Annotated in this window: 45 protein-coding genes, 2 tRNA genes and 1 pseudogene; 14 read left to right on the forward strand and 34 right to left on the reverse strand. The window is 68.9% G+C overall.

All coding sequences use genetic code 11. The annotated features are described in order from the left end of the window. Positions 1 to 269 precede the first annotated feature (269 nt). Complete coding sequence (murA, locus tag ACWEPG_RS27770) at positions 270 to 1,532, reverse strand: UDP-N-acetylglucosamine 1-carboxyvinyltransferase (protein ID WP_450113541.1); 1,263 nt, start codon at positions 1,530 to 1,532, stop codon at positions 270 to 272. 59 nt (positions 1,533 to 1,591) lie between these two features. Here murA and ACWEPG_RS27775 point away from each other — a divergent pair, with 59 nt between their 5' ends. Further along, positions 1,592 to 2,167, forward strand: a complete 576-nt coding sequence (locus ACWEPG_RS27775; protein ID WP_452595812.1) for a cob(I)yrinic acid a,c-diamide adenosyltransferase — start codon at positions 1,592 to 1,594, stop codon at positions 2,165 to 2,167. 51 nt (positions 2,168 to 2,218) lie between these two features. Here ACWEPG_RS27775 and ACWEPG_RS27780 read toward each other — a convergent pair whose 3' ends face one another. The 13 genes from ACWEPG_RS27780 to prmC all read right to left on the reverse strand — a co-directional run bounded on the left by ACWEPG_RS27780 (position 2,219) and on the right by prmC (position 13,540). Continuing rightward, positions 2,219 to 2,653: a DUF2550 domain-containing protein gene (locus ACWEPG_RS27780; protein ID WP_450113539.1), complete on the reverse strand. Its 435-nt coding sequence runs from the start codon at positions 2,651 to 2,653 to the stop codon at positions 2,219 to 2,221. Positions 2,654 to 2,706: 53 nt separating this feature from the next. Continuing rightward, positions 2,707 to 3,075: a F0F1 ATP synthase subunit epsilon gene (locus ACWEPG_RS27785; protein WP_450113538.1), complete on the reverse strand. Its 369-nt coding sequence runs from the start codon at positions 3,073 to 3,075 to the stop codon at positions 2,707 to 2,709. 6 nt (positions 3,076 to 3,081) lie between these two features. Then, positions 3,082 to 4,530 carry a F0F1 ATP synthase subunit beta gene (atpD, locus tag ACWEPG_RS27790; RefSeq protein WP_450113537.1) on the reverse strand — a complete coding sequence of 483 codons (1,449 nt, stop codon included), beginning with the start codon at positions 4,528 to 4,530 and terminating at the stop codon, positions 3,082 to 3,084. 6 nt (positions 4,531 to 4,536) lie between these two features. Beyond that, positions 4,537 to 5,508, reverse strand: coding sequence for a F0F1 ATP synthase subunit gamma (locus ACWEPG_RS27795; RefSeq protein WP_450113536.1), 972 nt, complete (start codon positions 5,506 to 5,508; stop codon positions 4,537 to 4,539). A gap of 47 nt (positions 5,509 to 5,555) precedes the next feature. After that, positions 5,556 to 7,199 carry a F0F1 ATP synthase subunit alpha gene (atpA, locus tag ACWEPG_RS27800; protein ID WP_450113535.1) on the reverse strand — a complete coding sequence of 548 codons (1,644 nt, stop codon included), beginning with the start codon at positions 7,197 to 7,199 and terminating at the stop codon, positions 5,556 to 5,558. A 79-nt stretch (positions 7,200 to 7,278) separates the two neighbouring features. Further along, positions 7,279 to 8,103 (reverse strand): F0F1 ATP synthase subunit delta, encoded by an 825-nt coding sequence (locus tag ACWEPG_RS27805; RefSeq protein WP_450113534.1) that lies wholly within the window; start codon positions 8,101 to 8,103, stop codon positions 7,279 to 7,281. Positions 8,104 to 8,108: 5 nt separating this feature from the next. Beyond that, on the reverse strand, positions 8,109 to 8,669 hold the full coding sequence (locus tag ACWEPG_RS27810; RefSeq protein ID WP_450113533.1) for a F0F1 ATP synthase subunit B: 561 nt from the start codon (positions 8,667 to 8,669) through the stop codon (positions 8,109 to 8,111). A gap of 7 nt (positions 8,670 to 8,676) precedes the next feature. After that, positions 8,677 to 8,919, reverse strand: coding sequence for an ATP synthase F0 subunit C (locus ACWEPG_RS27815; RefSeq protein ID WP_450113532.1), 243 nt, complete (start codon positions 8,917 to 8,919; stop codon positions 8,677 to 8,679). A gap of 89 nt (positions 8,920 to 9,008) precedes the next feature. Continuing rightward, positions 9,009 to 9,734 (reverse strand): F0F1 ATP synthase subunit A, encoded by a 726-nt coding sequence (gene atpB, locus ACWEPG_RS27820; protein WP_450113531.1) that lies wholly within the window; start codon positions 9,732 to 9,734, stop codon positions 9,009 to 9,011. A 428-nt stretch (positions 9,735 to 10,162) separates the two neighbouring features. After that, positions 10,163 to 10,618, reverse strand: a complete 456-nt coding sequence (locus ACWEPG_RS27825; RefSeq protein WP_450113530.1) for a hypothetical protein — start codon at positions 10,616 to 10,618, stop codon at positions 10,163 to 10,165. Between the two features lie 60 nt (positions 10,619 to 10,678). Then, a complete protein-coding gene (locus ACWEPG_RS27830) occupies positions 10,679 to 11,884 on the reverse strand; it encodes a glycosyltransferase family 4 protein (RefSeq protein WP_450113529.1) in 1,206 nt (401 codons plus the stop codon). A gap of 10 nt (positions 11,885 to 11,894) precedes the next feature. Then, positions 11,895 to 12,563 carry an L-threonylcarbamoyladenylate synthase gene (locus tag ACWEPG_RS27835; RefSeq protein WP_450113528.1) on the reverse strand — a complete coding sequence of 223 codons (669 nt, stop codon included), beginning with the start codon at positions 12,561 to 12,563 and terminating at the stop codon, positions 11,895 to 11,897. Between the two features lie 77 nt (positions 12,564 to 12,640). Continuing rightward, a complete protein-coding gene (prmC, locus tag ACWEPG_RS27840; RefSeq protein WP_450113527.1) occupies positions 12,641 to 13,540 on the reverse strand; it encodes a peptide chain release factor N(5)-glutamine methyltransferase in 900 nt (299 codons plus the stop codon). Between the two features lie 112 nt (positions 13,541 to 13,652). Between prmC and ACWEPG_RS27845 the strand changes: the two genes are divergently transcribed. After that, complete coding sequence (locus ACWEPG_RS27845; RefSeq protein WP_450113526.1) at positions 13,653 to 14,099, forward strand: hypothetical protein; 447 nt, start codon at positions 13,653 to 13,655, stop codon at positions 14,097 to 14,099. Positions 14,100 to 14,126: 27 nt separating this feature from the next. Here ACWEPG_RS27845 and prfA read toward each other — a convergent pair whose 3' ends face one another. From prfA to argS, 8 genes are all read right to left on the reverse strand, one after another. Further along, the gene (gene prfA, locus ACWEPG_RS27850; RefSeq protein WP_450113525.1) at positions 14,127 to 15,206 is read right to left on the reverse strand and encodes a peptide chain release factor 1; all 1,080 of its coding nucleotides are present in this window, start codon (positions 15,204 to 15,206) and stop codon (positions 14,127 to 14,129) included. Positions 15,207 to 15,312: 106 nt separating this feature from the next. Further along, positions 15,313 to 15,546 carry a 50S ribosomal protein L31 gene (rpmE, locus tag ACWEPG_RS27855; protein WP_450113524.1) on the reverse strand — a complete coding sequence of 78 codons (234 nt, stop codon included), beginning with the start codon at positions 15,544 to 15,546 and terminating at the stop codon, positions 15,313 to 15,315. Between the two features lie 164 nt (positions 15,547 to 15,710). Further along, on the reverse strand, positions 15,711 to 17,795 hold the full coding sequence (gene rho, locus ACWEPG_RS27860; protein WP_452595813.1) for a transcription termination factor Rho: 2,085 nt from the start codon (positions 17,793 to 17,795) through the stop codon (positions 15,711 to 15,713). Between the two features lie 406 nt (positions 17,796 to 18,201). Beyond that, positions 18,202 to 19,134 (reverse strand): homoserine kinase, encoded by a 933-nt coding sequence (gene thrB / locus ACWEPG_RS27865; protein ID WP_452595814.1) that lies wholly within the window; start codon positions 19,132 to 19,134, stop codon positions 18,202 to 18,204. Between the two features lie 29 nt (positions 19,135 to 19,163). After that, positions 19,164 to 20,252 (reverse strand): threonine synthase, encoded by a 1,089-nt coding sequence (thrC, locus tag ACWEPG_RS27870; protein WP_450113521.1) that lies wholly within the window; start codon positions 20,250 to 20,252, stop codon positions 19,164 to 19,166. Then, the gene (locus ACWEPG_RS27875; RefSeq protein WP_450113520.1) at positions 20,245 to 21,555 is read right to left on the reverse strand and encodes a homoserine dehydrogenase; all 1,311 of its coding nucleotides are present in this window, start codon (positions 21,553 to 21,555) and stop codon (positions 20,245 to 20,247) included. Before ACWEPG_RS27875 ends, thrC begins: the two co-directional genes overlap by 8 nt. After that, positions 21,548 to 22,975: a diaminopimelate decarboxylase gene (gene lysA, locus ACWEPG_RS27880; protein ID WP_450113519.1), complete on the reverse strand. Its 1,428-nt coding sequence runs from the start codon at positions 22,973 to 22,975 to the stop codon at positions 21,548 to 21,550. Before lysA ends, ACWEPG_RS27875 begins: the two co-directional genes overlap by 8 nt. Then, positions 22,972 to 24,624, reverse strand: a complete 1,653-nt coding sequence (gene argS, locus ACWEPG_RS27885; RefSeq protein ID WP_450132424.1) for an arginine--tRNA ligase — start codon at positions 24,622 to 24,624, stop codon at positions 22,972 to 22,974. Before argS ends, lysA begins: the two co-directional genes overlap by 4 nt. Positions 24,625 to 24,771: 147 nt before the next feature. Between argS and ACWEPG_RS27890 the strand changes: the two genes are divergently transcribed. Both ACWEPG_RS27890 and ACWEPG_RS27895 read left to right on the forward strand, forming a co-directional pair. Further along, a complete protein-coding gene (locus tag ACWEPG_RS27890) occupies positions 24,772 to 25,632 on the forward strand; it encodes a DUF3105 domain-containing protein (RefSeq protein WP_450113517.1) in 861 nt (286 codons plus the stop codon). Between the two features lies 1 nt (position 25,633). Further along, positions 25,634 to 26,347, forward strand: coding sequence for a DUF305 domain-containing protein (locus tag ACWEPG_RS27895; protein ID WP_452595815.1), 714 nt, complete (start codon positions 25,634 to 25,636; stop codon positions 26,345 to 26,347). 83 nt (positions 26,348 to 26,430) lie between these two features. On the opposite strand, the gene ACWEPG_RS27900 is transcribed toward ACWEPG_RS27895, so the two are convergent. Further along, complete coding sequence (locus tag ACWEPG_RS27900) at positions 26,431 to 28,836, reverse strand: phosphoketolase family protein (protein ID WP_452595816.1); 2,406 nt, start codon at positions 28,834 to 28,836, stop codon at positions 26,431 to 26,433. A gap of 124 nt (positions 28,837 to 28,960) precedes the next feature. Between ACWEPG_RS27900 and ACWEPG_RS27905 the strand changes: the two genes are divergently transcribed. After that, positions 28,961 to 29,033: transfer RNA gene (locus tag ACWEPG_RS27905), tRNA-Arg, on the forward strand. A gap of 85 nt (positions 29,034 to 29,118) precedes the next feature. Here the strand turns inward: ACWEPG_RS27905 and ACWEPG_RS27910 are convergent. The 6 genes from ACWEPG_RS27910 to ACWEPG_RS27935 all read right to left on the reverse strand — a co-directional run bounded on the left by ACWEPG_RS27910 (position 29,119) and on the right by ACWEPG_RS27935 (position 35,656). Beyond that, entirely contained in the window at positions 29,119 to 29,490 is a 372-nt protein-coding gene (locus tag ACWEPG_RS27910) for a limonene-1,2-epoxide hydrolase family protein (RefSeq protein ID WP_450113514.1), read from the reverse strand. 73 nt (positions 29,491 to 29,563) lie between these two features. Beyond that, entirely contained in the window at positions 29,564 to 30,592 is a 1,029-nt protein-coding gene (locus ACWEPG_RS27915) for a TIGR03617 family F420-dependent LLM class oxidoreductase (protein ID WP_450113513.1), read from the reverse strand. 64 nt (positions 30,593 to 30,656) lie between these two features. Next, entirely contained in the window at positions 30,657 to 31,796 is a 1,140-nt protein-coding gene (locus ACWEPG_RS27920; protein ID WP_450113512.1) for a 3'(2'),5'-bisphosphate nucleotidase CysQ, read from the reverse strand. Then, a complete protein-coding gene (gene cysC, locus ACWEPG_RS27925; protein WP_452595817.1) occupies positions 31,793 to 33,673 on the reverse strand; it encodes an adenylyl-sulfate kinase in 1,881 nt (626 codons plus the stop codon). The genes ACWEPG_RS27920 and cysC overlap by 4 nt, the downstream gene beginning before the upstream one ends. Then, on the reverse strand, positions 33,673 to 34,614 hold the full coding sequence (gene cysD, locus ACWEPG_RS27930) for a sulfate adenylyltransferase subunit CysD (protein ID WP_450113510.1): 942 nt from the start codon (positions 34,612 to 34,614) through the stop codon (positions 33,673 to 33,675). The genes cysC and cysD overlap by 1 nt, the downstream gene beginning before the upstream one ends. A 97-nt stretch (positions 34,615 to 34,711) precedes the next feature. Further along, positions 34,712 to 35,656 (reverse strand): IclR family transcriptional regulator, encoded by a 945-nt coding sequence (locus ACWEPG_RS27935; RefSeq protein ID WP_450113509.1) that lies wholly within the window; start codon positions 35,654 to 35,656, stop codon positions 34,712 to 34,714. A gap of 131 nt (positions 35,657 to 35,787) precedes the next feature. Here ACWEPG_RS27935 and ACWEPG_RS27940 point away from each other — a divergent pair, with 131 nt between their 5' ends. Genes ACWEPG_RS27940 through ACWEPG_RS27950 form a run of 3 tightly spaced genes read left to right on the forward strand, consistent with a single transcriptional unit; the run spans position 35,788 to position 38,942 of the window. Beyond that, on the forward strand, positions 35,788 to 36,951 hold the full coding sequence (locus ACWEPG_RS27940) for a hypothetical protein (RefSeq protein ID WP_452595821.1): 1,164 nt from the start codon (positions 35,788 to 35,790) through the stop codon (positions 36,949 to 36,951). 21 nt (positions 36,952 to 36,972) lie between these two features. Next, positions 36,973 to 37,755 carry an SDR family oxidoreductase gene (locus ACWEPG_RS27945; RefSeq protein WP_450113508.1) on the forward strand — a complete coding sequence of 261 codons (783 nt, stop codon included), beginning with the start codon at positions 36,973 to 36,975 and terminating at the stop codon, positions 37,753 to 37,755. Positions 37,756 to 37,805: 50 nt separating this feature from the next. Then, the gene (locus ACWEPG_RS27950) at positions 37,806 to 38,942 is read left to right on the forward strand and encodes a sulfotransferase family protein (protein WP_450113507.1); all 1,137 of its coding nucleotides are present in this window, start codon (positions 37,806 to 37,808) and stop codon (positions 38,940 to 38,942) included. A 66-nt stretch (positions 38,943 to 39,008) separates the two neighbouring features. Here ACWEPG_RS27950 and ACWEPG_RS27955 read toward each other — a convergent pair whose 3' ends face one another. Beyond that, a complete protein-coding gene (locus tag ACWEPG_RS27955; protein ID WP_450113506.1) occupies positions 39,009 to 39,488 on the reverse strand; it encodes a MarR family winged helix-turn-helix transcriptional regulator in 480 nt (159 codons plus the stop codon). 110 nt (positions 39,489 to 39,598) lie between these two features. On the opposite strand from ACWEPG_RS27955, the gene ACWEPG_RS27960 reads away from it, so the two are divergent. The 3 genes from ACWEPG_RS27960 to ACWEPG_RS27970 all read left to right on the forward strand — a co-directional run bounded on the left by ACWEPG_RS27960 (position 39,599) and on the right by ACWEPG_RS27970 (position 40,888). Then, positions 39,599 to 39,952: a rhodanese-like domain-containing protein gene (locus tag ACWEPG_RS27960; RefSeq protein ID WP_452595818.1), complete on the forward strand. Its 354-nt coding sequence runs from the start codon at positions 39,599 to 39,601 to the stop codon at positions 39,950 to 39,952. Between the two features lie 250 nt (positions 39,953 to 40,202). Further along, positions 40,203 to 40,547, forward strand: coding sequence for a Zn-ribbon domain-containing OB-fold protein (locus tag ACWEPG_RS27965; protein WP_450113504.1), 345 nt, complete (start codon positions 40,203 to 40,205; stop codon positions 40,545 to 40,547). After that, positions 40,547 to 40,888, forward strand: coding sequence for a hypothetical protein (locus tag ACWEPG_RS27970; protein ID WP_452595819.1), 342 nt, complete (start codon positions 40,547 to 40,549; stop codon positions 40,886 to 40,888). Before ACWEPG_RS27965 ends, ACWEPG_RS27970 begins: the two co-directional genes overlap by 1 nt. Here the strand turns inward: ACWEPG_RS27970 and ACWEPG_RS27975 are convergent. After that, positions 40,859 to 41,731, reverse strand: a complete 873-nt coding sequence (locus ACWEPG_RS27975; RefSeq protein WP_450113502.1) for an alpha/beta fold hydrolase — start codon at positions 41,729 to 41,731, stop codon at positions 40,859 to 40,861. The two genes, ACWEPG_RS27970 and ACWEPG_RS27975, sit on opposite strands and share 30 nt — an antisense overlap. Positions 41,732 to 41,916: 185 nt before the next feature. Here ACWEPG_RS27975 and ACWEPG_RS27980 point away from each other — a divergent pair, with 185 nt between their 5' ends. Both ACWEPG_RS27980 and bfr read left to right on the forward strand, forming a co-directional pair. Next, on the forward strand, positions 41,917 to 42,120 hold the full coding sequence (locus ACWEPG_RS27980; protein WP_450113501.1) for a (2Fe-2S)-binding protein: 204 nt from the start codon (positions 41,917 to 41,919) through the stop codon (positions 42,118 to 42,120). A gap of 88 nt (positions 42,121 to 42,208) precedes the next feature. Next, positions 42,209 to 42,694, forward strand: coding sequence for a bacterioferritin (bfr, locus tag ACWEPG_RS27985; RefSeq protein WP_450113500.1), 486 nt, complete (start codon positions 42,209 to 42,211; stop codon positions 42,692 to 42,694). A gap of 63 nt (positions 42,695 to 42,757) precedes the next feature. On the opposite strand, the gene ACWEPG_RS27990 is transcribed toward bfr, so the two are convergent. The 3 genes from ACWEPG_RS27990 to ACWEPG_RS28000 form a co-directional block, all read right to left on the reverse strand. After that, positions 42,758 to 42,828 (reverse strand) — tRNA-Cys (locus ACWEPG_RS27990). A 48-nt stretch (positions 42,829 to 42,876) separates the two neighbouring features. Further along, entirely contained in the window at positions 42,877 to 43,941 is a 1,065-nt protein-coding gene (locus ACWEPG_RS27995) for a hypothetical protein (protein ID WP_450113499.1), read from the reverse strand. Continuing rightward, positions 43,938 to 45,245, reverse strand: coding sequence for an ATP-binding protein (locus tag ACWEPG_RS28000; protein ID WP_452595820.1), 1,308 nt, complete (start codon positions 45,243 to 45,245; stop codon positions 43,938 to 43,940). Before ACWEPG_RS28000 ends, ACWEPG_RS27995 begins: the two co-directional genes overlap by 4 nt. 248 nt (positions 45,246 to 45,493) lie before the next feature. Between ACWEPG_RS28000 and ACWEPG_RS28005 the strand changes: the two are divergent. After that, positions 45,494 to 45,702, forward strand: a pseudogene (locus ACWEPG_RS28005) (vacuolar transporter); the annotation flags it as partial.

The raw sequence follows: 45,702 nt of genomic DNA on the forward strand, positions 1-45,702 counted from the left end.
CCAGTCCCTCGCGGGCCGGGTCGGTGTCCGTGTCGCTCTGACTCGACAAAAGTTACGTGGCCGTGAACGGCATCGCAAATCCGCTGGTCACAGCATGCGCAGCGATGCGAACACGCAGGTCACCACCCATCGAAACCCGCCAACACCGGCAGAACACCGCGGTGTGACGCCGGACACCCACGATTCCGAGGGCTCCACAACGCCGAAGGGCGCCGCCCCTCGCATTCGCGAGCGACGACGCCCTTCGGTCACCACGGGCCGGCCGGACCTCAGTCCGTTCCCGGCACCCGCTCGATGTCTCCCCCGAGATCGGTGAGGTCCTCGACGAACCTCGGGTAGCCACGGTCGATGTGGTACACGTCGTGGACCTCGGTGGTTCCGTCCGCGACCAGGCCGGCGAGCACCAGGCCCGCTCCGGCGCGGATGTCGGACGACCACACCGGTGCGCTCGACAGCTGCGGGATACCCCGGACCACCGCATGGTGGCCGTCGGTACGCGCGTCGGCACCGAGCCGGATCATCTCCTCGACGAACCGGAACCGTGCCTCGAAGACGTTCTCGGTGATCATCGAAGTGCCGTCCGCGACGGCGGCCAGCCCGATCGCCATCGGCTGCAGGTCCGTCGGGAATCCGGGGAACGGCAGGGTCGCGAAGTTGACCGCCCTCGGACGCGACTCCTGCACCACCCGGAATCCGTCGGGCTCGGCGGTGACCTCCGAGCCCGCCGCCCGCAGCTTGTCGAGCACGAGCGCCAGATGCCTCGGGTTGACCCCGCGCACGCGCACGTCACCTCGCGTCATCGCGGCGGCGATTCCCCAGGTGGCCGCGACGATGCGGTCCCCGATCACGCGGTGCTCCGTCGGGCGCAGGGCCCTGACACCCTGAATCGTCAGCGTCGACGTTCCGGCGCCCTCGATCTGGGCGCCCATCCGCCCAAGCATGTTGCACAGGTCGACGATGTCGGGTTCGCGGGCGGCGTTGTCGATCACCGTCTCACCCTTCGCGAGGACAGCCGCCATCAGGATGTTCTCGGTCGCCCCGACCGACGGGAAGGCCAGCCGAATGCTGGCACCGTGCAGGTCCTCCGCCTCGGCGACGACGCAACCGTGCTGGATCTCGCTGGTGGCGCCGAGCAGGCGGAGCCCCGACTGATGCATGTCCAGCGGTCGCGAACCGATCGCGTCACCACCGGGCAGTGCCACGACGGCCCGGCGGCACCGTGCGACGAGCGGGCCGAGCACACAGACCGACGCCCGGAACTGAGTCACCGCGGGGAAGTCCGCGTGGTACTTCGGTTCGGCCGGGGTGGTGATCCGCACCTCGTCACCGTCGAGTGCCACCTCGCAACCGAGTCCACGCAGGACCTCGGCCATCAGCGGGACGTCGAGGATGTCGGGACAGTTGGTGATCGTCGTGGTGCCCTCGGCCAGCAGTGCTGCCGCCATCAGTTTCAGGACGCTGTTCTTCGCGCCGCTGACGGAGACTTCTCCCGACAGTCGGTTGCCGCCGGTGACCAGAAAGCGTTCACTCACAGTCGCACAGCCTAACCAGCTGCCCTCGGCGCCCTCGCGAGGCGCGGTACCGTGACCCCATGGCAGTGCACCTGACCCGCATTTACACCCGCACCGGAGACGACGGGACCACCGGACTGAGCGACTTCTCCCGGGTGTCGAAGAACGACCCCCGGCTGATCGCCTACGCCGACTGCGACGAGGCCAATGCGGCGCTCGGAGTCGCACTGGCCCTCGGCTCCCCCGACGACCGGATCACCGGCGTGCTCCGACAGGTGCAGAACGACCTGTTCGATGCCGGCGCGGACCTGTCGACGCCGGTGGTCGAGAATCCGAAGTACCCGCCGCTGCGGGTCACCCCCGCCTACGTCGAACGCCTCGAGGGATGGTGCGACGAGTTCAACGAGGAGCTCGAGCCGCTGAATTCGTTCATCCTGCCGGGTGGGACCGTGTTGGCCGCGCAACTGCACGTCGCACGGACCGTGGTCCGGCGTGCGGAACGCGCGGCGTGGGCCGCGGTCGACGCGGCGCCCGAGGACACCAGCGTGCTGCCGGCGAAGTACCTGAACCGGTTGTCGGACCTGCTGTTCATCCTCGGCCGGGTCGCGAACCCGGGCGGCGACGTCCTGTGGAAGCCCGGCGGAGACCGTAACTGACCCTGAAACCACGAGAACCCCGACCGGAGACGGTCGGGGTTCGTTCGTATGTCAGTCGGTCGATCCGGGTGGGCGTCCCCGCACGGAACGCCCGGACGGCCGCGATTCGACCCAGGAGAGGAACGCGGTCAGCGCTCCCCTGTCGAGGGCGAACTCGAACGCCCGCTCACCGTCACGCACCTCGACGATGACGATCTCGTCGGTCATGATGTCGTACTCGGTGTCCTGTGGGGATCGTCGATCGCCGAGTTCGATGCCCTGACGGGCGATCCGCGTATCCGGTCCCGGGCGCAGGCTCGACAGTTTGAAGAACACCAGGGTTTCCTCGCCGTAGCGAATGATCCCGTGCCGCCAACCCAGACCGGCGTCGGCAGGCAACGTTCGCAGGATCGCCGCGGTGCCGCCGCGCCGCAGGACGGTGAGGCGGTACACGAAAGCCGCGACGAGGGCCGCGAGCAGCACAACCAGAATGAAGAGAACGATCACTCCGGATGTCACTACTCGTCGGCCTACTCGTCGCGGCTTTTCGGGGGTACCTGTCAGGCCCGCTCGACAGCGCGGAGCTGGCCCTTGGCGATCGCGATCGCCTCGTCGGTGGCGCTGCTGTCGGCGAGGACGGCCTTGGCGACGTCGACGTCGATGTCACCGGAGAAGTCCGCGGACTCCGCCAGGACCGTCACCGTCTTGCCGGTCACCGAGAGGAAGCCACCGTGCACCGCGGCGACGAGACGCTCGCCGTCAGCGGTGGTGATGGCGACCGTCCCGGCCTCGACCAGCTGGCCGAGGACCGGCTCGTGGCCGTACATGATGCCGATCTCACCCTCGGTGGTCTGGGCGCTGACGAGAGTCGCCTGCCCCGACCACAGCCGCCGCTCGACGGCGACGAGCTCAACGGTCATCTCAGCCATCGTCGACTACTTCCCCGCGATCTTGGCGGCAGCGGCCTCGACGTCGTCGAGTCCACCACAGCTGTTGAACGCCTGCTCGGGCAGGTGATCGAACTCGCCCTTGCAGACGCGGTCGAACGCCTCGATGGTGTCGCGCAGCGGCACCACGGAGCCGGGCTCACCGGTGAACTTCTCGGCGACGATGAAGTTCTGGCCGAGGAACTTCTGCAGACGACGGGCGCGGCCGACGAGGACCTTGTCCTCCTCCTGCAGCTCGTCCATACCGAGGATGGCGATGATGTCCTGCAGTTCCTTGTACTTCTGCAGGATCCGCTTGACCTCGTTGGCGACGCGGAAGTGCTCGGCACCGACGATGCCGGGCTCCAGGATGCGCGAGGTCGACGTCAGCGGGTCCACAGCGGGGTAGATACCCATCTGCGAAATCGGACGCGAGAGCTCGGTGGTCGCATCGAGGTGCGCGAACGTGGTCGCCGGCGCCGGGTCGGTGTAGTCGTCGGCGGGGACGTAGATCGCCTGCAGCGAGGTGATCGAGCGGCCACGGGTCGAGGTGATGCGCTCCTGGAGCTCACCCATCTCGTCCGCCAGCGTCGGCTGGTAACCCACGGCCGAAGGCATACGACCCAGCAGGGTCGAGACCTCGGAACCGGCCTGGGTGAAGCGGAAGATGTTGTCGATGAACAGCAGCACGTCCTGGCCCTGGACATCGCGGAAGTACTCCGCCATGGTCAGCGCGGACAGGGCCACGCGCATACGCGTTCCCGGCGGCTCGTCCATCTGGCCGAAGACAAGGGCGGTGTCCTGGAGGACGCCCATCTCTTCCATCTCGAGGTGAAGGTCGGTGCCCTCACGGGTGCGCTCACCGACGCCTGCGAACACCGAGGTTCCGGAGAACTCGCGGGCGATACGGGTGATCATCTCCTGGATCAGAACGGTCTTGCCGACGCCGGCACCACCGAACAGACCGATCTTGCCGCCCTTGACGTACGGGGTCAGCAGGTCGATGACCTTGATGCCCGTCTCGAGGATCTCGGTCTTGCCCTCGAGCTGGTCGAAGGCCGGGGGCTTGCGGTGGATGCCCCACTGCTCGCCGTCGCGACCGGTGCCCGGCGCGTCGAGGCAGTCGCCGAGGGCGTTGAACACGTGGCCCTTGACGACGTCACCGACGGGAACCGAGATCGGCTTGCCGGAGTCGACGACCGCCGCGCCGCGGACGAGGCCGTCGGTGGGCTGCATCGAAATGGTGCGCACCAGGTTGTCGCCCAGGTGCTGCGCCACCTCGAGGGTCAGCGTCTTGGCCACGGACGGGAGGGTGACCTCGGCGTTCAGGGCGTTGAACAGGGCGGGGACGGCGCCACGCGGGAACTCAACGTCCACAACGGGACCGATGACCCGCACGACCCGGCCGGACGTGGTGCCCGCGCCGTTCGCGTTGGTTTGGGTTACTGCTGCGGTCATGTGCTCTTAGTCACTTCCTGCGCTCGAGGCGAGCGCATTCGCGCCACCGACGATCTCGCTGATTTCCTGGGTGATCTGTGCCTGGCGCACCTGGTTGGCCTCACGGCTCAGGGTGTTCACCAGCTCGTTCGCGTTGTCGGTGGCCGCCTTCATGGCGGTACGACGTGCGGCCGACTCCGACGCTGCCGCATCGAGCAGCGAGGAGTAGATGCGGGTGTTGATGTACTTCGGCAGCAGGGCGGACAGCAGCGTCCCGGCCTCCGGCTCGAAGTCGTACTGAGCCGTCGGCGCAGCACCGTTCGAGTCGGTGAGCATGTCCTCGCCGAGCTCGAAGTTCTCGTCCTGGTAGTTGACCTCCAGCGGCGCCATCCGGCGAACCTCCGGAGACTGCGTCAGCATCGACACGAACTTCGTGTAGACGATGTGCAGCTCGTCGACGCCCTCGATCGTGCCCTCACCGTTGTACGCCGGGATCGTGTTGCCGGATCCCGCCATGAACAGCTCGACGAGGTGACGGCTGGCCCGTGCCGCATCGGCGTAGCCCGGATCCTGGGAGAATCCGGTCCAGGCACCCTTCACATCGCGGTCGCGGAAGGTGTAGTAGGTCAGGCCCTTCGCGCCGAGCACGTAGAGCACCGGCTCCTTGCCCTCGCTGCGCAGCAGCGCGAACAGCTCCTCGGCCTCCCTGAGGACGTTGGAGTTGTAGCCACCGCACATACCGCGGTCACTGGTGACCACCAGCACGGCCGCGCGCTTCGGGTTCGCGCGCTCGTTCAGCAGCGGGTGATCGAGCGATCCCGAGGCACTCGCCAGCGCGGAGAGCACCTTGGTGATCTCCTCGGCGTACGGCTTGGACGCCGCCACCCGAATCTGCGCCTTGGTGATCCGGGAGGTGGCGATCAGCTCCTGCGCCTTGGTGATCTTCTTGGTCGAGTTGACCGACTTGATGCGGGAGCGCAATTCGCGCAAGTTCGCCATCTACTCAGTCCCTCCTTCCCAATTGGTGTCCGTCACGGCCGCCGCGCTCACTTGGTGACGTGCTTGCGGGTGACGGAAACCTGCTCCTGGCTGACCTCGTCGGCACCGAGAGCGGCGGCCTCGGCCTCGTTGACGACGCGGCTGCCGTCGGAGGCGAGGAAGCCCTGCTTGAACTTGTCGGTCGCGGCATTGAGCGCCTCGATCGAGCTGTCGTCGAGCGCCTTGCCACCCGCGATCTGCTCGTACACGCCGGCGGCGTTACGGTGCAGGTCCTCGAGGAGCTCGGACTCGAACCGGCGGACGTCGCCGACCGGGACGGAGTCGAACACGCCTTCACCGGCGAGGTAGATCGAGATGATCTGGTCCTCGACAGCGATCGGGCTGTACTGGTCCTGCTTGAGCAGCTCGACCAGACGCTGGCCGCGCTCGAGCTGAGCCTTCGATGCCTCGTCCAGGTCCGAGGCGAACGCGGAGAACGCCTCGAGCTCACGGAACTGTGCCAGCTCCAGACGCAGCGAGCCGGAGACCTTCTTCATGCCCTTGGTCTGGGCGGCGCCACCGACGCGGGACACCGAGATGCCGACGTTGATGGCGGGGCGGATGCCCTTGTTGAACAGGTCGGACTCGAGGAAGACCTGACCGTCGGTGATCGAGATGACGTTGGTCGGGATGTAGGCCGAAACGTCGTTGGCCTTGGTCTCGATGATCGGCAGCGCGGTCAGCGAACCGCCACCGAGCGCGTCGGACAGCTTGGCCGAGCGCTCCAGCAGGCGGGAGTGCAGGTAGAAGACGTCACCGGGGTAGGCCTCGCGTCCCGGCGGGCGACGCAGCAGCAGCGAGATGGCGCGGTACGCCTCGGCCTGCTTGGTCAGGTCGTCGAACACGACGAGGACGTGCTTGCCCTGGTACATCCAGTGCTGGCCGATGGCCGAACCGGTGTACGGAGCGAGCCACTTGAAGCCGGCGGAGTCGGAGGCCGGGGCGGCGACGATGGTGGTGTACTCCATCGCACCGTTCTCCTCCAGCGCCTGCTTCACGCCGGCGATGGTGGAGCCCTTCTGACCGATCGCGACGTAGATGCAGCGGACCTGCTGCTTCGGGTCGCCGGTCGCCCAGTTGGCCTTCTGGTTCAGGATCGCGTCGATGCAGACCGCGGTCTTGCCGGTCTTGCGGTCGCCGATGACGAGCTGACGCTGTCCGCGGCCGATCGGGGTCATCGCGTCGATGGCCTTGATGCCGGTCTGCAGCGGCTCCTCGACGGGCTGACGCTCGAGCACTGTCGCGGCCTGCAGCTCGAGGGCGCGGGTCTCGGTCGACTCGATCTCGCCCAGGCCGTCGATCGGCTGGCCGAGCGGGTTGACGACGCGGCCGAGGAAGCCGTCGCCGACGGGAACGGAGAGGACGTCGCCGGTCCGCTTGACCTGCTGGCCCTCCTCGATGTCCTGGAAGTCACCCAGGATGACGGCACCGATCTCGGTGGCGTCCAGGTTCAGCGCCACACCGAGGACGCCGCCGGGGAACTCCAGCAGCTCGTTGGCCATCGCCGAAGGCAGGCCGGTGACGTGCGCAATGCCGTCGCTGGTGTCGGACACCGTGCCGACCTCCTCACGGGAGGCCTCCGGGGAGTAGCTCGCGGTGTAGTTCTCGATCGCGCTACGGATCTCGTCGGAGGAGATCGTCAGCTCCGCCATGTTCTTCCTGCTCTCGGTATCTGGTCTCGAAATTGGTTCGGGAGGGTGGGTGCTGCGTGGCGCAGCAGGTGGACGCCGGCTACTTGAGGTTCTTGCGCAGCGCGGCGAGTCGTCCCGCGGCACTGCCGTCGATGACCTCGTCACCCACGCGGACCACGAGTCCACCGAGGAGCTCGGGGTCGACCTCCACATGCACGGTGACCGGCTTCCCGTAGGTCCTGGTCAGCGTCTCGGCGAGCCGTTCGGACTGGGCTGCCGACAGCGGGGTGGCGCTGCGCACGTGCGCGACCGCCTTGTCCCGTCGGGCCGCGGCCAGCTCGGACAACTCGTTGAACGCGTCCGCCGGAGCCGACTGCAGTCGGCCGACCGCCTGGCCCGCCAGCGCCTCGGTGACCGCCGTGACCTTGCCGTACAGCAGCTTGGACAGCAGCTCACGCTTGGCCGACGCCGGGCGGGCACGATCGGACAGGCTCTGCTCGAGGTCGGCGTCGCCGGCCACGATGCGCCCGAGCCGGAACAGCTCGTCCTCGACGGTGTCGAGCTGACCCTGGTCGTCGGCTGCACGCAGCAGCGACTCCCGGCCCAGCTGGACCAGCGAGTTGCGCAGGTCCGCGGAGGTCGACCAGTCCTGACCGACCGCTGCCTTCAGCGTCGCCTGGGTCTCGGCGGAAACCTTGTCCGAGAACACCTGCTCGGCGAGCGCCTGCCGGACGGCCGCGGGAGCCGACGGATCGGCCAGCGCGGCGCGGAGGGTGCGCTGGCCGTCGAGAACCTCGACCGCCGTGAACAGCTCCGCACCGGTCTGTGCCGCAGCCGCGGTCGCTGCGCCGGCCGAAACCCCGGCCAACGCTGATTCCAGGGCGCTCCTCGTCTGAGTCAGCGCCTCACGGCTTGCTGCGTACATGGTGCTCACTTTCCGTTTGCGGAGTCAGCGCTGACGGTGTCCAGTTCGCTGAGGAACCGGTCGATCGTGCCGGCCCGCTTCACGTCGTCGGCCAGGGTCTCGCCGATGACCTTCTCGGCCAGGTCCACCGCGGTGCGCCCGAGGTCGCTGCGGAGCTCCGCCACGATCTGCTGACGCTGTGCGGCGAGCTGGTTGCTGCCGGCTGCGACGATACGGTCGCTTTCCTCCTGGGCCTGCACCTTCATCTCGTTGATGATCTGCTGACCCTGGGTGCGGGCATCCTCGCGGATGGCCGCTGCCTCGGTCCGAGCGTCGGCGAGCTGGGCGCGGTACTGCTCGAGCGCCGCCTTCGCCTCTGCCTGGGCCTCTTCGGCGCGCTTGATGCCGCCCTCGATCTGGTCGGAGCGATCGGCCAGGACCTGCTGGAACTTCGGAAGGATGTACTTCCAGAAGACGAAGCCGATGACAGCGACACAGACCAGCGACCAGACGATGTCATAGGTCTCGGGGAGCAGAGGATTGATGTCCTCACCCTCCGAGGCCGCGATCACTGCAATGTTCGACATGGCGTGATCAGAAAATGAAGCCGGCAACGAGGCCGATCAGCGCCAGGGCCTCGGTGAACGCGATACCGAGGAACATGTTGGTACGGATCTGGCCGGCGAGCTCGGGCTGACGGGCGATGCCCTCGATGGCCTTACCGACGACGATGCCCACGCCGATGCCCGGGCCGATGGCGGCGAGGCCGTAACCGATGGCGCCGAATCCGCCGCCGGTGACCTCGGAGGTGGTCTGTGCCAGGTACGAGAGGCTCATGTGGTTTTCCGTTCCCTTTCTGTTGCCCGCCGCCGGGTTCGGCGAAGGGTCAGTTTGTGTGGTGTGTCAGGCAGTCAGTGCAGTCGAGATCAGTGCGAATCGGCGTGCAGCGCCAGGTCGATGTACACGGCGGTCAGCAGGGCGAAGACGTACGCCTGCAGGAAGATCACCAGCAGCTCGAAGAGGGTGAAGCCGAATCCGGCTGCCAGCGAGAACACACCGAAGATCTTCATTCCGGCCGCGGCCTCGAAGAAGAAGTACTGGGTGGCGCTGAAGAAAAGCACGAGCATGATGTGACCGGCCAGCATGTTGGCCATGAGTCGCACGGTCAGCGTGAACGGCCGCAGGATGAACGTCGAGATGAACTCGATCGGGATCAGCAGGAAGTGCAGCGGCAGCGGCACGTTCGGGACCACGATGCTCGACTTCACGTACTTGAAGAAGCCGTACTTCTTGATACCGACGTAGTTGAACACGACGTACGCGAGCGCGGCGAGAACGATCGGCATGCCGACGCGTGCGTTGGACGAAATGTTCAGGAACGGGATCACACTGGACGAGTTCAGGAACAGGACCGTGAAGAAGATCGTGACCAGGACGGGCAGGAAGCGCTTGCCCTGTTCCTTGCCGAGGACCTCGTCGGCGATCTGCTCCTTGACGAAGTTCAGTCCGATCTCGGCGACGTTCTGCGCGCCACGAGGGATGAGCTTCGGGCTGCGCATCGCGAACGCGAAGAAGCCGAGCAGGACGACCGTCATGAGGATGCGGATCAGCATCAGACGGTCGAGCTCGAACGGCGTGCCCTCGAACAGCACAGCGGGAGGGAAGAAGTCTGCAAGTGACGGCGGATGGAACTCCGCGGCCAGGGTGGTGACGCTCAGCGGTCTCTCCCGTAGTCGTGGCCGCAGGCGGCATCGCCTGCGGTTCGATCGGACATTGACGAACTAACAAGTCGACAAGGTCGGCTCGCGTATTCGTCAGCCGCTGCGCCCGCCTGTGCCCGGAGGAATCGGCGGTCTTGCGTCTGTCGGTGTCGGCGACTGTCGTCGACTCGGCGGCCCCACCACGCGCAGTTTCGTACCACGAAACACTCGAAACGGGAGTCACCTGTGCGACTGCGGCCCGACGCTGTTTCGTCTGATTCGCGTCATTCCAGCACTCGCGTGAGCTTGACCTTATCAAGACAACTACGACGTTGTGTAGACGGGGGTCGTCATTGACGAAAAAACTACTGGATGTAGTACTACTTCTCGTCAGATTTGGGCTCCGCGGTGTCGACGTACGGCACCTTCACCTTCAGCAGACCGTAGGTCTCGGCGCCGAGCACGATCACCAGTGCGAGCACCATGACGATCACCAGGGCGCCCTTGCTGTAGAAATCCATCCCCTTGAGCAGGCCGAGCACGACGATCGCGAGGATCATCTTCAGCAGCCAGCTGCCGAGCAGGATCAGACCCGACGTCGCCGGCGGCATCTTCTCGGTGAACAGGACCGCCAGCGCGGTGCAGAGGATGAACCCACCACCCACCGCGACACCGATCAGCGCACCCCACAGTCCGGCCCACCCCGCGACCAGCGAGGCCACCACGGACCCCACGACCGCGAGGGCAACCAGCCCTGCGAGCCCCCAACGCACCGCGGCGCGAAGTGGTGCGGACGGATCGGGCAGGGGTTCGGGAGAGAAGCTCACAACCGTCAAGGGTAGCGGTCGCTCAGGAACCGCCGCCGCACCCGTCAGGCGGCACCGCCGCCGCACCCGTCAGGCGGCACCGCCGCCGTCGCGGCCACGAACCTGCTGCAGCCGCAGCGACGGGACCGCGGTCACCACCAACGCGAACACCAGCCCGCCGGCCACCAGCAGCACCACGATGCGCCGGTCGAACAGCGCGGACCCCACGGCGCCGAACGCGAGCACGCCGACCCAGAGGTAGATCAGAAGCACGACACGACGGTGCGAGTGCCCGATCTGCAGCAACCGATGGTGCAGGTGCATCTTGTCCGGCGCGAACGGGCTGCGGCCCGCCATCGTCCGGCGAACCACCGCCAGCAGCAGGTCCAGGATCGGAATGAACATCACGGCGCCGACCAGGAGCAGCGGCGAGAGCAGGCCGAGCATGTCGCGAGATCCATAGGCGTTCAGCGGGATCCGCCCGGACGCACTCGTCGAGATCGCTGCGAGCATCAGGCCGATCAGCATCGACCCGGAGTCACCCATGAAGATCCGGGCCGGCTGGAAGTTGTGCGGGAGGAACCCGAGGCAGGCACCCGCGAGCGCGGCGGCCAGCATCGCCGGCGGGTAGGCGCTGACGTCACCGCCCTGCTCGTGGAGCAGGCCGACGGAGAACACGCAGATCGCCACCGACGCGATCAACCCGAGCCCGGCGGCCAGGCCGTCCAGACCGTCGACGAAGTTCATCGCATTGATCATCACGACCGCGACGAGCACGGTGAACAAGCCGCCCTGCAGCTGGTCGAGCACCCAGGTGGTGCCGCCCCCGAACGGGACGTACAGCACCAGCCAGCTCACACCCATCACGACCATCACCCCGGCCGCGGTGACCTGGCCGACGAACTTGGTGAGCGCGTCGAGCCCCCAGCGGTCGTCGATGAACCCCACCGCGACGATCACCGTCGCCGAGACCAGTGCCGCCGGAATGTCCTTGGTGTTGTACTCGAATCCGCGCGTCAACGCCGGAAGCTGTTGAGCGAACAGCAGTGCCGCAGCGAAACCGAGGTACATGCCGAGGCCGCCGAGTCTCGGCGTCGGCGTGACGTGCACGTCGCGGTCCCGGGGAACGGCGACCGCCCCGAACTTGATCGCGAACAGCCGCACGGCACCGGTCGCGAGGAACGTGACGACCGCGGCGGTGAACAGCACCAGCAGCAGCTCCCGCAGCGGCACCCCGGCCCCCCGGTTCGCCGGGCCGTCCGCTGCGAGCAGGAGCGTGGCGTCGACGACGGTCACTGTGCGGTGCTCACCCTCGGTCCCCGCCCCCGAGCAGGCTCTCGACGGTCACGCCGAGCACCTCGGCGACCGCCGGTGTCGGGACCGCACCCTCACGCAGGATGCGCGGGACGTCGGAGGTCAGGTCGACGATGGTGGACGCGAGGGCATGTTCGGCCGGCCCGCCGTCGAGGTAGACGCTGGCGCTGCCACCGAGCTGGCTGCGCGCCTCCTCCACGGTGGTCGCGGGCGCATGCCCGGAGATGTTGGCACTCGACACCGCGAGCGGGCCGACCTCGCGCAGCAGTTCGAGGGCAACGGGGTGCAGTGGCATCCGCAGCATCACCGTCCCGCGGGTGTCCCCGAGGTCCCAGGCCAGCGACGGCGCCTGCTGGACAACGAGACTCAGCCCGCCCGGCCAGAAGGCACGGATCAGTTCGCGGGCCTCCGGGCGCACGGTGAACACCAGCCCGTCGATCGTGTTCCACGAGCCGACGAGGACCGGCACCGGCATGTCCCGCCCACGGCCCTTGGCGCGCAGCAGGCTCGCGACCGCCTCGCCGTCGAAGGCGTCTGCCGCCAGGCCGTACAGCGTGTCGGTGGGGATGACCGCCAGCCGGCCTGCCTTGAGTGCGTTGCCGGCCGCGCGGATTCCGGCCTCACGTGTTTCGGGTTGTCCGCAGTCGTAGACGATGCTCACCGGTCCATCCTTTCACCCTGCCGAAAGAGCCGGTTCGGTCACCACCCCGACAGCCGGGACATCGGGGGTTCGCGACCTCACGGGCGTCGCGCCGCCTCGGCCGCGGTCGCGACGCGTCGACCCACCACGAACCGCGGTTTGCCGGCGAGGTCGTCGTGCTCGGCGACCTCGCCGAAGACGCGTCGTTCCCGCAGCAGCGCGGCGACCTGGCCACCGTTGCTGTCGTCGTGCTCGATGGCAAGCGCGCCGCCGATCCGCAGCCACCGGGCGATGTTCGAGACCATCGGCGTGATCACCGACAGCCCATCCGGGCCACCGAAGAGTGCGGACGCCGGATCGTGCTCGGCGACCTCGCGGTCGAGGACCGCCCCCTCGGGAATGTACGGCGGGTTCGAGACCACGAGATCCACGCCGCCCTCGAGTTCGGTCAGCAGCGCCCTGCTGGTCACGTCCCCGTGGTGCAGGACGATCGGTGTGTCCCCGTCGGCGGCCCGGGCGTCGGCGTTCTTGCGCGCCCACGCCAGTGCCTTCGGCTCCAGTTCGACGGCGTGCACGACCGCGTCCGGGCGGGCGTGCGCGATGGCCAACGCCAGCGCCCCGGAACCGGTGCACAGGTCGAGAACCACGGGCGGCCGGGTCGGGGTGGCCTCGAGCACGGCCAGCGCCCACGCGAGCAACAGCTCCGTCTCGGGCCGTGGCACGAAGACGCCAGGGCCCACCGCGAGGTCGATATCCCCCATCGCCGCGACGCCGGTGATGTGCTGCAACGGAATTCGTTTCGCGCGCTGCGCCACCATCTCCCGGTAGGTCTCGATGACCTCGGGTTCGACGAGCGGCACCAATCCGAGTCGGCCGCGTTCGACGCCCACCACGTGCGCGGCGAGCAGTTCCGCGTCTGTTCGCGGGCTGGGCACGCCGGCTTCCTCGAGGATTCTGGTGGCGTCGAGGATCGCCAGGCGCAACGGTTGTCGGCTCACGGCGTTCAGCCTGCCACGCCGTCACGAACCGGACACGCACAGGCCACGAACCACGCCGGGCGCGGAGAACGCCGATACGGTCGATTCGTCCGGCCAAAGGAAAGGAATCCCCATGACAAGTTCAAGATTCACCTTTCGCGTCGCCACGGCAGCGGCACTCACCGGCGCCGCCGCCCTCGCGGCGCCCGCACTGGCGTCCGCGGCACCGATCGACATTCAGCCGACTCCGTTGTTCTGCGCCGGCGGCATCGCCCCGGTGCAGTCCCTCACCCACCAGGAGCAGGCCGCCATCGAACCGGACGACCTGCTGTTCGTCGTCAACGAGGCAGGCAGGTCCGGTCCCGATGTCAACTGGATCAACATCAACACCGGCGAGACCGGCGCGGCCGAACTGACGCCCAGCGAGGGCGACGCCAAGTTCCCTGCCGCGCTCGTGGAACCGGAAGGGGGTGTCGCCGTGTCCGCCGTGTGGGGCAACTACCAGAACGCCACGGGCGAGAACTGCTTCCTGCTGCCGGGCATCGACATCAGCCAGCTGGCGGGCGAGCCCGACGACTGACCTGCCGGGAGGCCCCGCTCCCCCGGCTCACTCCGCGGCGAGCCGGGCCTCCCGGTCGGCCTTGCCGAGCGCGTCGAGCAGCGCGTCCATGTCACCGTCGAGCACGGCGTCGAGGTTGTGCGCCTTGAATCCGATGCGGTGATCGGTGATGCGGTTCTCGGGGAAGTTGTAGGTACGGATGCGCTCGGACCGGTCGACGGTGCGGACCTGGCTGGCCCGCCCGGCCGACGCCTCGGCCTCGGCGGCCTCCTCGGCGGCGGCCTGCAGCCGCGCCGCGAGAACCTGCATCGCGCGGGCCTTGTTCTGCAGCTGGGAGCGTTCGTTCTGGCAGGTCACCACGATGCCCGTGGGCAGGTGCGTGATCCGGACCGCGGAATCGGTCGTGTTGACGCCCTGACCGCCCTTGCCGGACGACCGGTACACGTCGATGCGCAGATCGCCCTCGTCGATCTGCACCTCCTCGACCTCGTCGGGCTCCGGGTAGATCAGCACGCCTGCCGCGGAGGTGTGCACGCGGCCCTGCGACTCGGTGACGGGCACGCGCTGCACGCGGTGTACTCCGCCCTCGAACTTGAACCGGGCCCAGACCCCGTCCCGCACGTCGCCCTTCGACTTGATCGAGATCGTCGCGTCCTTGTACCCGCCGAGATCGGAGATGGTGGCGTCGAGCACCTCGACGCGCCAGCCGTGCCGCTCCGCGTAGCGGATGTACATCCGGGCCAGATCCGACGCGAACAGCGCCGATTCCTCGCCACCCTCGCCCGACTTGAGCTCGAGCACCACGTCGTCCGCGTCGTGGGGGTCGCGCGGCGCGAGCAGATCGGTCAGCGCCACGTCCAGCTCTGCGACGAGCGCCTCGAGCGCGGGCACCTCGGCCGCGAAGGCGGAGTCGTCGGCGGCCAGCTCACGGGCCGCCTCGAGGTCCTCACGGGCGGCGAGCAGCTTGGTGTGGGTGGCCATGATCGGCGCGAGTTCGGCGAATCGCTTGCCGACCCGTCTGGCTGCGGCCGGATCGTTGTGCAGCGACGGATCCGCCAGCTGCAGTTCGAGGCCGGCGTGTTCGGCCAGAATGTCGTCGATGGCCGAGGGCTGGGTCGTGCCCGCCATGATGCGCTCCGATATGTGAGTCAGGGTGTCTGGATTCCCGGGGACGGGATGCAAAAACGCCGACGCCCGGCCTGCAAGGTGCACAGGACGGGCGTCGGCGATGTCGCTAGCTCTCGGCAGCGGCCTTCTTCGGGGCGCGCTTTCCGTAGCGAGCCTCGAAGCGGGCAACGCGTCCGCCGGTGTCGAGGATCTTCTGCTTGCCGGTGTAGAACGGGTGGCACTGCGAGCAGACCTCGACGACGATGCGTCCGGACTCCTTGGTGCTGTGGGTCTCGAACGTGTTCCCGCAACCGCAGACGACGGTGGTCGCCACGTATTCGGGGTGAATTCCTGCCTTCATGGTGTCCCTTTCGGTGGTCGCCGGGTCGACTTCGAGAATCGAAGCCGTGAACCGGAACCGGACATGGTTGTTCGTAGCACGCGGCAGATGCCTGATGCGCGATCGATCATTCTGCCAGAGGCCGCTGACGTTCTCCTAAACGGCCTCCGGGCGGAATCTGTTCCCTAGTCGTCGCCGATGGCGCCCGGAGCGGTCTTGGTGACCTGCATCAGGAACTCGACGTTGCTCTTGGACTTCTTGAGCCGGTCGATGAGCAGGTCGATCGCCTGGTGCGAGTCCAGGCCCGACAGCACGCGGCGCAGCTTGTGCACGACCGCGAACTCGTCGGGGCTCATCAGCAGCTCGTCCTTGCGGGTGCCGGACGGGTTGACGTCCACCGCGGGGAACACGCGCCGCTCGGCAATCTTGCGGTCGAGCTTGAGCTCGGCGTTGCCGGTGCCCTTGAACTCCTCGAAGATCACGGTGTCGCCGGTCGAACCGGTTTCGACCATCGCCGTGGCGATGATGGTGAGCGAACCACCGTTCTCGATGTTGCGGGCGGCACCGAGGAATCGCTTCGGCGGGTACAGCGCGGTCGAGTCGACACCACCGGAGAGGATGCGTCCGGACGCGGGCGACGAGTTGTTGTACGCGCGGCCGAGGCGGGTGATCGAGTCGAGCAGCACGACCACGTCGCGACCGTTCTCGACGAGACGCTTGGCCCGCTCGATGGCCAGCTCCGCGACCGAGGTGTGGTCTGACGGCGGCCGGTCGAAGGTGGAGGCGATGACCTCACCCTTGACCGAACGCTGCATGTCGGTGACCTCTTCGGGCCGCTCGTCCACCAGGACGACCATCAGGTAGCACTCGGGGTTGTTCGTCGCGATCGCGTTCGCGATGTCCTGCATGATCGTCGTCTTGCCTGCCTTCGGCGGCGAGACGATCAGGGCGCGCTGGCCCTTCCCGATCGGCATGATCAGGTCGATGACGCGGGTGGTCAGGATGTTCGGAGCCGTCTCGAGCCGCAGCCGCTGGTTCGGGTACAGCGGGGTGAGCTTGTTGAACTCCGGACGACGCTTGGCCGCCTCGACGTCGCCGCCGTTGACGGTGTCGATACGCACCAGCGGGTTGAACTTCTGCCGCTGGTTGCCGCCGCCCTCGCCCTCGCGGGGGACGCGAACCGCACCGGTGATCGCGTCGCCTCGACGCAGACCGTTCTTGCGGATCAGGTTCATCGACACGTAGACGTCGTTGGGCCCGGCGAGGTAGCCGGAGGTGCGCACGAACGCGTAGTTGTCGAGGACGTCGAGGATGCCCGCGACGGGCTGCAGGACGTCGTCCTCACGGATCTCGACGTCGGCGCCACCGCCCTCGCCGCGGTCGCGTCCACGGCGCCGCTCGCGGAATCGACGTCCGCGCCGGCCGCGGCCGTCGCCGTCGTCGTCCCCGCCGCGGTTGTCGCGGCCTTCACCGCGGGGTCCGTTGTTGCCCTGGCCGCGCTCGTCCTGGGCGCGGTCCTGGTTGCGGCCACCCTGGTTACGGTCACCCTGGTTACGGTCACCCTGGTTACGGTCACCCTGGTTACGGTCACCCTGGTTACGGTCACCCTGGTTACGGTCACCCTGGTTACGATCGCGGCGGGCGCGATCGCCACCCTGCTCCTGCCGCCCGCCCTGACGCTCGGCCGGCTGCTCCGTCGCCTCGGCCTGCTCGGTGGCGGCGCCGGCGGCCCGGGCCGATCCACGGCGCTGCCGACCCCGGCGTCCGCCCTGGTCTGCATCACCCGACGAGTCGGAATCGACGGGGAGTGCGGTCTGGCCGGTGGCCTCGACGGCCTCGGCCTTCGCACGCGTCTCGCGCTTCGCGGGCGCCTCGGCCTTCGCAGGCGCCTCGGCCTTGGTGGAGGCCTCGCTCTTGGCGGGGGCCTCGGTCTTCGCGGGGGCTTCGACCTTCACGGCGGGAGCCTTTTCGGTGGCGGCGGCCTTGGCCGCCTTGGTGGTGGAACCACCGGCCTGCCGCTCCTTGATCGCGGCGATCAGGTCGCCCTTGCGCATGCCGGAGGTGCCCTTGATACCGAGCTCACCGGCGAGGGCGCGCAACTCGGCGAGCACCATTCCGGAAAGCCCGGCGCCACGACGCGCGTCGGCGCGCTTGGTCGCGGCAGCGACGGCCGGGGCCGTCTCTGAAGTCTGTGAACCGCCGGACTGGCTCGCCGCGGTGGACACCGCAGAGTCGAGCACAGGAGTGGCGATCAGGTCCGTATCGGTCACGGATGTCCTTTCCTTCCCTCGCCCGCGCGGCGCTGAGTCGAGGGTTCGTCCCGCAGCTCAATTACTGAACTCGGATATGCCGGACATGTTCGGGAAATGTCGGGCCGCTCGCCCTCATCTCGCACTCAGGCGCCTTCTCGGAGCCGACACCCCGAGAGGCCGAAAGCCTCGAGCACAGGGGGTTCGGGCGAAAAACACGCAGTCCGGAACTCGGGGCTGTTCCGTGATTTCCGAGCTTCGCGACCGATGAGAATCCGATCGGGAGACTCCTGATTTCGGGAGTGATTGCCCTGATAGAGCACCGGCGACTGATACGCACGATGGGCGAACGCCCCCAGGATAGCCGTGAACACGGTTACGGGCAAGAACAACCCGCCGGTGTGCTGCGGCACACCGGCGGGAGGGCTCAGGAGACGCGGACGCCGTCCGCGATTTCGAGGTCGAGCACCCGAAGGCCGTCCGCCTCGGCGGCGACTCGGAGGTCCGCGGGCAGCGGCGCGGTGGTCAACGCCAGCACCGTCGGACCGGCGCCGGAGACGACGGCGGCGATGCCCCGTTCACGCAGCGCAGCTACCCAGCGGGTCGTCAGGGGCAGGGCGGATGCACGCTGCCGCTGGTGCAACCGATCCTCGGTGGCGGTCATCAGCAGATCGGGCCGGGAGGTGAGGGCCACCACGGCCAGTGCACCGCGGCTGACGTTGAAGGCGGCGTCGGCATGCGACACCGTCTCCGGGAGCAGTCCACGGGTGTGGGCGGTCGTCGACCGCTCCTCCGGCACCAGCGCCACGACGCGAATGCTCGGATGGACGGCGAGCCGGGCCGCGCCGAATCGGCGCGGTGAGTCCCCGTCGACCGGGTCCTCGCTCCAGGACACCACCGCACCGCCGAGCACGCTCGCGGACGCATTGTCGGGGTGCCCTTCGAACTCGGACGAGAGCTGCACCAGCTGGGCCTCGGTCAGTGCCAGCTCGGGGTCGAGCAGGGTCACCAGGCCGTTTCCGGCGGCGAGCCCGCCGACGGCCGCCGACGCGGACGAACCGAGTCCACGCGAATGCGGAATGGCGTTGCGGCACACCACGTCCAGACCACCGGCCCAGACCCCCGCCGCCTCGAGTCCCCGCTCGATCGCGCGCACCACCAGGTGCGAGGGGCCCAGCGGGACGTCCCCGGACCCCTCCCCCTCGACCCGAACGGCGAGTCCGGACTCGGTTGTGGTGACCGTGATCTCGTCGTACAGGCCGAGTGCCATACCCAGCGTGTCGAATCCCGGACCGAGGTTGGCCGTGGACGCGGGCACCCGCGCCGTCACGGTCAGCCCCGTCGGCAACGTCCGAGTCATCGTTGTGTCTTCGATTCGCTGTGCGGTCACTACACCAACTCGAGCGCCGACGCGACGGCCACCGGGTCGACCGGAATCGGCTGGACGGGAGGCATTCCCAGCAGGGCCGTGTCGGGGTCCTTGAGGCCGTTGCCGGTGACGGTGCACACCACGGTCTGACCGGCGTCGAGCCAGCCCTCCTTGTGCGCGGCCAGCAGGCCTGCGACGGACGCGGCGGACGCCGGTTCGACGAAGACGCCCTCGGTGCGCGCGATCAACCGGTACGCCTCGAGGATCTCCTCGTCGGTCGCCGCGCGGAAGACGCCGTTCGACTCCTCCTTGGCGTTCACGGCACCGTCCCACGATGCGGGGGCGCCGATGCGGATCGCGGTCGCGATGGTCTCGGGATCCTTGACCGGGGCGCCGTGCACGAGCGGGGCAGCGCCGGCGGCCTGCACGCCGAGCATGCGCGGCCGGGACGAGGAAATTCCGTCGGCGTGGTACTCCGAGTAGCCCTTCCAGTACGCCGTGATGTTGCCGGCGTTGCCGACGGGCAGGGCGTGGATGTCGGGGGCCTTGCCGAGGGCGTCGACGATCTCGAACGCCGCGGTCTTCTGCCCCTCGATGCGGACCGGGTTCACGGAGTTGACCAGGCCGATGGTCGGGAACTCGGCGGTGGTCTTGCGGGCGAGTTCGAGGCAGTCGTCGAAGTTGCCCTCGACCTGGATGATCTTGGCGCCGTGCATCACGGCCTGGGCGAGCTTGCCCATCGCGATCTTGCCCTGCGGGACGAGCACCGCGCAGGTCATCTTCGCGACGGCGGCGTAGGCGGCGGCCGATGCGGAGGTGTTGCCGGTGGACGCGCACAGCACGGCCTTCTGCCCGCGGGCGAGGGCATCGGTGACGGCCATCGTCATGCCGCGGTCCTTGAACGACCCGGTGGGGTTGAGCCCCTCGACCTTGAGGTGGACGTCGCAGCCGGTCAGCTCGGACAGGTATCCGGCGGGGATGAGCGGGGTGCCGCCCTCGCGCAGCGTGATCGTCTTCCAGTTCTCGCCGATCGAGAGTCGGTCCCGGTACGCCTCGATCAGGCCCGGCCAGGGCGTGTGAACGGGGGTGTGCTGACGAGGGCTATTCACTGGAACCTTCCAATCGGAGAACACTGGTGACCGCGGTGACGAAGTCGAGCTTGCCAAGGGATGCAACGGTTTCGGACAGGGCCGCATCGGTGGCCCGATGCGTGACGACGATCAACCGCGCACCGTCCCCGGCGCCTTCCTGGCGCACCGTCGAGATGGAGACGTCGTGCTTGGCGAACTCCGCCGCGACCGCGGACAGCACGCCCGCGCGGTCCGCGACCTGCATGTTGACGTAGTAGCGGGTGGGGATCTCACCGATCGGCGCGACCGCCAGGTCCGCGTAGCTCGACTCTCGCGGTCCGAGGCTGCCGTTGACCTTGTTGCGGGCCGCCATCACCACGTCGCCCATGACGGCGGACGCGGTGGGGGCGCCGCCGGCACCCTGGCCGTAGAACATCAGGCGCCCCGCGGCCTCGGCCTCGACGACGACCGCGTTGAAGGCGCCGTTCACCGACGCCAGCGGGTGATCGAGCGGCACGAGCGACGGGTAGACGCGCGCGGACACCCGCTCGGTGCCGTCCTCGCCGACGATCCGCTCGCAGATGGAGAGCAGCTTGACGGTGCAGCCCAGCGACTTCGCGGCCTCGAGGTCCGCCGAGGTGATCTTCGAGATGCCCTCGCGGTAGACGTCGGCGGCGGTGACACGGGTGTGGAAGGCGATCGACGCCAGGATGGCGGCCTTGGCCGCCGCGTCGAAGCCCTCGACGTCGGCGGTCGGATCGGCCTCCGCGTAGCCCAGCCGGCCCGCCTCGGCGAGGGTGTCGGCGTAGTCGGCGCCGGTCTCGTCCATCGCGGACAGGATGAAGTTGGTGGTGCCGTTGACGATTCCGGCGACCCTGACGACGCGGTCGCCGGCGAGCGACTGGGTCAGCGGCCGGATCACGGGGATCGCCCCGGCGACCGCGGCCTCGAAGTACAGGTCGGCGTTCTGCTTCTCGGCGGCCTCGGCGAGTTCGCCCGTGTAGTCGGCGAGCAGCGCCTTGTTGGCGGTGACCACGGACTTGCCGGAGTTCAGCGCGGAGAGGATGAGCTTGCGCGGCACCTCGATTCCGCCGATGACCTCGACCACCACGTCCACGTCGTCACGCGCGACGAGCGAATCCGCGTCGGTGGTCAGCAGCTCCTCCGGCACGCCGCGGTCCCCGTCGATCCGGCGGACGGCGATGCCCCGCACGACCAGTGGCGCACCGACACGGGCCTCGAGGTCGCGGGCGTGTTCGCGGATGATCCGCACAACCTCGCTGCCGACGTTGCCGAGGCCGAGTACCGCCACGCCGATCGCGGCGGCGTTCGGTTCAGTCATCTTGCTGTACCTCCAAGCTGAGCAGATCTTCCACGGTCTCCCTGCGCAGGACGAGTCGGGACTTCCCGTCTCGGACCGCGACCACGGCGGGTCGGGTGAGCAGGTTGTAGCGGCTGGACATCGAATAGCAGTATGCGCCGGTGGCCGCGACCGCGAGCAGGTCTCCGGCACCGACGTCCTCGGGCAGCCAGGCGTCGCGGATCACGATGTCACCGCTCTCGCAGTGCTTGCCCACCACGCGTGCGACAACCGGCTCCGCCCGACTGTCCCGCGAGACCAGCCGACAGTCGTACTCGGCCTGGTACAGCGCGGTCCGGATATTGTCACTCATTCCGCCGTCCACGCTGACGTAACGGCGAGTTGCGTTGCCGTCCAACCGGACATCCTTGGTGGTGCCGACCTCGTACAGCGTCACGGTGCCCGGTCCGGCGATGGCCCGACCCGGTTCGACCATGAGCGTCGGGACCGGCAGTCCGGCCGCGGCGGATTCGGTGGCGACGATGTTCGCGAGTTTCGCGGCCAGGTCGTCGACCGGCGGCGGGTCGTCGCTCTCCAGGTAGGAGATGCCCAGGCCGCCACCGAGGTCGATGATCTTCACCTGCGAGGTCTTCTCGACGCCGAAGCCGTCGACGATCTGCCGCAGCAGCCCGATCACCCGGTGCGCGGCCAGCTCGAAGCCGTCGACGTCGAAGATCTGCGAGCCGATGTGGCTGTGCAGACCGACAAGCTTGAGGTTGTCGGTCTCGAACACCCGGCGGACCGCGTCGAGGGCGGCACCGCCGGAGAGCGAGAAACCGAACTTCTGGTCCTCGTGGGCGGTCGCGATGAACTCGTGGGTGTGCGCCTCGACCCCGACGGTGATCCGGATCAGCACCTCCTGCACGACGCCGAGGTCGCCGGCGACGGCGTCGAGGCGGTCGATCTCCTGCATCGAGTCCAGCACCACGTGACCGACGCCCGCGGACACCGCGGCGCGCAGCTCGGCGACGGATTTGTTGTTGCCGTGCATGGTGATCCGCTCGGCGGGGAATCCGCCGTGCAGCGCGACGGCCAGCTCGCCACCGGACGCGACGTCCATCGACAGGCCTTCATCGGCGACCCAGCGGGCGATCTCGGCGCTGAGGAACGCCTTGGACGCGTAGTGCACCCGCTCGGCGGCACCGAAGGCGCGGGCCATGTCGCGGCAGCGGGACCGGAAGTCGTCCTCGTCGATCACGAACAGCGGCGTGCCGTACTGCTCGGCCAGTTCGGTGACCGGGACACCGGCCAGCCGGACCACCCCGTCGTCACCTCGCGTGGCGCCGCGCGGCCACACCTCGGCGGGCAGGGTGGTCATCTGCGACGGGTCGGTCGGCCGTGACGGCAGCCCGGGTGCGTGCTGGATGTCCGCGTGGCGCGGACCGGCGGGGTGCGCGCTCACATCCGCTCCGGTGCGCTGACACCGAGCAGACCGAGACCGTTCGCGAGGACCTGGCGGGTGGCACCGCACAGCGCGAGCCGCGCGGTGTGCAGGTCGCCGGCCGGCTCGTCGCCCTGGGGCAGGACGCGGCAGTCGGTGTAGAAGCGGTGGTAGGTGCCGGCCAATTCCTCGAGGTACCGGGCGACGCGGTGCGGCTCGCGCAGGTCCGCCGCGGTGGCGACGACCTTCGGGAAGTCGCCGATGGTGCGGATCAGGTCGCCCTCCCGGTCATGGGTGAGCAGTTCGAGCTTGGGGTCCGCAGCGGACAGGCCCAGGTCGGCGGCGTTGCGGGCCAGCGATGCGAGCCGGGCGTGCGCGTACTGCACGTAGTACACCGGGTTCTCGCTGGTGGTGCTCGCCCACAGCTCGAGGTCGATGTCGAGGCTCGAGTCCACCGACGAGCGGATCATCGCGTAGCGGGCGGCGTCGACGCCGATCGCCTCGACCAGGTCGTCGAGGGTGATGACGGTGCCTGCGCGCTTGCTCATCTTGACCGCCGCGCCGTCGCGGACCAGGTTGACCATCTGACCGATCAGCACCTCGACGGTCGCCGGGTCGTCCCCGAACGCGGCCGCGGCGGCCTTGAGACGGCCGATGTAACCGTGGTGGTCCGCGCCGAGCATGTAGATGCACAGGTCGAAGCCACGCGAGCGCTTGTCCTGGAAGTACGCGATGTCGCCTGCGATGTAGGCGGCGTTGCCGTCGGACTTGATGACGACGCGGTCCTTGTCGTCACCGAAGTCGGTGCTCTTGAGCCACCACGCGCCGTCCTCCTCGTAGAGGTTGCCGCTGGCCTTGAGGGTGGCGACGGCCTTCTCGACCGCGCCGGACTCGAACAGCGAGTTCTCGTGGAAGTAGACGTCGAAGTCGGTGCCGAACTCGTGCAGGGTCTGCTTGATGTGGTCGAACATCAGCGCGACACCGATCGAGCGGAACACCTCCTGCTGCTCGTCGGCGGGCAGGTCGAGCGCGTCGGGGCGCTGCCGGAGCACCTCGGCGGCGATGTCGGCGATGTACGCACCGGCGTAGCCGTCGTCGGGGGTCGGTTCGCCCTTTGCCGAGGCGATCAGCGAGCGGGCGAACCGGTCGATCTGCGCGCCGTGATCGTTGAAGTAGTACTCGCGGGTGACGTCCGCACCCTGGGCGGCGAGGATCCGGCCGAGGGCGTCGCCGACCGCCGCCCATCGGGTGCCGCCGAGGTGGATCGGGCCCGTCGGGTTCGCCGAGACGAACTCGAGGTTGATTCGCTTGCCGGCCTGCGCGGTCGAGCTGCCGTAGCTCTGACCTGCCGCGATCGCCTTGGCGACGATGGCGCCCTGGGCGGCGGCGGCGAGCCGGATGTTGAGGAATCCCGGTCCGGCGACCTCGGCGGACTCGATGCCGTCGGTCGCGGTCAGGGCCTCGGCGAGCCAGGTGGCCAGGTCACGCGGGTTCACTCCGGCCTTCTTGCCGACCTGCATCGCGACGTTGCTGGCGTAGTCGCCGTGTTCGGGGTTGCGCGGGCGCTCGACGGTCAGCGTCGCGGGCAGCACGGACGCGTCGAGGTCGTGGTCTGTGAGGACCTTCGCGGCGGTGACGCGAAGGAGTTCGGCAAGGTCGGCGGGAGTCACGGGTATTCATCCTATGTGCTGGCCGTTCAAAGCCTGCCTTCAGGCACTGAACGTACAGTGGGACGACCACGGGACCCACCTGTCGCACCGACGCCGGCGTCCCGTCCCACAGACCCGACGTCCACATCAGCGAAAGAGCACTCACAGATGCCGAGCGGTTCGGAAAATCGCAGCGCCAAGAACAGCGCCAAGTCCGCCAAGGCCATCAAGGCTGCCAACAAGAGCTCCGGCGGCTCCGCCAAGCGCGGACTGCCGAAGCAGCGTCAGATCCCCTGGTTGACGATCGGCGCCGCGGCCGCGGTCATCGCCCTGGTCGCGCTGTTGGCGATCAACCTGGTGCCGAAGTACCAGGACAAGGCCGAGGCGGACAAGTTCGCCCCCAGCGCGTCGAACCCGGACCCCTCCACGGAGATCGAGGGTGTCGTCAAGATCGAGTACCCGGCCGCGCTGCACGTGTCGGCGGCCCAGCGGGTCGCGTACGACCAGACGCCGCCCTTCGGTGGGCCGCACGACGCGACCTGGGCCACCTGCACGGGCGTGGTCTACCCGAACGCGATCCGTACGGAGAACGCGGTGCACTCGCTCGAGCACGGTGCCGTCTGGATCGCCTACAACCCGGACAAGGTGTCCGGTGACGAGCGGCAGGCGCTGGTCGACCGCGTCGACGGCAAGTCGTACATGCTGATGTCGCCGTACCCGGGCATGGACTCCGCGATCTCCCTGCAGAGCTGGGGCCACCAGCTCAAGCTGGACAGCGCCGACGATCCGCGGATCAACCAGTTCATCGCGGCGCTGCGGCTGAACAACTTCGGCGCCTACCCGGAGAAGGGTGCGAGCTGCTCGACGATCCCGGGTGCGTTCGATCCCGACAACCCGCCCGCGTTCGACGCCACTCCCCCCGGCCCCGACGCCGTGACCATGGACGGCAAGGGCCTGACGCCGGACACCTCGGAGACCGGCGGCGGCGCCGGGCTGCCGATGGCCCCCGAGCCCGCCCCGGCGAGCTGACATGACGGGCTCCGACGGCGCGGCGGCCGGCGGTACGCGCAGCCAGCGCACCGCCCTCGCCGTCCTGGGCCTGATCGCGGCGATCGCGGTCGGATTCGGGCTCGGGTTCTTCGCGAACCAGTTCCTGCACGACGACCAGCCCGCCGCCCCGGCCGCGGGCTCGGTGGACGTGGGCTTCGCGCAGGACATGATCGTGCACCACAACCAGGCGGTGGAGATGGCGGCGATCTCGATCGCCAACGCCGCCGATCCGATGGTGCGGGATCTCGCGTACGACATCCTCACCACGCAGCAGAACCAGATCGGTCAGATGACCGGCTGGCTGTCGCTGTGGGACCAGCCGGTGGCGACGACCGACGAGCACATGGCCTGGATGTCCGACGCGGGCGGCCACGGCGACGGCCACGGCACGACGGGCCATGGGGCCACGACGACCCCTGCGCCCTCCTCGGCGCAGATGCCGGGCATGGCGACGTCGGAGGAGATGGCCGCGCTGCGTCAGGCCCGGGGTCCCGAGGGCGACGTGCTGTTCCTGCAGCTGATGCTGCGCCACCACCAGGGCGGGCAGCCGATGATGGAGTACGCCGCCAAGCACGCGGAGGTGCAGACGGTGCGAGACCTGGCGCAGACGATGGTCGACACCCAGGCGAGCGAGTCGCACCGGATGACGCAGTTGCTCACGGAGAAGGGCGCGGCCCCGCTTCCGCTGAACTGACCCCTCCCGGCATGAACGGAAGCGTTCAGTCGAGTAGATCGACTGAATGTTCCGTTCATGCGATGGGGGACGGGGGCTGCGAGCTATCCGGACGATTGCAGCGATCCCCATGTCCAGTCGCGCACCTCGGGCATGTCCTCGAGGTGCGCGACGACGTAGTCGCGGTGCCGGTCCAGCTGGGCGCGGCAGTACCGGGCCAGCTCGTCGCCGCGCTCGGGCACCCGACGGCTCCGCCGCAGCGCCTCGATCGCCAGGTGGTACCGGCTCATCCGGTTGAGCACCACCATGTCGAACGGTGTTGTGGTGGTGCCCTGTTCGCTGAATCCCCGCACGTGGAAGCGATCGGTGTCGGGCCGGCCGTGCAGTAGTTCGTGCACGGCGCGCGAGTACCCGTGGAACGCGAAGACCACGTGGGTGTCGTCGGTGAACAGCTCCCGGAACTTCGTGGGCGTGAATCCGTGCGGATGCGTGTCCTCGGGCATCAGCGCCATCAGGTCAACCACGTTCACCACCCGCACCCGCAGGTACGGCACCCACCTCCGGAGCAGCTCCGCCGCGGCGAGGATCTCCTGGGTGGGCACGTCCCCGGCGGCGGCCAGTACGACGTCGGGGGCGTCCGCGTCGGCGTCCTCGGTGCCCGCCCAGTGCCACACCGAGGCGCCGGCCGCGCAGTGCTCGGCGGCCTGCTCCAGCGTCAGGTACTGCAGGTGCGGCTGTTTGTCGACGACGATCAGGTTGACGTGGTCGGTGCTGCGCAGGCAGTGGTCGGCGATCGAGAGCAGGGTGTTCGAGTCCGGCGGCAGCCAGATCCGCACCACGTCCGGAGCCAGAGGGATCGCGGAGTCGATCATGCCCGGGCCCTGGTGACTGAAGCCGTTGTGGTCGTTGCGCCAGCAGGTGCTGGTGAGCAGCACGTTCAGCGACGACACCGACTCGCGCCACGGCAGGGTCAGTGCGTGCTGGAGCCACTTGGCGTGCTGGATCAGCATCGAGACGCTGACCATCGCGAACGCCTCGTAGCTAGCGAACACCCCGTGGCCCCCGGCCAGCAGGTAGCCCTCGAGCCAGCCCTGACACAGGTGCTCGCTGAGCACCTCCATCACCCGTCCGTCGGGCCCGAGCCCGTCGTCGTACCCGGTGACGGGCAGCTGCCAGCACCGGTCGGTGACCTCGAACACGGCCCCGAGGCGGTTGCTGGCCGTCTCGTCGGGGCAGAACAGCCGGAAGTCGCCGCCGCCGTCGGACCGGACGCCGTCCGCGTAGATGTCGCGCATCAACTCGCCGAACACCCGGGTGGTCTCGTGGAACGAGGTGCCGGGTTCGGTGACGGCGAGCGCGTACCGCTCCAGCGGCGGGATCCTGAGCGGCCGGCGCAGCCGTCCCCCGTTGGCGTACTGCGTCGAACCCATCCGCTTGTCCCCCACCGGGGCGAGTCCGGCGAGTTCACGCGCCAGCGACCCGTTCTCGTCGAACTGACGCTCCGGGTGGTACGACCGCAGCCATTGCTCCAGCCGGGCGAGGTGGTCGGGATTGTCGCGGACCCCGGACAGCGGCACCTGGTGGGCCCGGTGCGTGCCCTCGACCAGCACCCCGTCGACGGTGTGCGGACCGGTCCACCCCTTCGGGGTTCGCAGCACGATCGCCGGCCACCGGCGTTCCTGCGGGGGCGAGCCGGCCCGGGCCGCGGCCTGCAGCCCCCGGATCGTGTCGTACGCACCGTCGACCGCGGCGGCGAGGTCACGAAACACCTGCCGCGGGTCGTCGCCCTCGACGAGGACCGGCGCCCAGCCCTGCCCGGCCAGGTACGCCGCGACGTCGACGTCGCTGCTCCGTCCCAGCACCGTCGGGCCGGCGATCTTCGCACCGTTGAGGTGCAGGATCGGCAGCACGGCGCCGTCGCGGCGCGGGTTCAGAAACGCGGGCACCTTCCACGAGGCCGACAGCGGCCCGGTCTCGGCCTCCCCGTCTCCGATCACACACGCCACCAGCAGTTCCGGCCGGTCGAACGCTGCGCCGGCCGCGTGCGCGAGGGCGTACCCGAGTTCACCGCCCTCGTGGATGCTGCCGGGTGTCTGGACACTGACATGACTCGGGACGCCGCCGGGCGTCGAGAACTGGCGGCAGAGCCGCTCGACGCCGGCTGCGTCGGCACTCACGTGCGGGTAGATCTCCGAGTAGGTGCCCTCGAGATACGTGGCCGCGACCAGGGCCGGACCACCGTGACCGGGCCCGGTCACGTACAGCCAGTTCGCGTCCGTGCGGCGGATGTGCCGGTTCAGGACGGTGTAGATCGCGGACAATCCCGGGCTGGTTCCCCAGTGCCCGAGCAGTCTGGGCTTGATGTGCTCGGGCCGCAACGGCTCCCGCAGCAAGGTGTTCTCGCGCAGGTAGATCTGCGCGACCGTGAGGTAGTTGGCCGCGGCCCACCACCTCAGGTCCAGGTCGAGTTCGTCGTCGGAGTAGTCGGGCACCTGGTCGTGTTCGGCCATGCCTTCGCGCGCCTTCCAGTGAGGAGTCACCTGCTACTTCATCGAGTATGGGGGTGCGAATAGGGATTCGTCGCGCGATGCGCTACGCTAAGCCAGCCCAACCGGCACACCGAGTTTTCGGTGCGCCCCCGTAGCTCAGGGGATAGAGCGTTCGCCTCCGGAGCGAAAGGTCGCAGGTTCGAATCCTGCCGGGGGCACTCGCATTTCGAGTGCACCACAGCCACAAGAGCCCCGGTCGACAACGTCGACCGGGGCTCTTTGCTTGTTCGGATGCCCGCGCCGTCAGCTCCCGAGCGCGGCGAGAGGTGCCATGTCGAAGTAGTCGCGCCAGCCGGAGATCTTGCCGTCCCCGGTCACCTCGAAGACGCCCATCACGGGCAACTCGATGCTCGTGCCGCCCATGGCGAAGACGTCGGTGCGTTCGTTCATCACCACCGACCCGTTCGCGGCCTGGCGGTGCACCCGGAAGTCGATGCCGCCGAACTGCGCGACGAACCCGGTGATGAAGTCCTTGATCGCGCCCTTGCCGACCACGGGCTCCATCGGAATGTTGTGGTAGACGGCATCTTCGGTGAAGTACTCGGCCAGGGCATCGGCGTCTGCCTCCTTCCAGCGGGCACAGAACTCGGACACGACGGCGTCGGGAGTGGTCATGCGGATCTCCTTACTGGTGTGGGGTGCGGCCGCGCCGGTGAGTGCATTTCACCCCGGTCGGGGTGAAATGCACTCACGGGCAGCGCAGCTGCGAAACCACCCGCGCGAACTGCGGGTCGTCGGCGGGGTCGGTGGGTGGTGCGAGGGTGATGCCGTCGACGAGGCCGCCGACGCGATCGGCGACGACTGCGGCCAGCTCCGGGTGACGGGCGGTGGGCAGCAGTGCGCCGAGCACGTCATCGGTGACGAGGTCGCCGAGCCCCGTCCAGGAGTCCTCGCGGACCATCCGGGCGAGCGGCGCCTGCAGGTGCCCGAGACCGGCGTGGTCGAGGCCGCGCCGGTACGCCGGGGTCGAGTACAGGAACGCGAACTGCCGTCGCTGCCGGTCCCGTTCGCGCGCGAGAGCCTCGTCGGTGTCGCCGGTGATCACCTGCACTCCGGCTATCACCTCGAGGTCGTCTCGGGTCCGACCGGCGGACCGTGCACCCTCCGCCAGCGCGGGCAGGATGTCGTCGGCCAGGCTCCGGGGGCCGGAGTTGGTGGGGTGGCCCACGTATCCGTCGGCGACCTCCCCCGCAACCCGGCACATCCTCTTGCCGACGCCTCCGAGAAAGATCGGCGGGTCCGGCGGCAGGTCGTCGCCGTCGAACGGGTTGAAGTACGGCTGCATTCGGGTGAACCGGTAGTGCTCCCCCACGAACGGCACCAGTTCGCCGCCGCGGAAGGTGGCGAACGCGGCCCGCACGACCTGCACGTACTCGCGCAGACGCGGCGCCGGCTCCGACCACGGCATCGCGTAGCGCTCCTCGACGTTCTGCCGGATCTGGGTGCCGAGGCCGAGCTGGAACCGGCCGCCGGACAGCCGGGCGAGATCCCAGGCCGTGTAGGCGGTCAGGACCGGGCTGCGCACGAACGCGAGCGCGACCGAGGTGCGCACCACGATCCGGGACGTCGCCTGCAGGGCCTGCAAGGCGAGCAGGAACGGATCGTGCACGGTTTCGGAGACGTGCATTCCGTCGTAGCCCATGGCCTCGACCCGCCGGGCGTGCGCCCCGATCTCGGCGAGCCCGAGGCGCGGATCGGTGTTCGCGTACACCCTCACCGCACCCTCACTTCCCCCAGTGAACGGAAGCGTTCACTCGATCCGATCCGAGTGAATGTACCGTTCACTCGGATCGGGGGGCGGGCTCGATGATCGCCGTGACCGCGGCGATCTCGGCACCCGGCACGGAGAAGTGTTCGGTCAGCGCCACGGTGTGCGTCTCGTCGCCGACGGCCATGTCCAGCAGGAAGCGCGCGACAACGTCGGTGCCGAACTCGGTGAACGTCAGGTTCCGGATCCCGGTCAACGGCAGGTACTGCGCGCCGGTCTCCAGCTCGCGGACGATCTCCGGACCGGAATCACCCGTCCGCCTTCCGTTCTCGACACGGAAGCAGTCGGCCGCCAGCCGGACCTTGCTCGCGTCGTGGGTGAGCAGCGAGCCGAGGTACTCGCGGACCATCGCGACCCGTGGGCTGTCCGGCGGCGTCCCGGTCAGTTCCGCGATCCCCGACAGCAGCGGACCTGCCAGGTCGGGGCGGCAGATCAGCAGGTCCGGCAGGTACGGGTGCGCCTCGTTGTAGACCAGCGGCGTCCCGTCGATCCGCGAGCAGTGCAGCCCGGCGGCCAGGGCGACCCCGACCGGGGCCGCGGAGTCCCACTCCCACTGCCCGCCCGCGTGCACGTACGCATCGGCCTCACCGCGCAGCACCGCCATCGCCTTCGCCCCCGCCGAGCCCATCGGCACGACCTCGCCGCCGACCCGCTCGGCGAGGGGTCCCGCGAACTCCGGTGGACGGCTGTCGCTGACCAGGATTCGCGGGCGGGGGTGCTCCCCGACCGCCGCCGTGCAGGTGTCGCTGCGGTAGACCCGGCCGAGTGCCGGTTGGGCGACCGAGGCGGCGGTGATGCCGACGCCGCGCTCCCACAGCGCGACGTGCACCGCCCAGTCGGCGCGGGCCGGCAGCCCGTACTCCCTGGACCCGTCGAGCGGGTCGATGATCCACACCCGATCGGCGCCGCGCCGCGCCGGATCGTCGGCGGATTCCTCGGACAGCACGGCATCGGCGGGCCGGTGCTCGGCGAGCAGCCGCAGCAACAGCGCGTTGGCCTCCTTGTCGCCGCGCCGGCTCAGCTCCCGGGCCGCATCCTTCGGCAGCGGATTCGCGCCGAGTTCGCGCGCGCGCAGGTCGAGCAGCAGGTCGCCCGCGCGGGCCGCCATCTCCGCCGCGAGCTGGGCGTCGTCGAGGTCGCAGTCGTTGTTCATCGACTCAGATACTCCATGATCGCGGCGGCCTGCGCGACCGGATCGCCGTCCTCCGGCGTCAACACCAGCTCGGCGTGTTCGGGACGCTCGTAGGGGTCGTCGATCCCGGTGAATCCGGTGATCTCCCCTGCCCGGGCCCTGGCGTACATGCCCTTCGGATCCCTGGCCTCGCACTGCTCGATCGGGGTGTCGACGAACACCTCGACGAAGCGCAGGCCCGCGGCCTCGTGCGCGGCCCGCACCCGATCCCGGTCCGCGCGGTAGGGGCTGATCAGGGACGCGACCGCGACCACCCCCGAGTCGGCGAACAGCTGCGCGACGGCACCGACGCGGCGCACGTTCTCGGCGCGGTCCGCGGCACCGAATCCGAGATCGGCGTTGAGTCCGTGCCGCAGGTTGTCCCCGTCGAGCCGGTAGGCGGGGACGCCCGCGGCGACGAGCCTGCGTTCGAGTTCGACTGCCACGGTGGACTTCCCGGACGCGGACAGTCCGGTCAACCACACCGTGGCACCCCGGGTGGCCCGCTCGTCGCGATCGACGGCCGAGGCGTGCCAGACGACCTTCGACTCCTTGAGTGTCGGACCGGTGATCATCCCGGCGGCGACGGTGCTGCCGGTGGTCTCGTCCACCAGGATGAAGCTGCCGGTCACCCGGTTGCGCCGGTATGGGTCGAACAGAAGCGGCTGCTGGGTGCGCAGCTGGATCCGCCCGATCTCGTTGAGCTGCAACGACTGCGCGGATTCGTCGCGGTGCAGGGTATTGACGTCGAGCCGGTAGTCGAGCCGCACCACCTGCACGCGCGTGGAGCGGGTGGTGTGCAGCAACGTGTACCGGTGGTGTTCGCTCATCGTGGACCGTTCGGCGAGCCAGCACACCATCGCGTCGATCTCATGCCCGACGAGCGGCCGGTTGTTCGGCCGGCACAGGAGGTCGCCGCGCGCGATGTCGATGTTGTCCGCCAGCCGGATGCACACGGCGGACGGCGCGAACGCCTCCTGCACCGGATGCCCACCGGGGCCGTGGATCTCCGCGATCTCGGTGGTGTAGCCGGACGGCAGCACCACAACCTCGTCACCGGGTTTGAACACGCCGCTCGCGACGGTGCCCGCGTAGCCGCGGAAGTCGTGCAGGTCGGCGTCGGTCTGCCGCTGCGGCCGGATCACGTACTGCACCGGGAACCGCGCGTCGATCAGGTTGCGGTCGGACGCGACGTGCACCTCCTCGAGCAGGTGCAGCAGCGAGGAGCCTTCGTACCAGGGCATGTTCTCGGTGCGGGTGACGATGTTGTCGCCCCGCAGCGCCGACACCGGGACGAACGACAGGTCGTGGACGTCGAGCTTGGCCGCGAACCGCCGGAACTCCTCGCAGATGTCCTCGAAGCGGTCCTGCGACCAGTCGACCAGGTCCATCTTGTTCACGCACACCACCAGGTGCGGAATACCGAGCAGCGCGGAGAGGAAGGCGTGCCGCCGGGTCTGTTCGAGCACGCCGTTCCGGGCGTCGACGAGGATCAGGGCCAGGTCCGCGGTGGACGCCCCGGTCACCATGTTGCGGGTGTACTGCTCGTGCCCCGGGGTGTCGGCAATGATGAACTTCCGCCGAGGCGTCGCGAAATACCGGTGTGCGACGTCGATGGTGATGCCCTGCTCGCGCTCGGCGCGCAGGCCGTCGGTCAGCAGCGCCAGGTTCGCGTGCTCGTCACCGCGTTCGCGACTGCTGCGCTCGACGGCTTCGAGCTGGTCCTCGAAGATCGCCTTCGAGTCGTAGAGCAGCCTGCCGATCAGCGTCGACTTGCCGTCGTCGACGCTGCCCGCGGTCGCGACCCGGAGCAGCTGCTGACGGTGATGCGGGGATTGCAGTTCGGGGTTCAGCGACATCAGAAGTACCCCTCCTTCTTGCGGTCTTCCATGCCGGCCTCCGAGATGCGGTCGTCGGCCCGGGTGGCGCCGCGTTCGGTGATCCGGCTCGCCGCGACCTCCGCGACGACGGCGGCGGCGGTGTCGGCGGAGGACTCGACGCAGCCGGTGCAGGTGGCGTCGCCGACCGTGCGGAAACGCACCAGTTCCTCGTACGACTCCTCCCCCGGAAGCAGCGTGAGGAACCTGGTGTGGGCCAACAGCATTCCGTCGCGGGGCACGACACGGCGCCGGTGTGCGTAGTAGATGGCCGGCAGCTCGATGGATTCCTCGGCGATGTACTGCCAGATGTCGAGCTCGGTCCAGTTCGACAGGGGGAACACCCGAATGTGTTCGCCCTTGCGGTGTTTGCCGTTGTAGAGGTTCCACAGCTCCGGCCGTTGGGCCCGCGGGTCCCACTGCCCGAATTCGTCGCGGAAACTGAACACCCGCTCCTTGGCTCGCGCCTTCTCCTCGTCCCGGCGGGCGCCGCCGAACACCGCATCGAAGCCGCCGTCGCGGATGCCGCGCAGCAACGCGTGCGTCTGCAACCGGTTGCGGCTGGCCCGCGGCCCGGAGTCCTCGACCACCCGGCCTGCGTCGATGTCGTCCTGCACACTGGCGACGATCAGGCGCAGCCCGAGGTGGTCGACGACCCGGTCGCGGAACTCGATCACCTCGTCGAAGTTGTGCCCGGTGTCGACGTGCATCACCGCGAACGGCAGTGCCGCCGGCCAGAACGCCTTCGCGGCCAGGTGCAGCATCACCACCGAGTCCTTGCCGCCGGAGAACAGCAGCACGGGTCGCTCGAAGGTGGCCGCGACCTCGCGGAAGATGTGCACCGCCTCGGCCTCGAGGGCCGCGAGGTGCGACAGCGTGTAGCTGGGCGGGGACGCGGAATGCGGTGCGGGCTGTGTGGTCATCAGGGCTCCGGTTCAACGCTCACAGGCGGTACATCTATGTACCGCATCGGTACTAAACGAAGTCTGGAGCCGACTTTAGAACGTGTTACAGAACCGGTCAATGGCCGGCGACTGCGTCACCACCTCGAACCGGCGCCCGGCCGCCCACCTCCGCGGTCACCGCATCCGCCGCGGCCGCGAGCGCCCGGCCCCGACGCTCGATCTCGGCTCCGCCGATCGAGCCGCCCACATCGAGGGTCAGCACCAGGGACTGCCTGCCGTCCTCGTCGTAGCTCGGCGCCGCGATCAGGCTCACGGGATATTCGGCGTCGGCGGACGTCTCCCGGCCGAGGTAGACGCGTTCGCCGAGGCTGGACACCATCTCCCCGACCAGTTCGCGAAGCTCGGCGGGCAGGTCTCGACCCGCCACCCCCGCCATCAGCGAGAACAGTCGACGCCCCGTCGGCGTGAGCCGTTCGACGAGATACCCCGACTCGCGGCAGTCGTCGACGACACGCTGCAGCAGGTCCCGGTCGAGCACCACGGGAAAGGCCGGCTCCCGCTGCAGCCACCGCTCGAACTCGTCGTCGTGGCTCCACAGCACGTACATCAGCCCGACCGGCGGCGCGAAGGGATACACCTGCCCGACCTTGGCCGCGGTCCGTCCCGACTCGACTCCAGGGGGTGCCGCGACCTCGAGGATCATCACCTGATCCCCCACCACCGCGGACGCGGTGCAGACCGCACCGAACTCGGCCGCCAGCGCCTCCAGGTGCGGCCGGACGATCGCCCCGACCGCGAATCCGCGCTGGGCGGCCCGGCCGGCCGCGATGAGCGCGGGCCCGAGGCCGTACCGCGCATCCGGACCGCGGGTGAGATACCCGCCGCCGACAAGGGCGGCGAGGATGCCCAGGCAGGTCGGTTTGCTGATGTCGAGCGCGCGGGCGAGCTCGGATAGCCCGAACCGGCGATCGGGCCTGGCGACGAGATGGTCGAGCACCTGGATGACGCGCACGGTCGGGGGCGAGCGGCGCCCCGTCACGGCGTCCGGTTCGGCTGCCATTGACCACTCCTTGAAATACGTTCTATCGTCAGGGCACAAAATTCTCTACCACTTGGGTACATATTTGTACCACCTGAACACGAGGAGCGGGAGTGCAGACAGATCCACCGGCCGAGACGGTCGCATCACCGCTGACGGCACCGCTGCGAGAAGCGATCGCCGAGGCCGAGCAACTGGTCGCGGCCGCACCCCACATCCGGTCCGAACAGGACCTGCTGGAGGGCTACCAGTACCTGGCCGGCGGCATTCTCGCCTGCGTCCACGCCGCGTGGGCCACCGAGAAGACGCATCCGACCTTCATCGCAGGCACCGGGCCCTACACCAAGATGGGCCTGGACAACCCGGACACCCTGTACTTCGGCGCCCGGATCAACGACGACGCCGAGTACGTTGTCACCGGAACCCGCGGCACCACCTGCGATCTGAGCTTCCAGGTGCTCAGCGGCAACTACACCGACTCCAACGTCCCCGGCAGCGACGCCGCCTTCGACGACCGCGCCATCGACATCGACGCCGACGGCAACTTCGAGGTCCGCTTCGGACCCGAGGACGCGGCCGGGCGCCGCAACTACTTCACGCTCGCGCCGGGCGCATCGCAGCTGGTGGTCCGCGAGGTCTACAGCGACTGGTCGCAGCGCCGCGGCACCGTCCGCATCGAACGGGCGGACCGGATGGGTGTCCCCTACGACGCCTTGACCCCGGAGGAGACCGCCAAGCGCTTCGCCCGCGCGGGCAAGGCCCTGGTCAGCCGGGTCAAGACGTGGCTGCAGTTCCCGGAGTGGTTCTACCTGAAGCTGCCGGTGAACACGATGACCGAGCCCCGGCTCACGCCGGGTGGGCTCGCCACCCAGTTCTCGTCGGTCGGCCACTACGACCTCGCCGAGGACCAGGCGATGATCATCACGGTCCCGAAATCCGATGCGCCGTACCAGGGTTTCCAGCTCGGCAGCATGTGGTACATCTCCCTGGACTACACCGGCCACCAGACGTCGCTGAACAACACCCAGGCGCAGGTGGACCCGGACGGCATGATCCGCATGGTGATCTCGGAGCGCAATCCGGGTGTCACCAACTGGATCGAGACCGTCGGCCATCCGCGCGGCATCCTGCAGTTCCGCTGGCAGCGCACGTCCCGCGATTTCACCCCGGCCGACGGCCCCACCGTCGAGGTCGTCGGCATCGACGAGATCGCCGCGAAACTGCCCTACCACGAACAGAACAAGATCACGCCGGAGGACTGGGCAGCCCGCATCGCGGCGCGCCAGGCCGCCGTCGCCAACCGGATGCTCGGCTAAGACAACACAGCGAGGACCATCGTGACAAACCTGTTGCAGGACAAGATCGTCGTCATCTCCGGGGTCGGCCCCGCCCTCGGCCGGACGCTCGCGCTTCGGTGCGCGCAGGCCGGCGCGGACCTGGTGCTGGCCGCACGCACCCAGTCGCGCCTCGACGAGGTCGCGAAGGAGGTCGCCGACCTCGGCCGCCGGGCGGTGACGGTGTCCACCGACATCACCGACCAGGCCTCGGTGGAGAACCTGGTCGCCGCCACCGACGACGCGTACGGCCGCGTCGACGTACTGGTCAACAACGCATTCTCGGTGCCGTCGATGAAGCCGTTGGAACGCACGGACTTCCAGCACATGCGCGACGCCGTCGAACTGACGGTGTTCGGCGCGCTCCGGATGACCCAGCTCTTCACACCTGCCCTGGAAGCGTCCAAGGGCGCGGTCGTGAACGTGAACTCGATGGTGCTGCGACACTCCCAGGAGCGCTACGGCAGCTACAAGATGGCCAAGTCGGCACTGCTGTCCGTGTCGCAGTCCCTGGCAACCGAACTGGGCCCCAAGGGGATCCGGATCAACTCCGTCGCGCCCGGCTACATCTGGGGCGAGACGTTGCAGCAGTACTTCGCGCACCAGGCGAACAAGTACGGCACCACCGTCGAGCAGATCTACGACCACACCGCCGCAGGCACCGATCTCAAGCGACTGCCGACGACCGAGGAGGTCTCCGACGCGGTGATCTTCCTGGCCTCACCGATGGCCAGCGGCGTCACCGGGCAGTGCCTCGACGTCAATTGCGGCGAGTTCCACCACTAGGCCAGGAGTGGAGCCCGCGGAACGACCCGACGACAAAAGGACCACCCCCGATGACTGAACGCACCACCGTCGGCACCGTCGAAGACCTGCACGCTTCGGCAACCAAGATGACCGGCCTGACCGATTTCGGCGTCGACGACTACACCGAGGCCCTCGGTGTCCTGCTGGACTCGTACGCCCGCGACGAGGACCTGACGCCCCTGGGCAGCAAGATGTCCCGCGTGTTCCTGCGCGGCGCACTGGTCGCGCGGCTGCTGTCCGAGGCGGCGTGGCAGCAGCACCCCGCGCACGCGGACGTGAAGATCGAGCGACCGATCTTCGTGACCGGCCTGCCCCGCACCGGCACCACCGCGCTGCACCGACTGCTCACCGTCGACCCGGCACACCAGGGCCTGGAGATGTGGTTGACCGAGATGCCGCAGCCGCGGCCACCGCGCGAGACGTGGGCGTCGAACCCGGTCTTCCAGGGCATCGAGTCCCAGTTCAGCAAGCACCACGTCGAGCACCCCGAGTTCATGGGCGTGCACTACATGTCCGCGGCCGAGGTCGAGGAGTGCTGGCAGCTGCTCCGGCAGACGTTCAAGTCGATCTCCTACGAGTGCCTGGCGAACCTGCCGACGTACTCGAAGTGGCTCGAGGGTCAGGACTGGACGAATGCCTATGCGCGCCACAAGAAGAATCTGCAGCTGATCGGCCTGCCGGACCAGGACCGGCGCTGGGTGCTCAAGAACCCGAGCCACCTGTTCGCGCTCGACGAGCTGATGTCCGTGTATCCGGATGCCCTCGTCATCCAGACCCACCGCCCGCCGAGCACCATCATCCCATCGGTGTGCAGCCTCGCCGAACAGGCCACCGAGGGCTGGTCCAACGCCTTCCGGGGTGAGGTGATCGGTCGCGGGCAACTCGAGCTCTGGGCCCGCGGCCTCGAGACGTTCACCGCCGCACGCGCGCAGTACGACCCCGCCCAGTTCGTCGACGTCGACTACGCGGACTTCGTGGCGGACCCGCTCGGCACCGTCGAGGGCATCTACTCCCGGTTCGGCATCCCGGTGAGTTCGGCGGCGCAGCAGGCGATGGAGGACATGCACGCCGAGTCTCGTTCCGGCGACCGCAAGCCCGCACACCGCTACACCCTCGAGCAGTACGGCCTCACGGCCGAGGAGGTCGAGGAGCGCTTCGGCCGGTGATCCCCGGGGCGGCCGCGGCATCCACGATCGCCGCGGCCGCCCGCTGCCGACAGCCGGGCCGACCGGTCAGCCGGTCGGATTGTCGGTCGCGGACGTCGGCTCGAGCACCTTCTGCAGCGCCGCCGCGACCGCCCGCAGTTCCGAGTCGGTCAGCTTGTCGGCGAACCGCTCCCCGATCCCGCTCAGATAGACCGGGGCCGCCTCGCGATAGCGGCGCCTGCCGGCATCGGTGATCGTCACGAACGCCGAACGTCGGTCGTCGGGATTGGCATCGCGCTGCACCAGCCCGAAGGTCTCCATCTCGGCGACCAGGCGACTGACCCGGGTACGACTGAGCACCACCCGCTCGCCGAGGTCACTCATCCGCAGCGGAGTGCCGTCGGCTCCCACCAGCTCGAGCAGCACGTCGTACCACGCCAGAGGAAGCCCCGTCGCGCGCCGCAGGTCGGTGTCGAGTTCGGGCACCAGCCGGGCGTGGACCTGAAGGAGCGCGCCCCATGCGCTCGTCGCCAGGTGCCGACCATCCGTGTCCCGCGTCGCTGCCACCGGGGCAGTCTAACCACCTTCATCCGTCCAGTTGCGTGCGTACGCACATTGCTATTAAATGTGCGTACGCACGCACATTGGTTTGTGAATCCGACGAAAGGGCGACAACAATGACCGAGCTCATCAGCCGCGACGACCTGGCCGCGGCCCTCCGATCCGGCTCCGTGACCCTCCTCGACACCCTTCCCGCCGACTACTTCGACAGGAGCCACATCCCCGGGGCGGTGAATCTCGTCGAGGCCGACGTGGCGTCACGTGCCCCGAGCCTCCTCCCCGACCGGGACGCCGCGATCGTGACCTACTGCGCGAGCATCACCTGCCGGAACAGCGAATTGGTGGCCAACCGGCTTCGCGCCCTCGGATATACGAACGTGCGCAAGTACCGGGAGGGCATCGCGGACTGGGAGTCCGCCGGCCTGCCGATCGAAGGCTCGCACGCCGAGCCGGAACGCACGGCAGGTTGAGACCGGACACGGCCGGGCGGCCACCCCGCCCGGCACACTGGGGCGGGGAGCAGGTCCGCAGAGCACCCAGGACCCGCTCCCCGCCCCGTTCACCCACGCCGAGGCCTGCTCGCACCGGAAAAGCAGGTAGTAATCCAGGTAGTTCTGCGGTCGTCGCGAGACGCGCCCCAGGCGAGAGTGTGACTCACCTCACCACACTCCGACCGCCGAGGCTCCGATGCACGAGAACGAACACGAACACACGTCCCCGATGCCCACCGCAGCGCACACGGGTGCACTGCTCATCACCCGGTGCGCGAACTGCGCCACGCTCTGCTCTCCGATGGCCGCCACCTGCTCCGCCTGCCACGGCAACGACCTCGCCGCCGTGCCGTCGTCCGGAACGGGAACGATCCTGTCGTGGAAGACCTCACCTCGCGCCAACCCGGATCCCGGGCCCGCCGTGACCGCGATCGTCGAACTGGACGACGGCCCGCGGGTCTACACGTGGATCGAGGGCCGGATCCCGGAGCAGCCCACCCGGTCGGTGCGCGTCGAGTTCCGGCCGACCCCGCACGGCGACCGTTTCCCTCTGTTCGCCGTCAGTGCGCTCTGATGCACACCCGACGCCCCGACGCGACCGCGCGCCCGATCGAGGCCGGCGGCCCGTGCAACCGCGAGCGGATTCGAGTGTGGCTGCGCCAGTGCGACTTCCTCGACCGATCCCACGCCCTGAGCCCCCACGCAGTGTGGGTGGTCGGGTTCGCCATCAGATGGGCACCGTTCGGCGGCGCGAGCGCAGCCGAACTGCTCGAGACATTCGGGGTCACCCCCGCTCGGTTCCGGCAGCTGTTGCGCGAGTGCCTCGATCCCCGCGGAACTGCCGACGGCCGCATCCGGGCCATGAAGTACGAACTGAGCGAGTCGCTACTCGGTGCGTGGACCCGCCGCGTCTGAGCGGCGCTCCGGCTCACCCAGATGCTCTGCGAGCAGATCGACGAGCCGCTCCGGCACCTCGTCCGGGATCCAGTGGCTGACGCCCTCGAACACCTCGAACCGGTAGGGACCGTCCACGTACCGCGCCGTCAGCTCCGCGGCCGTGCGGCCGAGCGCGGTGTCGCGGTCGCTCCAGACGTAGAGCGTCGGCACGGTGATCCGCTCGGGCGGCCGCCACGGCGCCGCGAGCAACATCGCGCGGTACCACCCCAAGCCGCCTCGGGCACGCGAGCGCTCCCGCATCGGCGCGAGATCGCGGTCGGCGACCTCCCGGGTCATGCCGCTGCCGAGGAAGAGCCGGCGCACCCGTGTCCCCTCGGCGAACAACCGTTCCGGCAACACCGGGAGTTGGAAGGCAAACATGTACCAGGACAACAGGATCTGGCGACTGGTCACCAGCGAGCGCACGAAGGCGCTCGGGTGCGCCACCGACAGGGCGGTCAGGGTCCGCACCAGGTCGGGCCGGCGTCCGGCGACCCACCACGCCGCGGCGGCACCCCAGTCGTGACCGACCAGGTGCACCGGCCCGAGCCCGGACTGCTCGATCAACGCGATGACGTCCGCGGTCAACTCCGACGGACGGTAGGCCCACCGTGACCGCGGTCGCGCACCGGGCGAGGCACCCCGCAGGTCGGGGGCGAGGGTGCGAAACCCGCGGGCGTGCAGCAGTTCCGCCACCGCCGACCAGGATCGAGAGTCCTGCGGGAACCCGTGCAGCAGCACGACCGGGACGCCGTCGACCGACCCCTCGTCCCGGACGTCGAAGACGAGCCGATCACGACGAAAGGAACCAATTCTTCCCATGCGGCCACCTGCTCCCCGAGTCCGTGGGCCCCGCAAGTGCCCGGCGTCGAGTTCGTACCGATGGATCCACGATCGCACGGAACCTCGACGCCGATCAAGATCAAAAACTTGGGTTAGCCTACCCTTTTCAAAGACGGGCTCTTAGTGTAGCCTCGCCTGAGGAAGCTGGCTGGAGGGTCAACGACATGTACGTCTGCGTTTGCGAGGCCACCACCGAGGACACGGTGCATCAGTGCATCTCCGCGGGGGCTCGGACCGCCAAGCACGTCGCGATGGGTTGCGGCGCCGGGCGCGGACGCGGCTGCGGCATGTGCCGCGACCGGATCAAGTCGATGATCGAACAGCACTACGCCGTCGTCGAATGCGAGGAAGAGCCGATCAGCGCCTGACGAATCGCCGAAAAGTACACCGTGTGAATTCACCCGGTGAGGGTTAGTCTGAGCTCACGGTTCAGCCCACCCCCATCGGAGGTTGTTCATGCGCGGCGACGATGAGGTCATTGCTCTTCTGAACGAGCAGTTGACCAGCGAACTCACAGCGATCAACCAGTACTTTCTCCACTCGAAGATGCAGGCCAACTGGGGCCTGACGAAGATCGCGGAGAAGACCCGCCAGGAGTCCTTCGAGGAGATGCAGCACGCGGAGCTGCTCACCGACCGCATCCTCATGCTCGAGGCGCTGCCGAACTACCAGCGGATCCTGCCGCTGCGCATCGGCCAGACCATCCGGGAGCAGTTCACGTCGGACCTGGCCGTCGAGGTCGAGGTGGTCGAGCGCCTTCGGCCCGGCATCACGATGTGCCGCAGCAAGGGCGACCACACCACCGCCGGCATCTTCGAGAAGATCCTCGCCGAGGAAGAAGACCACGTCGACTACCTCGAAACGCAGCTCGAACTGATCGACAAGCTCGGCGAGCAGCTCTACCTCGCGCAGCTCGTCGACCAGCCCCCGAGCGTCGGCTGAGATCGGCGGAGCCCGAGAACGATGCGAGCCCGGCAGGTGATTCACCTGCCGGGCTCGTCGTCGAGCGGATGACGGGATTCGAACCCGTGTAAACGGCTTTGCAGGCCGGTGCCTAGCCACTCAGCCACACCCGCATCGAAGTTCACGATGCCGTCCCCGCGCCACTGCGGACAGGGTTGCACTCAGCGTGATTCGAACTCGGTGCGGGCCGCGCCGAGGAGGCACCCGTCGGTCCCGAACTGCTGCCGGGTGACGTCGTCACCGTCGCTGTGCAGGATGGTGAGCAGCGAGCCACGGCCGGGCGGCAGCACCCGGATGGTGAGGACCCCGCCGACCGCGGCGTCGAGCGCGGCGACGACCGCGCCGTGGATACGGTCGCGGACCCCGTAGGACACGGTCGTCATGCCGCCGTCGTCGAGCAGGACGACGTCCACGCCACGGCCGCGCGCGGACCGCGCGGCCGTGACGATCGCCGGGTCACCGAGCGCGGGCGCACGGATCGCGTCACGCAGATGTGCCTCGAGGAGGCTGCAGGCCAGCCGATCGCCGTCGCTGATCGTCGTCGCGACGCTCAACTCCTCGAGCAGTGGACGCGCGAGAGTGTCCAGCCGCCTCAGCTGGTGGTCGCGTTCCTCGAGGACCGCGGTGTCCGCCGCCTGGGCAGCAACCCGGATCGTCGTCTGGTCCCGCAGGTCGAAGATGTCGCGCGCGGCGGGGCGAATGGTCCACCCGATGAACGTCGCCATCAGCAGCGGCGCAAGGTTGACGGCGGACATTCCCAGCCCGTATCCGGCGCCCTGCCCGGTGCGGGCCGCCCACACCACACAACACACCAGACACGAGACCGTGCCGATCCAGGCCGCCGGCGTCCGACCGCGCAGGCACATGTAGGCGCAGATCGCCGTCGATGCGGGAAGCGGCCACACCTGGAGCGCCTTGTCGATCGGCACCGGCACCACCGAGAGCACGAGGGCGGTCGCCACCGGGCCCACCGAGGCCAGGACCACCGTGATACCCCACGGCAGCGGGTCGCCCGGCGTCCGGACGAAAGCGACGGCACCCGCGCTGACGAGCAGCCACGCGACCAGTTCCGCCCACAGCGCGTCACGGCCGGGGCTGGTCGACAGCGCGAGCAGAAGGAAGGTCAGCACGTACGCCGCGACGAGCACCGTCGCAGCGGTACTGCGCAGACCGAGCAGCGCCCGCACGTCCCGATCGACACCGTCGCTGCTGTACCCGCTCGTCATTCGGCCTCCCAGGACAGATACACCCGAGTCCCCGCGCCGGGCCGGGACTCGATTCGCGCAGCGCCACCGGGCGTCTGCCGCATGCGCGCCAGGATGCTGACGGTGACACCGAGTCGATGCGGGGCGACAGCAGTGCGATCGAATCCGGCCCCGTCATCGGCGACGAGCGCCTTCACTCCGTGCGCGGTCACCGTCACCGCCACCGATCGGGTGGAGTCGGCCGCGTGCAGGCGACTGTTGCGCAGCGCCTCGCCCAGCGCGGCACCCATCGCCCGCACCGCATCCGAGGGCACGGCGTCGAGCTCCCGGACCGTGACATCGGCGAATCCCGCGGCGCCATCATCCGGGGCCGCCGCGAACCTCGCGAGAGCCTCCCCGGCAACGACGGTCGTCCCGGCGCGACCCCGGGCCACCGTGAACACCGCGCCGTCGTCGGCGTCCGCGGCGGCCGCGCGCAGCCGGGAGACGGCCTCGTCGACGGTGAACGGACGGTCCGCCTCGAATTCGCTTCGCAGGGAATCCAGATCCTGCAACGTTGCCGTGGCGAGCCTGTTCACCACGGCCGGCCGTTGTCCCCGAGCCGCGGACAGCAGCGTCGCGATGACGCTGTCGTGAATGAGCGCGTCGAATCGCTCCCGCTCGACGGCGCGTGCGCGCTGGGCCGCGGCCGCCGCGGCGGCCGCATGTGTCTCGTCGGTGGTGGCGTCCAGCACCCGGCCGGTGCGCAGTGCCATCGCCGCGCCACCCACGAACAGCGTGCAGAACATGATCGCGAAGGTGATCTCGGGCAGCAGCATTTCCGCGGGAGCACCCGCCCGGGCGACCTGGTTGATCAGTTGCACGCACACGCATCCGATCACGAGGTGGGCGAAGGCAACCGCGGTCGGACAGGCCACGATGGCGGCGAGACTCGCCAGTCCGGGAAAGAAGGCCAGCCAGACACCGTCGCTCGCCGGGATCTGTGGCCCCTGCCAGGCCAGTGGCCAACTGAACGCCGCCAGCAGGAAGAGCCCCGCCGCTACCCCGGCCGCGTTCCGCATGGACCGGGTGTCGCGGCGGAACGACAGCAGCCCCGGTAACAGCCCGGACCCGAACACCGTGACCACTGCAACCGGCGTCCACCAGGACGCCATCCTTGGCTGTAGCGCGAGGACCGAAGGAATCAGGACGATCAGGTAGGCGACATAGCCCACGCTGATGAAACGCGCGAACATGCGCAGGATCCGATCCGTGTTCTGCCGGCCGACCCGGGTCCGGCGGACGTGCGCCGCCGGGTTTCGCAACGTGCGCGCTTGTCCCACCACCGCCGCTCCTCCCCCGAGGCCTCGACACCACCGCGCAGCCACCGAAAGGACATTCGACCACACGGGGCAGGCCGATCGCCGGGTGAATGTCGGGTGAAGTGTCACCCCACACGACCCCGAAGATCCTTTGCACCTCCATTACTTTTCCATTGCCAGGAAATTGTCAGTTGGCGGACAAGCTGTTCGCAGGTCCACCGCTTGTACTTGTTCTGTTCACCGACCGAACAGGGCAAGGAGCCGGCAGCACGATGACGTTTCTCGACCGCTTCCGCCGTCCACCCACCGCGCGACCATCGGCGCCACCGGCCGAGGACGCACCGGCCACTTCCACCCCCGGGGGCTTCGCACAGACGGCCAGTGCGCTGCACGCGTTCAACCGGTACGAGATCAAGTACCTCGTCGACGAGTTGAAGGTGCCCGAACTGCGACGGGAACTGGCCGCCAGGATGGACACCGA

The organism is Rhodococcus sp. NPDC004095, assembly GCF_053604015.1.

Excerpts from the sequence above, each read along its gene's own strand:
- ACWEPG_RS27775 (WP_452595812.1), top strand. The coding sequence starts at position 1,592 with ATGGCAGTGCACCTGACCCGCATTTACACCCGCACCGGAGACGACGGG.
- ACWEPG_RS27785 (WP_450113538.1), bottom strand. The coding sequence starts at position 3,075 with ATGGCTGAGATGACCGTTGAGCTCGTCGCCGTCGAGCGGCGGCTGTGG.
- atpD (WP_450113537.1), bottom strand. The coding sequence starts at position 4,530 with ATGACCGCAGCAGTAACCCAAACCAACGCGAACGGCGCGGGCACCACG.
- ACWEPG_RS27795 (WP_450113536.1), bottom strand. The coding sequence starts at position 5,508 with ATGGCGAACTTGCGCGAATTGCGCTCCCGCATCAAGTCGGTCAACTCG.
- atpA (WP_450113535.1), bottom strand. The coding sequence starts at position 7,199 with ATGGCGGAGCTGACGATCTCCTCCGACGAGATCCGTAGCGCGATCGAG.
- ACWEPG_RS27805 (WP_450113534.1), bottom strand. The coding sequence starts at position 8,103 with ATGTACGCAGCAAGCCGTGAGGCGCTGACTCAGACGAGGAGCGCCCTG.
- ACWEPG_RS27810 (WP_450113533.1), bottom strand. The coding sequence starts at position 8,669 with ATGTCGAACATTGCAGTGATCGCGGCCTCGGAGGGTGAGGACATCAAT.
- ACWEPG_RS27815 (WP_450113532.1), bottom strand. The coding sequence starts at position 8,919 with ATGAGCCTCTCGTACCTGGCACAGACCACCTCCGAGGTCACCGGCGGC.
- ACWEPG_RS27845 (WP_450113526.1), top strand. The coding sequence starts at position 13,653 with ATGACAAGTTCAAGATTCACCTTTCGCGTCGCCACGGCAGCGGCACTC.
- prfA (WP_450113525.1), bottom strand. The coding sequence starts at position 15,206 with ATGGCGGGCACGACCCAGCCCTCGGCCATCGACGACATTCTGGCCGAA.
- rpmE (WP_450113524.1), bottom strand. The coding sequence starts at position 15,546 with ATGAAGGCAGGAATTCACCCCGAATACGTGGCGACCACCGTCGTCTGC.
- thrB (WP_452595814.1), bottom strand. The coding sequence starts at position 19,134 with ATGACTCGGACGTTGCCGACGGGGCTGACCGTGACGGCGCGGGTGCCC.
- ACWEPG_RS27875 (WP_450113520.1), bottom strand. The coding sequence starts at position 21,555 with ATGACTGAACCGAACGCCGCCGCGATCGGCGTGGCGGTACTCGGCCTC.
- ACWEPG_RS27890 (WP_450113517.1), top strand. The coding sequence starts at position 24,772 with ATGCCGAGCGGTTCGGAAAATCGCAGCGCCAAGAACAGCGCCAAGTCC.
- ACWEPG_RS27895 (WP_452595815.1), top strand. The coding sequence starts at position 25,634 with ATGACGGGCTCCGACGGCGCGGCGGCCGGCGGTACGCGCAGCCAGCGC.
- ACWEPG_RS27900 (WP_452595816.1), bottom strand. The coding sequence starts at position 28,836 with ATGGCCGAACACGACCAGGTGCCCGACTACTCCGACGACGAACTCGAC.
- ACWEPG_RS27910 (WP_450113514.1), bottom strand. The coding sequence starts at position 29,490 with ATGACCACTCCCGACGCCGTCGTGTCCGAGTTCTGTGCCCGCTGGAAG.
- ACWEPG_RS27920 (WP_450113512.1), bottom strand. The coding sequence starts at position 31,796 with ATGAACAACGACTGCGACCTCGACGACGCCCAGCTCGCGGCGGAGATG.
- cysC (WP_452595817.1), bottom strand. The coding sequence starts at position 33,673 with ATGTCGCTGAACCCCGAACTGCAATCCCCGCATCACCGTCAGCAGCTG.
- cysD (WP_450113510.1), bottom strand. The coding sequence starts at position 34,614 with ATGACCACACAGCCCGCACCGCATTCCGCGTCCCCGCCCAGCTACACG.
- ACWEPG_RS27935 (WP_450113509.1), bottom strand. The coding sequence starts at position 35,656 with ATGGCAGCCGAACCGGACGCCGTGACGGGGCGCCGCTCGCCCCCGACC.
- ACWEPG_RS27950 (WP_450113507.1), top strand. The coding sequence starts at position 37,806 with ATGACTGAACGCACCACCGTCGGCACCGTCGAAGACCTGCACGCTTCG.
- ACWEPG_RS27960 (WP_452595818.1), top strand. The coding sequence starts at position 39,599 with ATGACCGAGCTCATCAGCCGCGACGACCTGGCCGCGGCCCTCCGATCC.
- ACWEPG_RS27965 (WP_450113504.1), top strand. The coding sequence starts at position 40,203 with ATGCCCACCGCAGCGCACACGGGTGCACTGCTCATCACCCGGTGCGCG.
- ACWEPG_RS27970 (WP_452595819.1), top strand. The coding sequence starts at position 40,547 with ATGCACACCCGACGCCCCGACGCGACCGCGCGCCCGATCGAGGCCGGC.
- ACWEPG_RS27975 (WP_450113502.1), bottom strand. The coding sequence starts at position 41,731 with ATGGGAAGAATTGGTTCCTTTCGTCGTGATCGGCTCGTCTTCGACGTC.
- ACWEPG_RS27980 (WP_450113501.1), top strand. The coding sequence starts at position 41,917 with ATGTACGTCTGCGTTTGCGAGGCCACCACCGAGGACACGGTGCATCAG.
- bfr (WP_450113500.1), top strand. The coding sequence starts at position 42,209 with ATGCGCGGCGACGATGAGGTCATTGCTCTTCTGAACGAGCAGTTGACC.
- ACWEPG_RS27995 (WP_450113499.1), bottom strand. The coding sequence starts at position 43,941 with ATGACGAGCGGGTACAGCAGCGACGGTGTCGATCGGGACGTGCGGGCG.